The sequence below is a fragment of the Rhodococcus sp. 2G genome (genome assembly GCF_001886355.1).
GTDB classification, from domain to species: Bacteria; Actinomycetota; Actinomycetes; order Mycobacteriales; family Mycobacteriaceae; genus Rhodococcus; species Rhodococcus pyridinivorans.
Genome location: NZ_CP018063.1, coordinates 687,287 through 744,957, shown reverse-complemented (window position 1 = coordinate 744,957; position 57,671 = coordinate 687,287). Strand labels below are relative to the sequence as shown.

Annotated in this window: 51 protein-coding genes and 2 pseudogenes (2 of these 53 running past the window's edge); 21 read left to right on the top strand and 32 right to left on the bottom strand. The window is 68.0% G+C overall.

Annotated features, from left to right (window positions below; translation table 11 throughout):
- A protein-coding gene (locus BO226_RS03505; protein WP_071934606.1) for a phosphodiesterase crosses the window boundary here: on the bottom strand, positions 1 to 310 show its 5' end (the start). It extends 611 nt beyond the left edge of the window; only the first 310 of its 921 coding nucleotides appear in the window; its start codon is at positions 308 to 310; its stop codon lies beyond the left edge, outside the window.
- Between the two features lie 628 nt (positions 311 to 938).
- On the opposite strand from BO226_RS03505, the gene BO226_RS03500 reads away from it, so the two are divergent.
- Positions 939 to 1,835: a type IV toxin-antitoxin system AbiEi family antitoxin domain-containing protein gene (locus tag BO226_RS03500; protein ID WP_071934605.1), complete on the top strand. Its 897-nt coding sequence runs from the start codon at positions 939 to 941 to the stop codon at positions 1,833 to 1,835.
- Positions 1,836 to 2,075: 240 nt separating this feature from the next.
- A complete protein-coding gene (locus tag BO226_RS03495) occupies positions 2,076 to 3,077 on the top strand; it encodes a DUF3558 domain-containing protein (RefSeq protein WP_006554896.1) in 1,002 nt (333 codons plus the stop codon).
- A 60-nt stretch (positions 3,078 to 3,137) separates the two neighbouring features.
- Here the strand turns inward: BO226_RS03495 and BO226_RS03490 are convergent, their stop codons facing one another.
- Genes BO226_RS03490 through BO226_RS03465 form a run of 6 tightly spaced genes read right to left on the bottom strand, consistent with a single transcriptional unit; the run spans position 3,138 to position 9,906 of the window.
- Entirely contained in the window at positions 3,138 to 4,619 is a 1,482-nt protein-coding gene (locus tag BO226_RS03490) for a sodium:solute symporter family protein (protein ID WP_033097353.1), read from the bottom strand.
- 21 nt (positions 4,620 to 4,640) lie between these two features.
- Positions 4,641 to 5,672, bottom strand: a complete 1,032-nt coding sequence (locus BO226_RS03485; protein WP_019288138.1) for an isopenicillin N synthase family dioxygenase — start codon at positions 5,670 to 5,672, stop codon at positions 4,641 to 4,643.
- On the bottom strand, positions 5,669 to 6,436 hold the full coding sequence (locus BO226_RS03480; protein WP_071934604.1) for a hypothetical protein: 768 nt from the start codon (positions 6,434 to 6,436) through the stop codon (positions 5,669 to 5,671). Before BO226_RS03480 ends, BO226_RS03485 begins: the two co-directional genes overlap by 4 nt.
- Positions 6,433 to 8,403 carry a 5-oxoprolinase/urea amidolyase family protein gene (locus tag BO226_RS03475; RefSeq protein WP_071934603.1) on the bottom strand — a complete coding sequence of 657 codons (1,971 nt, stop codon included), beginning with the start codon at positions 8,401 to 8,403 and terminating at the stop codon, positions 6,433 to 6,435. The genes BO226_RS03480 and BO226_RS03475 overlap by 4 nt, the downstream gene beginning before the upstream one ends.
- A gap of 7 nt (positions 8,404 to 8,410) precedes the next feature.
- Positions 8,411 to 9,061, bottom strand: coding sequence for an urea amidolyase associated protein UAAP2 (locus tag BO226_RS03470; RefSeq protein WP_071934602.1), 651 nt, complete (start codon positions 9,059 to 9,061; stop codon positions 8,411 to 8,413).
- Entirely contained in the window at positions 9,058 to 9,906 is an 849-nt protein-coding gene (locus BO226_RS03465; RefSeq protein ID WP_024103516.1) for an urea amidolyase associated protein UAAP1, read from the bottom strand. Before BO226_RS03465 ends, BO226_RS03470 begins: the two co-directional genes overlap by 4 nt.
- Positions 9,907 to 10,080: 174 nt before the next feature.
- Between BO226_RS03465 and BO226_RS03460 the strand changes: the two genes are divergently transcribed.
- The gene (locus tag BO226_RS03460; RefSeq protein ID WP_071934601.1) at positions 10,081 to 10,767 is read left to right on the top strand and encodes a TetR/AcrR family transcriptional regulator; all 687 of its coding nucleotides are present in this window, start codon (positions 10,081 to 10,083) and stop codon (positions 10,765 to 10,767) included.
- Here the strand turns inward: BO226_RS03460 and BO226_RS03455 are convergent.
- Positions 10,664 to 12,235, bottom strand: a complete 1,572-nt coding sequence (locus BO226_RS03455; RefSeq protein ID WP_039586237.1) for a flavin-containing monooxygenase — start codon at positions 12,233 to 12,235, stop codon at positions 10,664 to 10,666. The genes BO226_RS03460 and BO226_RS03455 overlap by 104 nt on opposite strands.
- Before the next feature lie 59 nt (positions 12,236 to 12,294).
- Entirely contained in the window at positions 12,295 to 14,043 is a 1,749-nt protein-coding gene (ctaD, locus tag BO226_RS03450) for an aa3-type cytochrome oxidase subunit I (protein ID WP_065996090.1), read from the bottom strand.
- A 219-nt stretch (positions 14,044 to 14,262) separates the two neighbouring features.
- Between ctaD and BO226_RS28525 the strand changes: the two genes are divergently transcribed.
- The 3 genes from BO226_RS28525 to BO226_RS28515 are packed head-to-tail and all read left to right on the top strand — an operon-like array spanning position 14,263 to position 14,971.
- Positions 14,263 to 14,592: an acyl-CoA synthetase gene (locus BO226_RS28525; protein WP_033097348.1), complete on the top strand. Its 330-nt coding sequence runs from the start codon at positions 14,263 to 14,265 to the stop codon at positions 14,590 to 14,592.
- Positions 14,586 to 14,852, top strand: coding sequence for an AMP-binding protein (locus BO226_RS28520; protein WP_230810126.1), 267 nt, complete (start codon positions 14,586 to 14,588; stop codon positions 14,850 to 14,852). Before BO226_RS28525 ends, BO226_RS28520 begins: the two co-directional genes overlap by 7 nt.
- Positions 14,753 to 14,971: a hypothetical protein gene (locus BO226_RS28515; RefSeq protein ID WP_006553967.1), complete on the top strand. Its 219-nt coding sequence runs from the start codon at positions 14,753 to 14,755 to the stop codon at positions 14,969 to 14,971. Before BO226_RS28520 ends, BO226_RS28515 begins: the two co-directional genes overlap by 100 nt.
- Before the next feature lie 72 nt (positions 14,972 to 15,043).
- On the opposite strand, the gene BO226_RS03430 is transcribed toward BO226_RS28515, so the two are convergent.
- The 6 genes from BO226_RS03430 to BO226_RS03405 form a co-directional block, all read right to left on the bottom strand.
- Positions 15,044 to 16,027, bottom strand: coding sequence for a TauD/TfdA dioxygenase family protein (locus BO226_RS03430; protein ID WP_019288129.1), 984 nt, complete (start codon positions 16,025 to 16,027; stop codon positions 15,044 to 15,046).
- Between the two features lie 224 nt (positions 16,028 to 16,251).
- On the bottom strand, positions 16,252 to 16,977 hold the full coding sequence (locus BO226_RS03425) for a hypothetical protein (protein ID WP_033097347.1): 726 nt from the start codon (positions 16,975 to 16,977) through the stop codon (positions 16,252 to 16,254).
- Positions 16,978 to 17,122: 145 nt separating this feature from the next.
- Entirely contained in the window at positions 17,123 to 17,635 is a 513-nt protein-coding gene (locus BO226_RS03420; RefSeq protein ID WP_071934599.1) for a hypothetical protein, read from the bottom strand.
- Positions 17,632 to 18,489, bottom strand: coding sequence for a ParA family protein (locus BO226_RS03415; RefSeq protein WP_006553961.1), 858 nt, complete (start codon positions 18,487 to 18,489; stop codon positions 17,632 to 17,634). Before BO226_RS03415 ends, BO226_RS03420 begins: the two co-directional genes overlap by 4 nt.
- Before the next feature lie 95 nt (positions 18,490 to 18,584).
- Complete coding sequence (locus BO226_RS03410) at positions 18,585 to 19,031, bottom strand: hypothetical protein (RefSeq protein ID WP_230826357.1); 447 nt, start codon at positions 19,029 to 19,031, stop codon at positions 18,585 to 18,587.
- Between the two features lie 167 nt (positions 19,032 to 19,198).
- A complete protein-coding gene (locus BO226_RS03405) occupies positions 19,199 to 20,401 on the bottom strand; it encodes a hypothetical protein (RefSeq protein WP_006553959.1) in 1,203 nt (400 codons plus the stop codon).
- Positions 20,402 to 21,194: 793 nt separating this feature from the next.
- Between BO226_RS03405 and BO226_RS03400 the strand changes: the two genes are divergently transcribed.
- Complete coding sequence (locus tag BO226_RS03400; protein ID WP_071934598.1) at positions 21,195 to 26,672, top strand: ATP-binding protein; 5,478 nt, start codon at positions 21,195 to 21,197, stop codon at positions 26,670 to 26,672.
- Between the two features lie 73 nt (positions 26,673 to 26,745).
- On the opposite strand, the gene BO226_RS03395 is transcribed toward BO226_RS03400, so the two are convergent.
- Together BO226_RS03395 and BO226_RS03390 are read right to left on the bottom strand one after the other, a co-directional pair.
- Positions 26,746 to 27,129 (bottom strand): hypothetical protein, encoded by a 384-nt coding sequence (locus tag BO226_RS03395; RefSeq protein WP_006553957.1) that lies wholly within the window; start codon positions 27,127 to 27,129, stop codon positions 26,746 to 26,748.
- A gap of 97 nt (positions 27,130 to 27,226) precedes the next feature.
- The gene (locus BO226_RS03390) at positions 27,227 to 28,006 is read right to left on the bottom strand and encodes an alpha/beta fold hydrolase (protein ID WP_033097343.1); all 780 of its coding nucleotides are present in this window, start codon (positions 28,004 to 28,006) and stop codon (positions 27,227 to 27,229) included.
- A 672-nt stretch (positions 28,007 to 28,678) separates the two neighbouring features.
- On the opposite strand from BO226_RS03390, the gene BO226_RS03385 reads away from it, so the two are divergent.
- The 6 genes and pseudogenes from BO226_RS03385 (at position 28,679) to BO226_RS03360 (ending at position 34,739) form a co-directional block, all read left to right on the top strand.
- Positions 28,679 to 29,512: a 3-oxoacyl-ACP reductase family protein gene (locus tag BO226_RS03385; protein ID WP_006553955.1), complete on the top strand. Its 834-nt coding sequence runs from the start codon at positions 28,679 to 28,681 to the stop codon at positions 29,510 to 29,512.
- 46 nt (positions 29,513 to 29,558) lie between these two features.
- Positions 29,559 to 31,442 (top strand): ketoacyl-ACP synthase III, encoded by a 1,884-nt coding sequence (locus BO226_RS03380; RefSeq protein ID WP_071934597.1) that lies wholly within the window; start codon positions 29,559 to 29,561, stop codon positions 31,440 to 31,442.
- A 191-nt stretch (positions 31,443 to 31,633) separates the two neighbouring features.
- A complete protein-coding gene (locus BO226_RS03375; RefSeq protein WP_019288122.1) occupies positions 31,634 to 32,032 on the top strand; it encodes an excalibur calcium-binding domain-containing protein in 399 nt (132 codons plus the stop codon).
- 139 nt (positions 32,033 to 32,171) lie between these two features.
- Positions 32,172 to 32,327, top strand: a pseudogene (locus BO226_RS27875) (salicylate monooxygenase); the annotation flags it as partial.
- A 147-nt stretch (positions 32,328 to 32,474) separates the two neighbouring features.
- Positions 32,475 to 33,632 carry a helix-turn-helix transcriptional regulator gene (locus tag BO226_RS03365; protein WP_071934596.1) on the top strand — a complete coding sequence of 386 codons (1,158 nt, stop codon included), beginning with the start codon at positions 32,475 to 32,477 and terminating at the stop codon, positions 33,630 to 33,632.
- A gap of 3 nt (positions 33,633 to 33,635) precedes the next feature.
- Positions 33,636 to 34,739, top strand: a complete 1,104-nt coding sequence (locus BO226_RS03360) for a glycosyltransferase (RefSeq protein WP_071934595.1) — start codon at positions 33,636 to 33,638, stop codon at positions 34,737 to 34,739.
- Between the two features lie 53 nt (positions 34,740 to 34,792).
- On the opposite strand, the gene BO226_RS03355 is transcribed toward BO226_RS03360, so the two are convergent.
- A complete protein-coding gene (locus BO226_RS03355) occupies positions 34,793 to 35,158 on the bottom strand; it encodes an SRPBCC family protein (RefSeq protein WP_064851430.1) in 366 nt (121 codons plus the stop codon).
- Between the two features lie 21 nt (positions 35,159 to 35,179).
- Positions 35,180 to 35,980, bottom strand: a complete 801-nt coding sequence (locus BO226_RS03350; RefSeq protein ID WP_064851445.1) for a DUF5602 domain-containing protein — start codon at positions 35,978 to 35,980, stop codon at positions 35,180 to 35,182.
- A gap of 210 nt (positions 35,981 to 36,190) precedes the next feature.
- Between BO226_RS03350 and lhgO the strand changes: the two genes are divergently transcribed.
- The 5 genes from lhgO to BO226_RS03325 all read left to right on the top strand — a co-directional run bounded on the left by lhgO (position 36,191) and on the right by BO226_RS03325 (position 40,654).
- Entirely contained in the window at positions 36,191 to 37,387 is a 1,197-nt protein-coding gene (gene lhgO, locus BO226_RS03345) for an L-2-hydroxyglutarate oxidase (RefSeq protein WP_064851446.1), read from the top strand.
- Positions 37,388 to 37,473: 86 nt separating this feature from the next.
- Positions 37,474 to 38,133 (top strand): SDR family oxidoreductase, encoded by a 660-nt coding sequence (locus tag BO226_RS03340; RefSeq protein ID WP_006553946.1) that lies wholly within the window; start codon positions 37,474 to 37,476, stop codon positions 38,131 to 38,133.
- A gap of 80 nt (positions 38,134 to 38,213) precedes the next feature.
- On the top strand, positions 38,214 to 38,798 hold the full coding sequence (locus BO226_RS03335) for a DUF1772 domain-containing protein (RefSeq protein WP_006553945.1): 585 nt from the start codon (positions 38,214 to 38,216) through the stop codon (positions 38,796 to 38,798).
- A gap of 10 nt (positions 38,799 to 38,808) precedes the next feature.
- Positions 38,809 to 39,981, top strand: a complete 1,173-nt coding sequence (locus tag BO226_RS03330; RefSeq protein ID WP_161793634.1) for a sensor histidine kinase — start codon at positions 38,809 to 38,811, stop codon at positions 39,979 to 39,981.
- A 13-nt stretch (positions 39,982 to 39,994) separates the two neighbouring features.
- Complete coding sequence (locus BO226_RS03325; RefSeq protein WP_033097335.1) at positions 39,995 to 40,654, top strand: response regulator; 660 nt, start codon at positions 39,995 to 39,997, stop codon at positions 40,652 to 40,654.
- A gap of 61 nt (positions 40,655 to 40,715) precedes the next feature.
- Here BO226_RS03325 and BO226_RS03320 read toward each other — a convergent pair.
- The 6 genes and pseudogenes from BO226_RS03320 to BO226_RS03295 form a co-directional block, all read right to left on the bottom strand.
- A pseudogene (locus tag BO226_RS03320) lies at positions 40,716 to 41,108 on the bottom strand (aromatic ring hydroxylase); the annotation flags it as partial.
- Between the two features lie 325 nt (positions 41,109 to 41,433).
- The gene (locus BO226_RS03315; protein WP_071936337.1) at positions 41,434 to 42,786 is read right to left on the bottom strand and encodes a permease prefix domain 1-containing protein; all 1,353 of its coding nucleotides are present in this window, start codon (positions 42,784 to 42,786) and stop codon (positions 41,434 to 41,436) included.
- On the bottom strand, positions 42,786 to 43,148 hold the full coding sequence (locus BO226_RS03310) for a PadR family transcriptional regulator (RefSeq protein ID WP_024103494.1): 363 nt from the start codon (positions 43,146 to 43,148) through the stop codon (positions 42,786 to 42,788). Before BO226_RS03310 ends, BO226_RS03315 begins: the two co-directional genes overlap by 1 nt.
- Positions 43,149 to 43,243: 95 nt before the next feature.
- The gene (locus BO226_RS03305; protein ID WP_071934594.1) at positions 43,244 to 44,209 is read right to left on the bottom strand and encodes a hypothetical protein; all 966 of its coding nucleotides are present in this window, start codon (positions 44,207 to 44,209) and stop codon (positions 43,244 to 43,246) included.
- A 106-nt stretch (positions 44,210 to 44,315) separates the two neighbouring features.
- Positions 44,316 to 46,391, bottom strand: a complete 2,076-nt coding sequence (locus BO226_RS03300; RefSeq protein WP_071934593.1) for a hypothetical protein — start codon at positions 46,389 to 46,391, stop codon at positions 44,316 to 44,318.
- Positions 46,392 to 46,631: 240 nt separating this feature from the next.
- Complete coding sequence (locus tag BO226_RS03295) at positions 46,632 to 46,823, bottom strand: hypothetical protein (protein WP_006553937.1); 192 nt, start codon at positions 46,821 to 46,823, stop codon at positions 46,632 to 46,634.
- A gap of 210 nt (positions 46,824 to 47,033) precedes the next feature.
- Here BO226_RS03295 and BO226_RS03290 point away from each other — a divergent pair, with 210 nt between their 5' ends.
- Both BO226_RS03290 and BO226_RS03285 read left to right on the top strand, forming a co-directional pair.
- On the top strand, positions 47,034 to 47,939 hold the full coding sequence (locus BO226_RS03290) for a hydroxymethylglutaryl-CoA lyase (protein ID WP_071936336.1): 906 nt from the start codon (positions 47,034 to 47,036) through the stop codon (positions 47,937 to 47,939).
- A complete protein-coding gene (locus BO226_RS03285) occupies positions 47,936 to 48,895 on the top strand; it encodes a glycerate kinase family protein (protein WP_071934592.1) in 960 nt (319 codons plus the stop codon). The genes BO226_RS03290 and BO226_RS03285 overlap by 4 nt, the downstream gene beginning before the upstream one ends.
- Positions 48,896 to 48,979: 84 nt before the next feature.
- On the opposite strand, the gene BO226_RS03280 is transcribed toward BO226_RS03285, so the two are convergent.
- From BO226_RS03280 to BO226_RS03255, 6 genes are all read right to left on the bottom strand, one after another.
- A complete protein-coding gene (locus BO226_RS03280) occupies positions 48,980 to 49,981 on the bottom strand; it encodes a hypothetical protein (RefSeq protein WP_039586261.1) in 1,002 nt (333 codons plus the stop codon).
- Positions 49,982 to 50,064: 83 nt separating this feature from the next.
- A complete protein-coding gene (locus BO226_RS03275) occupies positions 50,065 to 50,559 on the bottom strand; it encodes an LppA family lipoprotein (RefSeq protein WP_071934591.1) in 495 nt (164 codons plus the stop codon).
- Positions 50,556 to 52,136 (bottom strand): alpha/beta hydrolase, encoded by a 1,581-nt coding sequence (locus BO226_RS03270; RefSeq protein WP_232238045.1) that lies wholly within the window; start codon positions 52,134 to 52,136, stop codon positions 50,556 to 50,558. The genes BO226_RS03275 and BO226_RS03270 overlap by 4 nt, the downstream gene beginning before the upstream one ends.
- A 134-nt stretch (positions 52,137 to 52,270) precedes the next feature.
- On the bottom strand, positions 52,271 to 54,796 hold the full coding sequence (locus BO226_RS03265) for an ABC transporter permease (protein WP_071934590.1): 2,526 nt from the start codon (positions 54,794 to 54,796) through the stop codon (positions 52,271 to 52,273).
- Between the two features lie 11 nt (positions 54,797 to 54,807).
- Positions 54,808 to 55,569: an ABC transporter ATP-binding protein gene (locus BO226_RS03260; protein WP_006553930.1), complete on the bottom strand. Its 762-nt coding sequence runs from the start codon at positions 55,567 to 55,569 to the stop codon at positions 54,808 to 54,810.
- Between the two features lie 91 nt (positions 55,570 to 55,660).
- Positions 55,661 to 56,437: an SDR family NAD(P)-dependent oxidoreductase gene (locus tag BO226_RS03255; RefSeq protein WP_006553929.1), complete on the bottom strand. Its 777-nt coding sequence runs from the start codon at positions 56,435 to 56,437 to the stop codon at positions 55,661 to 55,663.
- 78 nt (positions 56,438 to 56,515) lie between these two features.
- On the opposite strand from BO226_RS03255, the gene BO226_RS03250 reads away from it, so the two are divergent.
- On the top strand, positions 56,516 to 57,286 hold the full coding sequence (locus BO226_RS03250) for a deoxyribonuclease IV (RefSeq protein ID WP_071934589.1): 771 nt from the start codon (positions 56,516 to 56,518) through the stop codon (positions 57,284 to 57,286).
- 100 nt (positions 57,287 to 57,386) lie between these two features.
- On the opposite strand, the gene BO226_RS03245 is transcribed toward BO226_RS03250, so the two are convergent.
- Positions 57,387 to 57,671 carry the 3' end of a TetR/AcrR family transcriptional regulator gene (locus BO226_RS03245; RefSeq protein WP_006553927.1) on the bottom strand. The gene runs 327 nt beyond the window's last position, so the window shows 285 of its 612 coding nt (coding positions 328-612); its start codon lies beyond the right edge, outside the window; it ends in the stop codon at positions 57,387 to 57,389.

The following is a 57,671-nucleotide window of genomic DNA, read 5'->3' as shown; positions in this document are numbered from 1 at the left end:
CGTCGTGGTTGCCCATCGCCCACACGATCTCGGCGTCGAGCGCTGCGGCCAGTGGTTCGACGAGTCCGCGGAGCTTGCGGTAGGCGTCGGGCTGGCCGCGATCGGCGAGGTCGCCGGTGAACACCAGGGCGTCGGGTCGGACCCGGGAGGCCCGGATGTCGTCGAGGATCAGGCCGAGGCGGGTGTCGGCGTCGACGGTGCCGTAGAGGAGTTCGTCTCCACCGACGAGGTGGGTGTCGGTGAGGTGGAGCAGCGTGTGCGAAGGTCTGGGGTATTCGGCAATTCGTTCAGGGGCCGGAGAACTGCCCATGATCTCTCACTTCCATTCGCCCGTTTCGGGCACTCGATCGCCATCAACGGTAGCGATTGTGTTTCCACGACTCCATGGCTTCTGGATCACATCGAGACCCAGACCCCGCGGCGAACAGCGTGTCATTGCCTGGTGACCTGCGGAAACGGACAGCCGCTTCAGCCCTGGTGATCTGGCTCACAACAGAGGGTCGTTCACGGACCGGTCGTTGACGCGGTGAACCGGGGCTCGCCCCGCGTGTTACGGCAGCGAACCCCGGTTCGGCGCGCGAACAGGGTCGACGGACGTTCGGCGTCCGACACACGACTGCCGTTCCCTCTCGACGTCCCCACCGGGAGTGCCATGGATTCACCACTACCCATCCCGGCGAGGGGCGTCATGATCCCCAAACATGCAGCCGCCTCCCGCGGTGGAGCAGTGCACCCTCCTCGGGGACATCGTCTTCGAGGAAGCGAGAAACGCGCCGAACCGGGGTTCGCCGCCGCTGTAGCACGCGCGAACCCCGGTTCGGCGCGTCAACGGCCTCCCAACAGGAGTTTGTCCCCAACCCCGCGATCGATCCACAGGTGCCCCGGATCGGGAGATCGTCGCGGGTTCGGTGAGTGTCGTACCGCGCAGGATCGTCGTTGTGACTGATCCGAACATCCTCACCAACGCCTCGCTCGCCGTCGCGGGTCTCTCGGACACCGAGATCCGCACTGCCGTTCGCACCGGCTCACTCGTACGGGTCGGACGCGGCTGCTATCTGCACCGCTGCGACCTCGGCGCACTCGGGCCGGTCGGCGTCCACCGAGTCCGTGCCCGACATGTCGGAGCGACGCTCGGTCCCGACGAGGCGCTCAGCCACGCGTCGGCCGCGGCCCTGCACGGACTCGAGCTATGGGACGTCCCACTCGATCTCGTCCACATCTCCCGACCTGCCACGCGGCGCGGCCGCGTCACCTCGCAGATCCATGTGCATCCGACCGAACTCGGTGACGACGTGGTGGTCGTCGACGGAGTACCCGTCACGTCGGCCGCACGGACCGTCGTCGACCTCGCGCGCACGCTCCCGAAGGAGCAGGCCGTGATCGCCGGAGATTCCGCTCTTCGTCTGTACCCCGTTATGCGTGAACAGGTTTCACGCGCGCTGGTCGATGCCCGGACTCGCCACGGCCTGGCACGTGCCCGCACGGTGGTGCCGTTCCTGGACGGTCGCAGCGAGAGTGCAGGAGAGTCGCTGTCGCGTCTACGTATTGCCGAAGCGGGACTCCCGCGACCGATCCTCCAGTACGAGATCGTGGGTGGAAACGGGCGACGCTATCGCGTCGACTTCTTCTGGGAGAACGGCGTCGTCGGCGAGGTCGACGGGCGGATCAAGTATTCCGATCCGCGCGATGTGTTCGACGAGAAGCTCCGGCAGGACGCGATCCGCGACGCGGGCTACGAAGTGGTGCGCTGGACGTGGGCGGAATTGGAGCGGTTCGACGTCGTGGCGGAGAGACTCCAGCAGGCCGCGCGTCGCGCTGCGAAATTGACGCGATGAACCGGGGCTCGCCCCGCGTGTTGCGGTAGCAAGCCCCGGTGCGGCGCGCAAGCAATCACTGCGCCGTGCGGGGCTGAGGAAGGAACGTGCTAACGTCCCGCCGGCAGAAACGGATCGGGGGGTCACGTGCGTAGGTGGACGACAGTCGTCACGAAGTCGGTGACGGCAGTTGCAATAACAGTGATTCTTGTTGCGGGATGCAGCCATTCTCCAGGGCCGGCATCGATCGCGGCCGAAGGCGTGTTTCCCACCAACGACACACCGAAAGCGGTCGACCCGGAAGTGCATGCACAAATCACATTCGATCCATGTGCGGACATTCCGGAGGAGGCCTTCCGTGCGGAACGTGTCGACCTCTCCACCGGGCAGAAGTCCGAGCACACCTCCGGTGGTTACACGTCGATCCTGTGCACCTTCGACAGCATTCCCCCGGACAGTAACGATACGGGTTGGTTCGACCTGTACCTGCTGGCGTCGAACAGGACGCTCGACGAAGCCTACAAGCGGGACCCCGAGAACACCACCGAGACAACAGTCAGCGGTCGTCCCGCCCTCGTCAAGTTCGACCCGAACGTAACAAACAGCTGCGAGATATCGATGAGCACCCGATTCGGCCTGATCAGCATCAAGCACCACAACCTCACACGCGAGATGCAGCCGATGACGGACGACGCACGATGCAGCCGGACCAGAAGCTTCGTCGAGCGGATCGAGGATTCGGTGGACCGAGAAGTCGACGCAGGACGAATCATGATGGAGGTCGCCACGACCGTACGTACGCCTCGCGTCGTCGACGATTCGGAACGACCTGACATCACTTTCGATCCGTGCCTGGATGTTCCGATGGAGATACTTCTCGAAAGAGGTTTCGACGACCGTAGCAAGGATCTCACCGATCTTCCCTTCGGCACGTACACATTCATCAGCTGCTCATGGAAGAGCTTCGCCCAGACGACCGACCACAAGGATTCCTACGCGATCACTTTCCTCGCCGGCAATGTCTCCTACGAGGAATATCTCGAGCGCGACCGCGATATCTCCACCGAGATCACGATCAATAGCAGGAGAGCGCTCCTCCAGCATGACCGCAACGATTGCGCGATCATCCTGGACACGAAATTCGGCGTTCTCGTCAGCTCGTGGTTGCACTTCCCCTACGACAACGAACCGATTCCTTCCGAGAAACAGTGCGCTCCCCTGTTCTCCCTCGTTCAGGACATCGAAACACTCGTCGATCTCTGACGCGGTGAACCGGGGTTCGCCCCGCGTGTTGCGGTAGCGAACCCCGGTTCGGCGCGCGAGCTACACCGCGACCGGTTGCTTCGCAGGCAGGACGGCCGGCTCCGGAACGGTGACCGCGCGGACGGGGCGTCGCACCAGCGCGACCGTCACGTAGGCGACCAGCGACACCAGGAATCCGATGAAGGTGGTCCAGCCGTCGACGGACGAGGTGACCAGAGAGTTCGGGATGTACAGCAGGGTGTTGTCGACGCCGTAGATCGTCGGGGTGAGGACGAAGAAGCCGGCGCGCACCGTGATACCGGCGATCGCTGCGGCAGCCACAGCGCGACCGTCACCGCGCGACCAGAACAGTCCGAGGATGAACGGCACTACCAGCGAGGCGAGCAGCAGGTCGAAGGTGAGGGTGAGCAGGATGCCGGTCTGCGGGACCCGCAGCGCGACGAGGGCACCGAAGGCAGCCATCGGCAGCATGAGCAGGCGGGTGGCCTTCATGACGTCCGACGACATCGCGGCGTTCTCGCCGCCTACGCGGAAGACGTTGCGCACCAGAACCGTCGCGGTGGACAGCAGCACACCACTGATCGTGGTCAGCGAAGCCGTCACCAGACCGGAGAGCACAAGGATCGACAACCACTGCGGCGTGTACTCGCCCAGCAGAACGTAGAGGATCGGGGCGTCGGCTGCGCTGTCACCGACGATCGACACGGCAGCAAGGGCCACGAAGGACAGCGGCACACACAGGACGAGAATGCCGGTCGCCGCAGAGAAGCAGGCGCGCTGCGCAGCGATCGGGGACTTGGCGGAGAACACGCGCTGCATCAGGTCGATCGCGACGAGGTTGCCGAGACCGAGAGCGACGATGGTGGCCCAGTTGACCGCGGCCCCCTGCGCCGGATCGGTGAGCTGTCCGAGATCGCCGATGCCGAGGCCGTCCCCGTGGGTGAAGCCGGGTCCGAAGGCCGTCCACACGAGGAGCGAGACGATACCGACGGCCATGATCGCGAACTGGACCATGCCGGTGTAGACGCTGGCGAACATGCCGCCGGCCACCGTGTAGGCGAGCACGAACGGGATGATCACCAGCACCGCCGCCGTGTAGTTCAGGCCGAGGAAGTACTGGAGCAGGTAGCCCAGGGCGACGAGGTTGCCGGCGAGGAGGATGCCGAAGCTGCCGACCGTGAGCACGGACGCGGTGATCTCGGTGCTGCGGCCGAAGCGGCGGGCGAAGAACTCGGGCAGGGTCACGACGCCCGTCGCGCGTAGGCGCTTCGCGAAGAACAGTCCGACGAGCAGCACGCTCGATGCGACACCCAGCGGCATCGCCGCACCCGCCCAGAATCCGAATCCGGCCGCGAGGTCGGCGGAACCGAGGGTCGCGTTGGAATCGATGACCTGCGACATGAGCAGGACGGCAAGGACAGGGGCACCGAGCGAGCGACCTGCGAGAAGAAAGTTCCCGGCCTGTCCGCGGACCTTGCGGGTGGAGTAGAAGCCGGCCCCGAGGAGAACGACGAGGCACACGGCGACACCGATGATGATCATGGCTGCTCCGTATGGAGAGGGTCAGACGGCAGGAGCGCTGCGTTGGGCTTCGCGTCCGAGCGAGTAGAGGGGGCGTGCATTGTCGGGAAGGGTGATCTCGCCCGCGGCGAGCCGCTTGCGGAGATAGGTGAAGCTCTGGGCCGTCTGGGCGAACAGGTGCTCGCCGGCAGTGACTCCGCCGTAGCGCGGTCCGTCGGCGTCGACGAACCTCTCCAGCGGGTCGACCCGGGTGTCGTGATCGACGTTGAAGAACAAGGGGAACGAGTAACGTTCCTCGGCAACCTTACGCACCCGATGTGACGTCGCTGTAAATACTCCGTTGGTCCAGATCTCCAGCAGGTCACCGATATTCAAGACGAAGGCATCCTCGCGGTAGGGCACGTCGATCCAGTCGCCGTCGGCGTTGAGGACCTCGAGTCCCGGCGCCGTGGGGAGCAGAAGAGTGAACACCTCGTAGTCGGTGTGGGCACCGATGCCGGGACGGTCCGAGACGTCGGGATCGTAGGGATAGTGGATCATTCGAAGCTGAGCAGGCGGCGTGGTCACATAGCGGTCGAACCGATCCGCCGCCTCGCCGAGTGCTTCGGCAAAGGCACGCAACAACACACGTCCCAGAGCGAAGACGGATTCGTAGTACGCATTCACGGGCTCGTCGAAGTCCGGCAGGTCGGGCCACTGGTTCGGGCCGAGCAGCGGGTTGCCGGCGAGATATTCGGGATGATCGGACGGAAGGTCGATCGACAGGTCGAATGCTTCCTTGTGGTCCGGTGTGGCTCCGGCGAACACTTCCTCACCGGGCGGCACGTAGCCGCGGTGGTTGGTGGAATTACCAATGTACACATCCATTTTCGCGTCGTCGGGAAGAGCGAAGAAGCGTTCGGCCGCGTCCTTCAATCCGTCGACGAGGATGGGGTCGACTCCGTGTCCGACGATCTGCGCGAAGCCGACTTCTCGCGCGGCGCGCCCGAGTTCGGCGACGACGGCGTCGCGTCCGGTTTCGTCGCCGGACACCAGCGCATGCACATCGACGATGGGAATACTCGTGAACGTCATGTGTCACCCCTCGGGGTCGGGTGGACGGAACGCCACCGACGGGTGATAGACGTTCCGTCGAATGTTGTGTCTCGGGTGCGGATCTCGTGACCGAAGACGGGGTGGAGATTGCGCCCGCTTCGGTACGGGAGGGTCGATGCGGAGATGGTCCACCGGCCGTCTTCGATGCGACCCACCGCGATCTCGCAGTCCAGCAACGCTCGGGCATCCGACACCGTCGCTGCGCCGAGGATCTGTTCGACGAGGGGTTCGGATCCGAGCGCGTGATCGCGACTCCGCCCGAATGCGAAGCACTCTCCGACCCGCACGAGCACTGCGGTCGCTCCGGTCTCGACGTCCTCGAGTAGGTACTCCTCGATGTCGGGCGAGACATCCGTGATGCGCCAGTGCTCGGTGTACTCCTCGAACACACCGTGTTCGACGAGGGTGTCGGTGTCGAGGGCCTCCAGGGTGCCGGCGTCGGGTGTCGGTCCGAGCGGATGGAACGACACAGCCCGTTCCCATTCGACATGGTTGCTGCTGTCGAGCAGTCGGCCGGCGAATCCGTCCTGGCTCGCGAGAGCGACAAGGTCGTCGATCTCCATCTCGGCGAGAGTAGAGGCCGTCACCGTCGGCAGTGTCGCCGGTCGTCGCAGGTCGCAGTACAACCGCTCACCCTGCAGCCACGTGACGCGGGTGGTGGTGTCCGGGATTGCTCCCGGCCGAGCCAACAGTGTTCGCTCGAAACGGGTTCCCACCGGACGGATCCGTTCGGCGGCCGTCATACGCCGTCGGCCTTCCACCGCGCGCGTTCCTGGCCGAAGGCGACGGACTGCGTCGCCTGGAACCCGCTGATCGAAGCAGCGTTGTCCGCGAGGAACTTCCGGTGCTCGGTCAGGGAGAATGTGCCGTCGGTGATCTCCACTCCCCCACCGCGACCCGCAGCGAGATCCGCTCGCAGATCGAGCAGTTCGTCGGGATCGACGGGGTACCACGAGATGCGGTCGAAGAAGCGCAGCAGCCACGGGGTGCCGTCCTCGAACGGGCCGGCCGGCTGCGGGTGCCGGTGGTTCCACACCTGGGTGGTGCGGCCGACGAACTGGTAGCCGCCGGGGCCTTCCATGCCGTAGATGCACAGGTAGGCGCCGCCGATGCCCACGGCGTTCTCGGGGGTCCAGGTGCGCGCGGGGTTGTACTTGGTGGTGACGAGACGGTGCCGCGGGTCGAGCGGCGTCGCGACCGGGGCGCCGAGGTAGACGTCGCCGAGGCCGAGGACCATGTAGTCGGCGGCGAAGACCGTGTCGAAGACGTCGGCGACGGTGTCGAGGCCGTTCATGCGGCGGATGAACTCGATGTTCCACGGGCACCACGGGGCGTCGGAGCGCACGCCGTGCATGTAGCGCTGGATGGCCTCGCGGGTCGCCGGGTCGTCCCAGGACAGCGGGAGTCGTACCTGCCGGCTGGGGACTTCGAGTTCGTCGCTGTCGCCGATGGTGTCCTCGACCTCGCCGAGCAGGCCGAGCAGGGTCGGCACGGGCAGGACGTCGGGGTCGACCTTGACCTGCAGCGACCGGATTCCCGGGGTGAGTTCGAGCAGACCTGCAGGACGGTCGGCCTCGAGGCGCTGGTGCAGCGCGTGCACGCGGGCCCGCAGCGCCAGGTCGAGGGTCATGTCGCCGTACTCGATGAGGACGTTGTCGTCGCCGCTACGGCGGTAGGTGACGGCGGTGTGGCCGTCACTGCGGGTGAGCACTCCGTCGTCACCGTCGCCACCGGCCGAGGTGACCAGCGACAGTCCGGCGCGACGCGCGACGCCGAGTTCGCGGCGGGACGCGGTGTGCTGCGACTTCACGGGCACGAACCGGACCGTGTTGCCGGGAGCGAGTTGGCCGAGCTTCCAACGGTCGGCGGCCACGACGGTCACCGGGCACACGAACCCGCCGAGGCTGGGACCGTCGGGGCCGAGCAGGATCGGGGTGTCGCCGGTGAAGTCGAGTGCGCCGACGGAGTAGGCGTTGTCGTGGATGTTCGACGGGTGCAGGCCCGCCTCGCCACCGTCGGTGCGCGCCCATTCGGGCTTGGGGCCGATGAGCCGCACGCCGGTGCGGTCGGAGTTGAAGTGCACCTCGTAGTCGGTGGCGTAGAGGGCATCGATGTCGGCACGGGTGAAGAATTCCGGTGCGCCGTGCGGACCTTCGGTGACCGCGATCTCCCAGCGCGTGCTCAGTGCGGGCACGTGCTCGGACGGGACCGGGGCGCTCGCGCCGGGAGCGTTCTCCCCGACGACGAGGACGTCACCCTCGCGCAGCGTGCGCCCCTCGTGACCGCCGAACGTTCCGAGCGTGAAGGTCGCTGCGCTGCCCAGGAATTCGGGAACGTCGAGACCACCGCGAATGAGGACGTAGACGCGCAACCCCGGCCCGGAGACAGCTCCGACGTCGAGCAGGCCGCCCGCCGGGACGGTGACCGGGCGCCACTGCGGGACGGCGGCCCCGTCGACGCGCACGGTGACGGGCGCACCCGTCACGCACACCTCGGTTTCCTCCGTGAACCGCAGGGCGGGGCCGGCCATGGCGGTCTCGAGACCGGGGGTGCCCTCGTCGTTGCCGAGCGCGACGTTGCCGAGGCGGAACGACAGGTCGTCCATCGGGCCCGAGGGTGGCACACCGATCTGCCAGTAACCGGTGCGTCCGGGATAGTCCTGGACGGTCGTGAGCATTCCGGGACGTTCGACGGTGATCTTCGTGGTCATGACTACCTCATTCCCCGCGGGTGACGATCATGCGGACCGGCGTGGGGTCGAAGCCGTTGCACGGGTTGTTGATCTGAGGGCAGTTGGAGACGAGGACGAGCACGTCGCGCTCGGCGCGGATTGCGAGTCGCTTGCCGGGTGCGGACAGGCCGTCGACGATGCCGAGGGTGCCGTCGGCCTCGACCGGCACGTTCATGAAGAAGTTGATGTTGGAGACGAGGTCGCGCTTGCCCAGTCCCCACTTGGTGCCTTCGATGAGGAAGTTCTCGACGCAGGCGTGCTGGTGCTTGGTGTGGTGCCCGTAGCGGAGGGTGTTGGACTCCTGCGAGCAGGCACCGCCGACGGTGTCGTGGTTGCCCACCTCGTCGGCGACGAGCGTCATCAGCGGCTCACCGTCGGCGTCGCGTAACACCGAACCGGTGGAGAGGAAGAGGTTCTGCTGGGCGGCCACGGTGGCAGCGGCACTGTAGCGGCGGGTGTGGTCGGCGGCGTCGTAGACGAGGGTGTCGACCGCCTGGTTGCCGTGCAGGTCGACGATGGTGAGTACGTCGCCGGCGGCGACGACGGCCGACCACGGGCCGCGGAGTCCGACGATCTCGTCGAGGACGACGCGGCCGGGAACGAGGGCGAGGTCTGCGGTGTCGGCGGTGATGGTCATCGGTGGATCTCCGTTTCGGACGTGGCGGCGGCCCAAGCGTCGTCGGTGTTGAGCACGGCGCGCTGGCACTCGGGGTCGGTGTTCGGCAGCGAGTTCAGTTCGCCGGGTGCTCGCCAGGCGAGGACTTCGAGGCTGCCGGTGGTGAACTCGGGATTCGGATCGAGCGGGTGTGCGGTGTTGGCGATCAGGGCGATCACCGGCAGGTGGATCAGCAGGTCGACGGCGGCACCGGGACCGGCGTTGCCGGTGCTGACGAGGCTGCCGTCCTCCTCGACGCGGACACCGTGGAAGAAGGACAGTGAGGGCGGCAGGTCGCGCGGTTGCAGGTCGTGCTTGGCGGCGGCGACGGTGAACAGTTCGCGACCCGCAGGAGAGCTCGAATGGAGCGATCCCTCACCGTATTTCGCAGTGTTCCCCGCGACGTGGGTGGTGCCGCACAGCGCGTCGTGGCGTCCGGAGGTGTCGGCGACGATCGTGGCGAGGACGCGGCCCTGATCGGAGAGCAGTGGGTGCCCGACACCGAGATAGGCCTGCCACGGCACCTTCACCGTGTCGGCGACGTTGAGCCGCTCGTGCGGGGCGTCGGCGCGGAACAGGAGGATGTTGGCGCAGGCGGTGCCGTGGACGTCCCGCAGGCGCAGGCGGGTGCCGCGGGCGAGGACCTTGCTGGTGTAGCGGCCACCGGGGACGGTCTCGGCCCAGGTCATCGACGCTGCGCGACCGCTGGGCGGAGCCGGCCACGACGATGCCGGGACGATCGGCATGGCGTCGGTGACGGTTCCTGCCTGCGCTCGGGCATGGGCACGAGCAGCGTGCGTGGTGGCGGTCGCGAGGGTCTCGGTCATGGTGCTCCGATCGGCGGTCCGGGGAAACTGTCGATCGACAGTTTTCCCATCGCGCATCTTCGGGGAATGTCCATGGCGTAACGAGTCCGTGACGCGTGTTTCGTACGTGTGACGAAAACTTCACGCACGAAGACGGTGGCGCTGCAGCACCTTTCGTCGTGTCACAGTGGAGGCGTGACCCATGCAGGACCAGGACGCCCCCGCCTCCACGCCCCGCGACGGCCCGGGCCGACCGCGCGTGCCGAGATCCTCGACGCCGCCGCGGAGCTGTTCACCACCCGCGGGTTCTCCCCCACATCGACACGCACGATCGCCGAGGCCGTGGGGATCCGGCAGGCATCGCTGTACAACCACTTCGCGACGAAGAACGACATCCTCGTCGCGTTGCTCGAGGACACCGTCGAACCGACCCTCGACTTCGACGACAATCTCGATCCCGCGCTGCCGCCCGAGGTGCGCCTGTGCACACTCGCCTGGTTCGACACGGCTCAGTTGTCCGCGGGCAGATGGAATCTCGGTGCGCTCTACCATCTTCCGGAGGTTCGCACCGAACCGTTCGATCGGTTCCGGGAGGAACGTCGGCACCTGATGGAGCGCTACCGGACCCTGGCGGCGCAGATCGTGGGCGACGGCGATCCTCGCACCCATCTGCCGTTCCGGGTCGTCGAATCGGTCATCGGCATGCGAGCCGACGACGGCGACGTCGACGCCGGGCTCCCCGAAGCGCTGGCGACGGCATCGCTGACGGTGCTCGGTGTCAGCGACCTTGCGGCAGTGACGAGCGCGGCCCGGGCACTCGTGGTGGGGGTTCCCGGCTACCTGCTGGGCTCGATGAACCCGCCGGCTCGGCCACCCGCGTGAAACGCAGGGCGGGATCGTCGACCGGTTCGCGGCGCAGCCGTCTGCGGTCGAGATAGTAGTTCTGCTCCATCGACCACGGGCCGCCTTCCCCGGATGTGGGGAACACGTCGGCCGAGCGCCGGAGATAGTTCGACGTGAGGTCCCAGAACGGCCCTCCGCCGACGGCCGGATCGTCGCAGATCGGGGTGACGACGTCGTAGCCCTGGTCGTCCATGTGGTCGAGCAACCGGCACAGATGATGGCCGGTGAGGTCGACCTTGAGGGTCCACGACGAGTTGGTGTAGCCGAACGCGAAGGCGAAGTTCGGCACGCCGGTGAGCATCGTCGCCTTGTAGGTGACGCATTCGTGCCAGTCGACCGGGACGCCGTCGACGTCGACTTCGATCCTCCCGAACGGCACCAGTTTCAGGCCGGTCGCGGTGACGATGACGTCGGCCTCGATCTCGCCCCCCGATTCGAGGGCGATCCCCGTGGGCGTGAACCGGGCGATCCGATCGGTGACCACCGACGCTTCGCCGGTGGCGATGGCGTCGAAGAGGTCACCGTCGGTCGCGACGCACAGGCGCTGATCCCACGGGTCGTAGGACGGGTTGAAGTGCACGTCGACGGGATAGTCGTCGGGCAGCACGCTCGTCATCCGAAGGCGCAGGAGACGGCGGAAAAGGTTCGGCGCCCGGCGACTCGTCCGGTACATCTCGTGCAGCATCCGGATGCTCAGGGAACGGACGGCGCGGTCGGCCGCCGCTGTCGGGAGTGCACGTCGCAGCGCGTTGGCGACCTTGTTCTCCTTCGGCCACCCCAGGACGTAGGACGGAGAGCGCTGCAGCATCGTCACGTGCTCGGCGACGCCGGCCAGGGCGGGAATGAGCGTCACCGCGGTGGCGCCACTGCCGATGACGACGACGCGTTTGCCCGCACAGTCGAGAGCCTCGGGCCAGTGCTGGGGATGGACGATCGTGCCGCGGAAGTCGTCGCTGCCCTCGAACTCTGGGCTGTACCCCTCGTCGTAGTCGTAGTAGCCGGTCGCGGAGAAGAAGAACGAGCAGGTCACCGTAAGCATGGTGTCGTCGCTCGTGCGCAGGAGCGTGACCGTCCACCTGCCGGTATCGGACGAGAAGGACGCGCCGACGACGCGGTGCCCGAGGTGCAGGTAGGGACGGAGTCCGTGTTCGTCCACCGTCTCGTGGAGATAGCCGAGGATCTCGCCGCCTCCGGCGTACGCATGCTTCTTCCGCCACGGCTTGAACTCGTACCCGAGGGTGTGGAGGTCGGAGTCGGAGCGCACGCCGGGATATCGGAACAGGTCCCACGTGCCACCGAGCGCGTCACGCGCCTCGACGATCGCGAAGCTCGTCCCCGGTCTCTTCGTCTTCAGGTGGTAGGCCGTGCCGATGCCGGAGATACCGGCACCGACGATCAGGACATCCACCTCGGCGGGCACGCACCCGCCGGGTTCGACTGCGGTCATGTTCGCTCGACTCCGTCCTTCGGCGGGGTTCGTTCGATGCGCGGAGCTATCGCGGTCGATCACTCCCGGGGGATGTCGCCCGGCGTGCGGTCGGCACCTTCGAGCACGTTCACCTCGTGCTTGTCGCTACCCGGACCCACGTGCGCCTCGGCACGCATCCGCTCGACCATGTCGGGATAGTGCAGCTCGAAGGCGGGACGCTCCGAGCGGATCCGCGGCAGCTCGTAGAAGTTGTGCCGCGGCGGCGGGCAGGTCGTCGCCCATTCGAGCGAGTTGCCGTAACCCCACGGGTCGTCGACCGTGACGACCTGGCCGTAGCGGTAGCTCTTGAAGACGTTCCACAGGAACGGCAGCGTCGACGCGCCCACGACGAAGGCCCCGATCGTCGAGATGGTGTTCAGGGTGGTGAACCCGTCGGAGGGCAGGTAGTCGGCGTAGCGACGCGGCATGCCCTCGTTACCGAGCCAGTGCTGCACCAGGAAGGTGGTGTGGAAACCGATGAAGGTCAGCCAGAAGTGCCAGCGGCCGAGCTGCTCGTCCATCATCCTGCCGGTCATCTTCGGGAACCAGAAGTAGATGCCGGCGTAGGTCGCGAACACGATGGTGCCGAAGAGCACGTAGTGGAAGTGCGCGACCACGAAGTACGAGTCGTGCAGGTGGAAGTCCAGCGGCGGGCTCGCGAGGATGACACCGGTCAGGCCACCGAAGAGGAAGGTCACGATGAAGCCGACCGCGAACAGCATCGGCGTCTCGAAGGTGATCTGGCCCTTCCACATCGTGCCGATCCAGTTGAAGAACTTCACGCCCGTCGGGACGGCGATCAGGAAGGTCATGAACGAGAAGTACGGCAGCAGCACGGCGCCGGTGGCGTACATGTGGTGCGCCCACACCGCGATGGAGAGCGCGGCGATGGCAATGGTCGCGTACACGAGGCCGCTGTATCCGAAGATCGGCTTGCGGGAGAAGACCGGGAAGATCTCCGAGACGATGCCGAAGAACGGCAGCGCGATGACGTACACCTCGGGGTGACCGAAGAACCAGAACAGGTGCTGGAAGAGCAGCACACCGCCGGTCGCGGGGTCGTAGATGTTGCCGCCGATCACCCGATCGACGAAGGCACCCATGAAGGCCGCGGCGAGCAGCGGGAAGACGAGGAGCACGAGGATCATCGTGATGAAGATGTTCCAGGTGAAGATCGGCATTCGGAACATGGTCATGCCGGGCGCGCGCATGCACACCACGGTGGTGATCATGTTGACGCCGCCGAGGATGGTACCGAGACCCATGACGATCAGGCCGAGGAACCACAGATTGCCGCCGATCCCCGGCGAATGGATCTCGTCGGCGAGCGGCATGTAGGACGTCCAGCCGAAATCGGCAGCGCCGCCGGGCGTGATGAATCCGAAGGCGACCGTGAGTGCGCCGAAGAGGAAGAGCCAGTAGCTGAAGGCGTTCAGGCGCGGGAAGGCGACGTCGGGGGCACCGATCTGCAGCGGCAGGATGTAGTTCGCGAAACCGAAGACGACCGGCGTGGCGTACATCAGCAGCATGATGCCGCCGTGGTTGGTGAACAGCTGGTTGTACTGCTCGTTCGACAGGAACTGCAGCCCGGGCACCGCGAGCTCCGCGCGCATCAGCAGGGCGAGCAGACCACCGAACAGGAAGAACGCGAACGAGGTGAAGATGTACATCAGCCCGAGCGTCTTCGGGTCCGTGGTGGTGATCAGGTCATGGAGGACCGCCCCCTTGGACTTCGCTCGCGGTGGATAGGGCCGCGTGGGCTTGACGGGAGCGACAACCGCGTTCATCGGGCCTCCTCGAGCCGCCGTGAGGCGGCAACGGTGCGGCGCGGACGGGATCGACGGCGCACGGCGATCACCACCCGCGATGCTGCAGGTGAACTCAGAGTAGGCGTTCCACCTCACACGCGCACCGGGTTCGCGGACCGAATTGTGACGCGACGACGAGCGAGCCGAACGACTCGTGTACGGCGAAGAGAACGTGTTCTCCATATATCCGAGGTAGCCATGGCAGAGACCGTCCAGCAGGCACTCCGTGACCTGTTCGAGAACAACACCGCGGCCGTCGTCCACGCGATCGCCGGGGCCGGGCTCGCGGGCTTCCCGCTCGTCGGCCTCAACAACACCCGACGCGGTGAGGGTCTGGCACGCGACATCCTGCGTGCGGACTGCCAGATCCTGCTGACCGATGCCGAGCACGCCCCTCTGCTGGACGGCCTGGATCTCGGCGACGTCGCCGTCTTCGACGTCGCGAGCCCCGAGTGGCGGGCGCTCGTCGACAGGGCCTGTCCGCTCGAGCCGTACCGGAAGGTCGGGCCCACCATCCGTTCATGTTGATCTTCACCTCGGGGACGAGCGACGATCCGAAGCCGGTGATGCTCGCCCACATGATGGTGTTGTTCTCGGGCAGCACGCTCGTCCCGCAGTTCTCGATCACGAGCGACGACGTAATCTACCTGTCGATGCCGTTGTTCCACTCCAACGCGATCCTCACCGGGTGGCCTACAAGGACGCGGACGGCTGGATCTACCTCGCCGGTCGCACGGCCGACTGGATGCGCGTGGACGGCGAGAACCTCGCCGCCGCCCCTATCATGACCGCGATCGTGCTGCGCGACGAGACGTCGCTCGTACCCGAGGAATTCGAGAAGGAAGGACCCACAGCGGGCGACGGCGTGCTGTGGGTCCGCGAGAACGAGAAGTACGTCGTGGCCTGACGTTGAGGAGCGCGAAACGGTCTTCGGCGCGGGATGTTTCGCGCTCCTATGACCGTTTCGCGCTCTGCTGTGTCAGTGCCCGTCGAAGCCGGGCAGTCGCGCCGGCTCCTCGACCACCGAGTACTCGCTCGCGTCGCCCTGCACGACCCTGCTGCGCGAGCCGTCGACGCCGACGGGGATGTCGCCGGCGAGGGTGATGCGATGCAGGCGGCGGGTGTGGTCGCCGAAGTCGGCGATGCCGTAGTGCTGCGTGGCGCGGTTGTCCCAGATCGCGACGTCGCCACTCTCCCACGACCAGCGGAACGTGTTCTCCAGCTTCGTGATCCGACTCTGCAGCAGCTGGAGCAGCGCGGCGGTCTCCGACGGCTCGAGACCGACGAACTCCTTGACGAAGTGACCGAGCAACAGGGTGCGCTCACCCGTCTCGGGATGGACCCGCACCACCGGGTGGATCGTTTCGTAGGTGTTGCGGCGGAACTCGTCCTGGTAGCGGCGTCGCTCCTCGGTCAGCGCCGGATCGGAGCTGCCCGCGTCGAGCTTCTCGGCGTAGTCGTAGAGATTGGTGTGCAGGGCCCACAGGTTGTCGACGAGCGCCTTCAGCGCATCCGGCAACTGCTCGTAGGCCGCGGTCGTGGAGGCCCACGTCGTCGCACCGCCGTACGGCGGCAGGGTCACCGCCCGCAGGATCGACGCCTTCGGAATGCGGTCGACGAAACTGACGTCGGTGTGCCAGCTGTTCGCAGCACCCTCGATGGGCAACAGCCGCTTACCCTTCGAGTGGACCGTGGGGTGCGACTGGGTCTGCGTGCCGAGCAGGCCGGCGAAGGCCCACTGCTCCTCGTCGTCGAGGTGATGCTGGTCGCGGAAGACGATCGCCTTGTGCACGGCGAGTGCGTAGCGGATGGCCTCGACGGTCTCGGACGCCAACGAGCCGGACAACCGCACCCCGTCGATCCGCGCACCGATATGCTCCCCCAGCTTGGTGACGACGATGCCCCCGGCGGTGTAGACGGATTCGGCGGTGGTCGTATCGCGATCGAGTTCGGTGATGGTCATGCGATCTCTCCTTCGATGATCTGAACCTGGCGTTGTCGCTTGCGCCGATTCAGTTCACCGCCATCCGTCGGCAGAGTCGACGGTTGTGGTCAGCGAGATCGAAACGAGCCGAGCTCGCTTACGGGAGATCGAAACGAGCCGAGCTCGCTTACGGGAGATCGAAACGAGCCGAGCTCGCTCACGGGAGATCGAAACGAGCCGAAGCCGCTATCGGGAGTGCGTTCTCACTCAAGGATCTCGCTCCGCCAGAAGGTGTCGCCGTCGGGGACGGTCTCGTGGTCGTCGAAGAAGGTGACGAGCGCCTGTGCGGCTGCCGCGGCGTCGGGGAAGCGACGCCCCTCCATCGGTCCCCGGTTGATCTCGAGCGTCCCGGACACCGGATCGACGCGCCCCTGCACGCGGTATCCCCCGATATCGGCGACCACCGCGAGCCGTCCGTCGTCGGTGTCGGGTTCGGCGACCGCCGGTGTGGCCGGACGTGCTACGCGGACGGCCGCTGCCGGCACCGGCGCCGCGTCGTGGTCGGGATCCTTGACCGCGTCGAGACCGAGCAGATCCCAATGGTCTTGACCGTGAACGACATTGCTGCGCTGAATCGGGTGACTGCCGGTCGGTGTCCGGCCGGGGCGGTCGGCGAGCCAGAGCGCGACCTCCTCCTCGATTCCCCCTTCGATGTCGTCCGCGTCCACCACATAGAACTCCGGTAGCTCGGGTGCGAGATCGACGAACACCCAGTACGACACGCCCGCACCGTCGGCGGCGGGAACTCCGTCGCGGCGTCGCGCGAGCCACGGATCGCTCGCCGTCGAGCACACCCGCACCACACGTTCGGATCCGTCCGCGCCCTGTACGCGGACGTCCCGCTGTCCAGGGATCGGCTCGGCCCGGCCGCCTCGCGCCAGAACCTCGGCCACGAAGGCCGCGACTCCCTGTCGAACGATGTCCCCCATATCGACTCCTCTTCTCGGCGCGCACATCGAGCAGTGAATCGGGATCGACGCGCGATGTGCCCACGTCCTGCGCGGTCTCATCGAGACCGGAGGTCTGGTGCGACCATACGTGGCTACGAGCAGAAGAAGAACTGCATGTGATCGATCACCGGAAAGCATCACCCTTCGTGGTGAGCGCCTTGACCCGTTCGACGATGCGGTCCTGAAGTTTGGACGGGGTGCGCCAGCGCATCGCGAGTTTGTCGTAGTCCATGGCGTGCTCGGCGATGATGTCCTTGAGTTGTTCGATCCCGAGGGTCGACAGCCTTTCCCGCAGAGTCGCCTCGCCGCTCTCGCGGAACACCACGAACGGGTCGAAGGCCCCGGGTGCGCGACGACTGCGACGCGCAGACGTTCGGGCCGCGGCCGGGCGCGTTGCAGGAGCGGGAGCAGGGGTCGGGGCGCTTGCGTCCGCGGTAACCGAGAGCGCTCCCGCGAGTGCCCTCGCGAACCGCGGCGTGCGTGCCGCCTCATCGGCGATCACCTGGACGAGAGCGACGAGCGCGCCGGCCGTGCCGGGTGCCGCCTCGTCGAGACGGAGCAACGCCGAACTCGCCTCGCCGATGCGCACCCGCAGACGCGCCTGTGCCATGTCGGTATCGGGGTCGGGATTCGTCACAGGTACACCTGCGCATTCATCATGATCGTCTCGGTGAGGATTCGCAGTGCGTCGTACTGGCCGGTGTTGCCGTACTTTCGCTTGAGCGTGCCGTAGGGCACGAACTCGGCGGACGCCGCGATCTGATTGGCCTCGGGCACCCAGGCGGGAACGACGCTCGCAATCCGGGGGTCGCGCTGGAGCTGTTCGATGATCGTGCGGTGCAGATTCGAGGCACTGCGGTACTTCGTGATGACGAGACCGATCTCCCGCACGGTGTGCCCGGTCCGTGTCGCGAATTCCTGGATCTTCGTCTGCAGCGGCGGAATTCCGTAGGTGGACAGGATGTCGGGAATCGTCGGGATGAGATAGCCGTCGGCGAGACGCAATCCGTTGAGGGTGAGGATCCCGAGATTCGGCGGGCAGTCGATCAGGATGTAGTCGTACCGGTCGGCGATGGGCCGGACAGCGGAGAGCAGCACCTCGACGGGACGGTGCGAGCCGGGATCGGCGTACTGCTGGTGGGTGAGCCCCTCCTGGATGTCCATGAGATCCAGCGACGACGCGAGCAGGTCGAGATCACGGACCGCTCGCACGGGCGAGACGTTCTTCTGGACGGCCTTCTCGATGTCGAACGCGTCGGCGTGGGGCGTGATCGCCTTACGGAAGAGCGTCGCGAGGGTCAGACCGAGTTCGTTCAGTTCCTGCCAGCGTTCCTCCCCCACCATCATCGTGGTGAGGTTGGTCTGCGGGTCGAGATCGATCATCAGCACCCGCTGCCCGAACTCCGCCGCCATGAACTCGCCCAGAGCGGCCGTCGTCGTGGTCTTGCCGACGCCACCTTTCAGGTTGATCGTCGCGATTACCCGTGCCACCCCACACCTCTTCGGGAAAGAAATTCATTACTCGATATCGCGAGCAAAACTACCCGAAGGCGGACATACGAGGCAGCCGGGTGACAGCTACCGGATCAGCGGCCCCTCGACTCGACCGCGAGACGGGGCATGCCGGCGAGTTCGTCGGGCGTGACGTACGAATCGGAGGTCGCGAAACCGCTCAGGTACAGCGGCGGCTCGCGGTCGGCGACCGCGCGCACGATCTGCCCCTCCGAGACGAACACGATGAGCCCTTCGGCATCGGATCCCGGCATGTTCCGCCAGGTGACTCCGGGGGTGTGCATCACGCGGTTGAGTTCGCTCATCAGCACCGGGACGCGGAAGTAGTACATCCGGTCCCACGACTCGACACCCGCTGCGGCCGCGACCTCCCCGAGCGTGCGGGACTGTCCGGAGACGAGCACCGATTCGAACTCGGCCTCGAGCTGCGGGTCGTCGACGACGGACACGCTCGTCGTCGCCCCCGAACAACCCGAGACCCCCAGCACCGCAGCGACAGCCAGCGCAAAACCCGTACGCACGAACCGCGACGCCACCGCACCCCCCTGTGTATCGACCCCCGATAGGACGCGAGGAAGCTACCACCGGTTCGGACGAATACACCAGCGAAGACGGTCACTTTCCACGAGTTCGGGGATACGACCCGAAACGCAGCCGAATCGATGTGACAAATGACAGTAACTCCGAGTTACTCCTTTGCGGTGAGCTCGGCGATGTCCGTCCACAGAGCACTGCGGAGCGCGACCATCGGTTCGGCTGCGGCGCCGAGCTGGTCGCCGACGAAATCGGTGTTCTCGGCGGACAACTCGCGCGCACCCGATCTGCCGATCAGGTCGTCGATCCGCTGGTCGAGACTCGCGGTCCGCTGCGCGATGTGTGTGAGATGCAGATGGCCCTCCGCGCGCGTGAGCAGGTCGCCGATGCGCGCGAGCGCGGTGACGCGCGCAAGGATCTGGTCCCATACCGGTTCGAGCGCTGCCACCCGGGATTCGAGACCGGACCGCGCCTCGGGCGCCGATCGGATCGCGGACTGCAACTCGTCGAGCAGGTCGCGCAGGGCGACGGTGTCCACCGCGATCTGGGTGAGCTCCTCGGCGAGATCGAGCTGGGCTCGTTGAACCTCGAAGTACTCCGAACGCCACGCCGCCGATGCCTCGACGCGGTCGTACAGGGAACCGGCGAGGAAGAGCAGGGTGTCGTAGCGGTCGACGAAGCGGTCGTCGCCGGAGGGCACCTCGCGTCCGAGCCGTTCGGCGACGCGACGCCCCGTCTCGGCCAGCGGGGTGCGTTCGGACCAGCGACCCACGCGGTCGACGGCGACACCGAGCACCACTCCCCGGGCCTGCTCGACGGGCGTGACGGGCAGGGGCGCCGGGGTGCGTCGCAGTGCAGCGAACAGCGCCTCGCGTTGTTCGATCTCGAGATGCAGCCCGTCGCGTCGGTCGCGGCGCACGGCGCGGACGCCCTGGGCGTAGTGCAGCGGCGAGTGCACGACGGTCTGTCGCGCCGCCCGGATGCGTTTGCCGAGCTCGTTGGCCCGGTATTCGAGTGCGAGTCGCGCAGCGCCGGGACGCAGGCCGTCGATCCGTGTGCGGAGGCGGGCGTGCTCGTCGGACAGGCGGCGCAGCTCACCGAATCCGTCGAGGGTGGGCAACCGGCGCCCGACGCGCCGGCGGTTCGCCAGCACAGCACGTGCCGATTCGTCGAGGTAGCCGGCGGCCAGTGCGACCGCCGCGGCGTCCGACAGAGGAGCGTGCCCGCCCTCGATACTGCCGGTCTCGCACCACCGGCGGACCTGCCCGGCGATACGTGTCCGCCGGTCCACCGACGGGATGTCCCGGCCGGGCGCGTCGTCGCGCCCCGGGAGGTGGGGTCGATCGGCTTCGGACACGGGGATCCTCCTCGCGGCTCGTCCGCAGGCATGCACCGTCCACTGTTCCAGATTCCGCGCGGGCTCGGAGAAATGCCCGGTAACGGCCCCGATCCCGGGCGCTCGACGGGCACGATCCCACACGTCCACGGCCGCGCTCCGGTTCGGTTGAGACCTTCACCTTTTCGCCCTTCGTGACGGATGTCACAGCATTATCGAGGTAGCTCCGAACGATTTGCCCGATCCCGGATCGCGCCCGAGACGGGGGCGCGCGAAAACCGTTGCATACCAGCAGAAGCGAGAGGACGCCGGCGACGGGTCCCTGACCCCTCAGGAAGTTACCGATCGGTGTTACTGCACAGTACCGGCAGCCTCCGGGACCGGAGACCCCCTCCCCGACACCCGTTCCCGAGCGAAATCCTCTGCGCGCGAATGCCTGTGAGAGAAGTCGGCCACGAGGGCGCCGCCGATCGCCCCGCATGGAAGCAAAACGTGACAAACCCTCATGTTTCCTCCATGCTGTAATCCGAACGGAGCCTTCGCCCAGGGGGACGTGACCGTCGCAACCGACGGCCGTAGCTGCGGAGACCTGTTCGAAACGGTCCTTCGGACACCGCGGATGTTGCCCGGTGGATCGACGACGAACACGCATGCCCATGCCAACCACGAGGAGCCGACCGCTACATGTTCCCGCTCGCGTCGCCAACACGAGACGTGGAAGGTAGGACCGGTTAGTTTGACTTCCTCATTGGGGTGGAGCTTCGAGACGCGCGCCCGATGCGTGCACAAACCATGGAGAACGGTGGCAACGAGTATGTTCAAGCGGATCGCAGTGGTCAATCGCGGTGAGGCGGCCGTACGCCTCATCCGGGCAGTCCGGGAGCTCAACTCCGAGCACGGCTACGACATCAAGACGATCGCTCTGCACACCGATGCCGAGCGACGGGCGATGTTCGTCCGTCAGGCCGACGAAGGAGTGACCCTCCGGCCGTCGACGACGGCGGCGACCCCCTACCTCGATCATGCAGAACTCGAGCGCGCGCTCCTCGAGGCGAAGGCCGACGCCGTCTGGGTCGGCTGGGGCTTCGTCGCCGAGGACCCCGCCTTCGCCGAGCTGTGCGCCCGCCTCGGGATCACCTTCATCGGTCCCTCCGCCGACGCCATGCGTCTGCTCGGCGACAAGGTCGAGGCGAAACTCCTCGCCGAGAAGGTCGGCGTTCCCGTCGCACCGTGGTCCGGTGGACCCGTCGATTCCCGCGCCGACGCGCGCCGCCACGCGCAGGCCATCGGCTACCCGCTGATCATCAAGGCCCGCTCCGGCGGCGGTGGCCGTGGCATCCGCAAGGTCTACGCCGAAGACGAGCTCGAGCTCGCCCTCGAGCGCACCCAGGGTGAGGCCGAGCGTTCCTTCGGCGACCCCGTCGTGTTCATCGAGCGTCTCGTCACCGACGCACGCCACGTCGAGGTCCAGGTCATCGCCGACAAGCACGGCAACGTCTGGGCCCCGGGCGTGCGCGACTGCTCGATCCAGCGCAAGAACCAGAAGGTCATCGAGGAGTCCGCCTCGCCGCTGCTCACCAAGGAGCAGTCCGACCACCTGCGCACGGTCTCGGCCGATCTCGTCCGCGCCGCCGGCTACGCCGGTGCCGGCACCGTCGAGTACCTCTACCAGCCCGACCTGAAGATCTTCACCTTCCTCGAGGTCAACACGCGTCTCCAGGTCGAGCACCCCATCACCGAGGCCACGACCGGCATCGACCTCGTCAAGCTGCAGATCCTCGTCGCCTCCGGCGAGAAGCTTCCCGGCGAGTGCCCCGGCGAGTTCGGGCACGCCGTCGAGGCCCGCCTGAACGCCGAGGACGCCGCCAACGGCTTCGCACCCGCCCCCGGCACCGTGCAGCTGCTCAAGTTCCCGCTCGGCTCCGGTCTGCGTGTCGACACCGGAATCGCCCAGGGCGACGTCATTCCGCCCGACTACGACTCCATGGTCGCCAAGATCATCGCGTGGGGCCGCGACCGCGACGAGGCACTCGCCCGCCTGCGCACCGCTCTGCGCGAGACCACCGTCGTCCTCGACGGCGGCACGACGACCAAGTCGTTCCTGCTCGACCTGCTCGACCGTCCCGAGGTCATCGACGCCTCCGCCGACACCGGCTGGCTCGACCGCACCGGCGCCGGCACCGAGACCGGTCCGTCCAAGGTCGCCGACGTCGCTCTGATCGCGACGGCCGTCGATGTCTACGACACCGACGAGGCCCACGAGCGCTCCGCCTTCCTCGCTTCGGCCCGCGGCGGTCGCCCGCGTGCCGGACACGCCGTCGGACGCAAGATCGAGCTGAGCTACCAGGGCCAGGCCTACGAGCTCGTCGTCGGCCAGGTCGGCCCGCACCGCTACCGGGTCGACACCGGTTCCGCCGAGTTCGACGTCGACGTCGAGCGGCTGGGCGACTACGAGTCGCGCCTGACCCTCGGCGGACGCCGCCACAACGTGGTGTCGATCGCCGGTCCGGCCCACTTCCTCGTCGAGGTCGACGGCATCAGCCACCAGATCAGCCAGGACGAGGCCGGCGTGGTGCGCACCCCTGCCCCGGCCGTGGTCGTCGCGGTTCCCGTCGCCGTCGGTGACGAGGTCGAGGCCGGTCAGACCCTCGTCGTGCTCGAGTCGATGAAGATGGAGACCGCGGTCCGCGCTCCCTTCGCCGGCAAGGTCCGCGAGATCCTCGCCGTCGTCAACGCGCAGGTCGACGCGGGCGCCCCGCTTCTGCGGGTCGACCAGATCGTCGAGGAGGTCGTCACCGAGACCGTCGAGCGCGTGGAGTTCGCTGCACCGGCGCCCTCGCTCAGCGACGATGTCGCCGCCGACGCACTCGCTCGCCTCGACTCGCTCGCCGCTCTGGTCACCGGATACGACGTGTCCGCCGAGCGCACCGCGGCACTGCTCGCCGAGTACGAGCGTCTCTCCGGCTCGGTCGACTCGTGCGCGCTCGTCCGCGCCGAGCTCTCGCTGCTGACGACCTTCGCGGACGTGTGCGAACTGTCGCGCAACCGTCCGACCGAGGAGGAGAAGAACAGCGACGACCGGGTCCACAGCCCCCGCGAGTTCTTCCACGGCTACCTGCAGTCGCTCGACGTGGAGGTCGGGGGTCTGCCCGACAGCTTCCGCGCGCGTCTCGCCCGTGCCCTGTGGCACTACGACGTCCTGGAACTCGATCGCACCCCGGAGCTCGAGGAGGCCGTCTACCGGTTGTTCCTCGCGCTCGAGCGCATCGAGGCCCACGTCCCCGTGGTCACCTCGCTACTCGACCGCTGGGTCGAGCGCGACGACACCGAGGTGGGGATCTCCCACGAGCTCAACGAAGTCCTCGACCGGCTGATCGTCGCGACCCAGGTCCGCTTCCCGGTCATCGGCGACACCGCCCGCAACCTGCGGTACCGCTACTTCGAGGAGCCGGTGATCCGCAAGGCCCGCGAGCAGGTCTACGACGGGGTCCGCGGTTCGCTCGCGTACCTCGCCGAGCATCCGCAGGCGACGGACTACGCGCAGCGCATCGATTCGCTGGTCGCCACACCCGAGCCGCTGATCGACCTTCTCGCACAGCAGATCACGCGTCCGGAGACCGTTCCGGGCCCGCTGCTCGAGGTCATCGCTCGCCGGGCGTACAAGATCCGCACCCTCGAGGACGTGCGTTCGTGCACCGTCGGCGGACACCAGTTCGTCACCGGCAACTTCGATCTGCGCGGCACGCGCCTGTACCTGATCTCCGCCGAGGCCCCGCAGGCCGAGTTCGCGTCGCTGCTCGACGCCGTCGAGGAGTCGGCGGCCTCGGTTCCCGACACGAAGAACCTCGTGATCGACCTGTACCTCGCGTGGGACGACGCTCCGGCCGATGCCGACGCCCAGGCCGACGCGCTGCGCGCCGAACTCGCCGCACGCCCGGTGACCGGCGTGGCCCGTCGCGTGACCGTGACGGTCTGCCACACCGACACGGCCGAAGAGCACGTGTTCACCTTCCGCCCCTACGAGACCGGATACGCGGAGGAGACCAACATCCGCGACATCCACCCGCTCACGGGTCAGCGTCTGGATCTGTGGCGCCTGAAGAACTTCGACGGCACCCGCCTGCCCGCCAACCCGGACACCTACCTGTATCACCTGGTGTCGCAGGACAATCCGTCCGATGAGCGGTTCATCGCCCTCGCCGAGGTGCGCGACCTGACGCCGCAGCGCGACGAGTCCGGTCGCATCGTCGGACTGCCGGCCTTCGAACGCGCTCTCGCGAGCTCGCTCGACGGCATGCGACGCGCCCAGGCCAACCGCGGCGGGCGACGTCTCGACGCGAACCGCGTGGTGCTCTACGTGTGGCCCGCCGTCGATCTCGACATGGAGGACCTACGCCGCATCGGCCGCAACGCCGCGCCGCTGACCGTGGGTGCCGGACTCGAGGAGATCACCGTCATCGGGTCGTGGCGTGATCGCCAGGACGAGCCGGCACGCGAGGTCGCCCTGCGCTTCTCGTACCGCTCCGGTGCGGGCGTCATCGTGCGGGTCACCGAGCCGCCGAAGGAGCCGCTGAAGCCGCTCGACGAGTACACCCAGAAGGTCCAGCGGTCCCGTGCCCGCGGCACCGTCTACCCGTACGAGCTGATCCCGCTGCTCACCGGCGGCGAGGGCACCTTCGTCGAGTACGACTTCGACGAGCAGGGCACCCTCGTGCCCGTCGACCGCCCCTACGGCCGCAACACCGCGGGTCTGATCGTCGGCGTCGTCGACACCCCGACCCCGCGGTACCCCGAGGGCATGAAGCGCGTCACGCTGTTCGGTGATCCCACCAAGGCGCTGGGCACCGTCGCGGAGGCCGAGTGCTCCCGTGTGGTTGCCGCGATCGACCTGGCGGAGAGCCTGAACGCTCCCGTCGAGTGGTTCGCGCTGTCGTCCGGCGCGACGATCTCCATGGACTCGGGCACCGAGAACATGGACTGGGTGTCGCGCGGTCTGCGTCGCATCATCACATTCACGCAGAACGGCGGCGAGATCAACGTCGTGGTCACCGGCATCAATGTCGGCGCGCAGCCGTACTGGAACGCCGAGGCGACGATGCTCATGCACACCAAGGGCATCCTCGTGATGACCCCGGACAGCGCCATGGTGCTCACCGGCAAGCAGTCGCTCGATTACTCGGGTGGCGTCTCCGCCGAGGACAACTTCGGTATCGGTGGCTACGACCGCGTCATGGGCCCCAACGGTCAGGCGCAGTACTGGGCCCCCAACCTCAGGGCCGCCATCGAGACGCTGTTCGCGCACTACGCCCACGCCTACGTCGCGCCGAGCGAGCGCTTCCCGCGCAAGGCCGCGTCCACCGACCCGGTCGACCGCAACGTGTGCGTGTACCCGCACGTGCATCCGTCCAGCGACTTCACCACCGTGGGCGACATCTTCTCATCCGAGACCAACCCGGATCGCAAGAAGCCGTTCGACATCCGTACGGTGATGCGCTCGGTGGTCGACCAGGACCACGCTGTGCTCGAACGGTGGGCCGACATGGCCGACGCCGACACCTCGGTCGTGTTCGACGCGCACCTGGGCGGAAACCCGGTGACGGTCATCGGCATCGAGTCCCGCGCGATCCCGCGCAAGGGCTGGTTCCCCGCCGACGGACCGGACCAGTGGACCTCGGGCACGCTGTTCCCCAAGTCGTCGAAGAAGACGGCACGGGCGATCAACGCGGCGAGCGGCAACCGTCCGCTCGTGGTGCTCGCCAACCTGTCGGGCTTCGACGGCTCCCCCGAGTCGCTGCGCAACCTGCAGCTCGAGTACGGCGCCGAGATCGGCCGGGCCATCGTCAACTTCGACGGTCCGATCGTGTTCGTCGTGGTCTCCCGCTACCACGGTGGTGCCTTCGTGGTGTTCTCGGGCGCACTGAACGAGAACATGGAAGTCCTCGCCGTGGAGGGTTCGTTCGCCTCGGTGCTCGGTGGCGCTCCGGCGGCTGCGGTGGTCTTCACCCGCGACGTCAACAAGCGCACCGCGAGCGATCCGCGGGTCGTGGAACTCGAGGCGCAGCTGCGGGCCGCCGAGGACGGCGACAAGGCACGACTGGGCGTCGAGCTCACCGCTCTGCGCACCGCGGTGCGGTCGGAGAAGCTCGGTGAGGTGGCAGCCGAGTTCGAGGCGATCCACAACATCCAGCGCGCACAGCAGGTCGGCTCGGTCGACGCGATCGTGCCGGCGGTCGAGCTGCGGCCGCAGATCATCGCGGCCGTCGAGCGCGGCATGGCACGCACGCTCGCGTAACCCACGCAACGAGAGCGAGACCCCACCGGAACACTTCCGGTGGGGTCTCGTCGTCGTGGGGCCGTCGTGCGGGTCAGTCGTCGTGATCGTCGTCCCGGTCGTCGTCCCGGTCGTCGTCGTGTACATCGTCACAGCGGTCGTCCCACGCGTCGTAGAAGTCCTCGACGTGGTCCGGCACCGTGTCGTCCCAGTCCTCGAACCACGCGTCGCAGCTCGTGACGTCGATGTAGGGGATGTCGGTGGGCAGGTCACCCGGCCCCGCATCCCGGGCCGGGTCGACGCCCGCCCGAACAGTTCCATCCGGGCCGCCGGTCGTCGTCTCGTCCACCACGCGGGCGACGGTGAACGACGACGGTTCGGAGGGAGCGGACTCACCTCGGTTCGCCGACACGAAACCGACGGTGCCGGCCGTCATCGCGACCGCTACAGCGGTCACGGCCCATGCGGTGCGGCTCATCGCCATGATCGTTCTCCTCGACTCGGTGTTCGTCCTGGTCACCGGTAACTTTGGCGCACGACGATGAGGGGTCGATGAGCCGAAGATGACGAAACCTTCATCCGAGACGCGTACGGATCCACTCGACCAGGATCCTGGCTACCTCGTGAGGAGCCTCCGGGACGAGGGCGTGCCCGCAAGCCGGCACGACGGCCGTGGAGACGAGTTCGCTCCCGAACTCGTCGACGAGCTCACCTCGGGTCTCCGCGGGCCGGAAAACGTCCTCTCCTGCTTGTACGTCGAGCAGAGGTGACGGCGCCACCGTCCACCACGATTCCTTGTCGGTCGCGGCCATCGCTGCCCGCTGCGACACGATCGCGTCGGGCCACCACCCGTCGAGCCACACCGCCGGATCGTGTCCTGCGGCGAAGAAGACGTCGCGCAGGTGCACGAGTCGTTCGTGGTCGGGAAGCGAGAGGTCGGAGCACTTGGCGACACGCTCGGTCAGCGAAGCCGGAAACCGGCGCGCCCCGGCGGCGAGCACGGCGACCCCCCGGACGAGTTCGGGCCGGTCGGCGGCGAGTACCCGGGCCACGTAGTGCCCGAACGCATGACCGGCCACAACAGCGGGTGCGGCGTCGAAATGCTCGATGACGGCGGCGACGTCGCCCGCGAGATCGTGCAGGTCGAGACCGGTCATGGGTCCGCGGCTGCTGCCGATACCCCGGGGTTGCGGTCGCAGAGCGGTGAATCCCGCTGCGGCGAGGTCGCTCGCGATCGGATCGAATTCGTAGGAGTCGCGCCCGAGGGAGGGCAGCAGGACGACTGCCGGCCCTTCCCCGTCGAGACGTACCTCGAGTTCGGCCACCGGTGTTTCGACAAGACGAGTGTTGCTCACGGGGCCATCCTCTCATCGCCGGAAAGACCTGTGCTTCGCCACAACGACCCTCCGCAGTGTCGAGAATCACACCGACGCCAGATGTGGCGCGTTTTCGAACGGGGAATACCAACGAGCTCGTCTTGGTCGAGCTTCGGCGGCACGGAGTGCGCCTCTCCCCGACAGGCGTCAAGCGACCGCCCACGGTAGGAAATCGACCCCGAATCCCTTCATATGCAATTACTTTCGGGGCCATGCGCGAAACACGTTCGCGTCCAAGCCATGTGCACACGGTTGTACCTGACTCCCCGGTAGCACGTTGTGCCATTCTGGAGCAGTCCGATTCGTGCAGGCTGTACGTCCGGATGGATACGAACATTCAGCATGTTCGTACCGTGGGGTAACCCCGAATCTTCGTCGAATATGATTGTGCTCCAATACTTCTCGAACTATTCGGACAAATTGACGAAGTTCGAGACTCGAATTGTTTCTGGTGACAACATCATCGAGGTGGTGCATGATTGGTGCCGCAGAGAGTTATGAGCCGATGAAGGCTCGTTTCAGGGGACACGCGTTCGAGTCAGGGGGATTCGAAACGTGCTCCTCCACAGAGAAATCAACGCGCAGGGGGCGTTTGTGCGACGTCGGCGAACAGCCGCGCCCGTCGCCCCCTCGCACAGCGAGGAGATCAGCATGACCAGCACCATCGAACCCAGCTCGCAGATCGCTGCCGGCGGAAACAAGCTCCGCGGACGCGTCGCCTTCGTCACCGGCGGCACACGCGGCATCGGTGCGGCGATCAGCCGCAGCCTGGCGAGCCAGGGCGCCACCGTCGCCGCAGGCTACGGACGCAACACCGCCCAGGCGGATCAGTTCCTCGCAGACCTGAACGAGACGGGCCGCAAGGACGTCCGTTACTCCGTGCACCGCGGTGACGTCGCGAACGCCGACGACTGCCGACGCACCATCGACGAGGTCATCGAAACGCACGGCCGTCTCGACATCCTGATCAACAACGCCGGCATCACCATCGACCGCACGGTGCTGAAGATGCAGGACGAGGACTGGGACACCGTCATCGGCGTGAACCTCTCGGGTGCGTTCTACCTGGCGCAGGCCGCACTGCGCCACATGCTCGAGCGTGGCACCGGACGCATCGTCAACGTCTCCTCCGTCATCGGCGAGACCGGCAACATCGGCCAGGCCAACTACGCGGCATCGAAGGCCGGCCTGTTCGGTCTCACCAAGACCCTCGCCAAGGAAGCGGCCTTCTACCTGGCCAAGAACGACAAGCTGGACCCGAACGGCATCGGCGTCACCGTCAACACCGTCACCCCGGGCTTCGTCGCCACCGAGATGGTCGAGGCCATCCCCGAGAAGGTTCTCGCACGCATCACCGACACCATCCCCGTGAAACGACTGGCCGACCCGCAGGAGATCGCCCGGGTCGTGCACTTCCTCGCCGCGGACGCCTCCTCGTACATCACCGGTCAAGTATGGGGCGTCAACGGCGGCCTGGACATGTGATCCGGTCTCCCCGCCCACTACTTCGAATCGAACGGTCCCCTCGCACATGCAGCCATTCGAGCTCAATCGGCACGGCCGAATTGTCTTCCCCTCCAATTTCGTTCCCGAACTCGACTTCTCCACGCTGAGCAGCGTCGACCACCTCGACGCCGTCATCCGACGCGACTTCGACACCAAGGCACCCACGGTCTCGGAGATCCTCTCCCGGCACGAACTGGGCAAGTACGCCTCGAAGTTCGAGATCATGCGGGACATGGCCCTGAACGTCTTCTGGGCCGACCGATTCCCGCTGATGATGTTCGAGCGGCGCGTCATTCGCTGGGGCGACGTTCCCCGCAACCGCGACGACGTCTACATGCCTCGTCTGACTCCCTGGCCCGAGGCCGAAGAGCGGCTGGGGGCGGTCGAGGAGGCCTACCGCGCTCTCCCCCGCGCATGGGACAGTGCCGCCGAGGACCGCATCTTCGATCGACTCTTCGCGGTCTTCGGTTCGCGTCGTCACTTCGCCGGCGACCTGCCCACGGTCAAACCGACCGTGCCACAGCTGATCTCCGATCCGGAGAACATCACCCTGCGTGTTCGCCACTACGATCCGAACTACCCAGTCTTCGGATACGACGAGATCCTCGACTGTCACGAGGACGTCGCCGAACTCGAGGCACTGAGCCGCTGGTCGATGGTTCTGCACAACCAGCAGCCCTGGGACGGAAGCGAAACCGAACTCGTCGGGGTCGCGGACCTCAAGGACGACGACTACGTCGTGGCCTCCCATCCGCGCAATCGCGAGGTCCAGCGGTTCATCAACCGGGTCATGTCGGGCAGGACCCGTAAGGCCACCTCGTACACGCGGCACGAACCGGTGGCACCGTCTGCGCCCTACCCGGCCGTCGACGTGCGCTCGGAGTTCGCGATCGCACCCCGCATCGATGCGATCGCGGTCGCGCACGGCGACCAGGTGTGCACCAACGAGGACCTGATCCGTAACACCGCCTACAACTGGTCGCCCATGTCGGCCGACGAGATCACGGCCAAGACCGGGATCGAGCAGCGCCGGTACACCTCGGGAACCTTCGAGGACCTCGCCCTGACGGCGGCGAAGCAGGCGATCACCCACGCCGGAGTGGGCCCGCAGGACATCGGCGCGGTCATCACCTGCACGTGCACGAGCGGTCGGCTGATCCCGTCGCTGGCCACGTGGATCTCGGGCGAACTGGGCATCGGGCAGACCCATGCCTCGTTCGACCTGATCGCGGCGTGCGCGGGAATGCCCTACGGCCTGGCCGAGGCGACCCGCATCCTGCAGCAGGTCAAGCGCCCCGTCCTCGTGGTGTGCGTCGAGAAGTTCTCGGACAAGATCGGCACCGTCCGGCCGTCCCGGATGATCTTCGGTGACGGCGCCGCGGCGATGGTCATCTCTCCGGCCGCCGAGGGCGAGGCACCCGATCTCGAGTTCTTCAACAGCTACGCGAGCGGCCCGACGAGCGAGGTCAACTCGATCATCTGGCCGAACCCGGACTTCGACAACTTCATCACGGTCTACGGACCCGAGGTGAAGACGCTCGCCGGTCGTTATCTGGCGCAGATGCTCGACGAGATCAAGGCCCTCCCGTCTCCCGACGATGCCGAGCGTTCACTGCTCGACGACATCGATCTCATCGTTCCCCATCAGGCGAACAAGACGATGGTCATCGAGCTCGCCGCGAACGCCGGACTCTCGGCCGACCGGTTGTACTTCAACATCGAGAAGGTCGGCAACACGTCGTCGGCGAGCATCCCACTCGCGATCCACGACGCCGTCCGCGAGGGGGTCATCACCGAACCGGTGCGCATCTTCGCTCCCGGCTTCGGCGCCGGAGCGGTGGCGGGGTACACCGTCATGCGGATCGACCCGAAGGTGGTCGTGCCGTTCGAGGAGACTGACGCCGGCTGATCCCGGCGTACGACAGGCATCCGGGCCGTCCCCCGGCAGGCCCGGAGTACATCGGCCCGTTCGCGACATCCGGTCGCGAGCGGGCCGATCGTCGTTTGCGACCGGGCGACGTAACACCCGCGACGCCCAGGCCGACATTTCGATCGGATCCGGCAAATCGGATCCGGACGAAGTACAGAAAGGCCTCGCGCATGAAGTTCCGCCGCATCGTCGCTGCGACGCTGGGGTGTGTGGCCCTGACGGTCGCCGCACCCTCGACCGCCACCGCCTTCCCTCTCGTGGACCTGCTCCCGAAGGGCATCGCCGATCTCGTTCCGAGCGGATCGTTCAATCCGTTCGCTCCGCCGCCGGCACCTCCGGCACCTCCGGCTCCCCCGTCCCCGCCGGCACCTCAGACCGGCCCGGCTCCGCAGGTGGCACCGGCTCCCCCGGCTCCCCGTCCGGCTCCGTCCGCACCGAGCGGCGGGTTCAAGAACTGCACCGAGGCCTGGAACGCGGGCGCTGCTCCGGTCCACCGCAACGACCCCGGATACGCACCGCGCCTCGACCGCGACAACGACGGGATCGGCTGCGAGCGCGATCCGCGCTGATCGGTCCGTCCCGTAAAAGAGCGAAGGCTCTTCCATCCTCTCCGGGATGGAAGAGCCTTCGTCGTTCGTACGTGCGGAAACCTCAGAGCCAGCGCGGCGGCGTGAGTTCTCCGCCGGTGACGCCGACGGCTCCGCGACCGACCGCATCCTCACCACCGGACGCATGTGGGGCGACCTGTGGCACCTCGACGGTGCCGGTCGCGAGGCCCGCAACGAGCTGTTCCGCACCCGCGACACCTCGAGCTACAAGTACACCGACTGGCTCCGGGGCTACAGCTCCGACCGCAACCGCTGAGCACTCACACAGCGCCGCAGAGCAATTCGTCCCGTTCCGGACAATGCCGTCCCCGATCACCGATCGGGGGCGGCATTCGCCGTATATACGTCGTTCGTCCCGCACCGAAAGGTACCGGAGCGACCGTGACCAGCACATACTGAAAATATGACCGCGTCACGGCAGGCGTCGGCGCTCCGCAGCGAGGTTCGGGACATCGCACTCGGAACCGCCGACCCGGTCGAGTTCCGGCACGCCGTCCTCGACACGATCCGGCGGCGTATCCACTACGACATCGGATGCATCGCTCTCGTCGATCCGGCGAGCATGTTGTTCACGTCCGTGACCATGCTCGGCGCCGACGCCCCGCCCGGTCGTGCCGCGAAGACGGTGGCACACATCGAGTACGGCACGTCGCGCTTCGCGAACACCTACCGCAAGCTCGCCCGGACGCGCACCGGTGTCCAGACGATCCGCGAGGCGATCGACTGCGACATCCGCGATTCCTTGCCCTACAGCGAGATCCTCGAACCGCAGGGAATGGACGACGAGGTGCGCCTCGTCTTCCGGGGCCGTGACGGGCGCGTCTGGGGCGGCGGCACTCTCATGCGCGCCCCCGGCCGACGCTTCGACGCCGACGATGTGGCAGCACTCGCAGGATGCGTGGGCGAGATCGGCGACGGACTGCGGTTGTCGTTGCTCCGCGAATCCCCTCGACTCGCGGCGGACGCATCACCCGGCGGTTCCGGTCCCGCGGTCGTGGTGGTGGGCGCGGACAACGAGATCGAATCGGCTACTCCGCAGGCGGTGGAGTATCTCGAGCGACTCGGTGCCGAAGGCGCCTTCATGCTCCCGGCCGTAGTGGTCGCCGTCCGTTTCCGCTACGAAGGGGCCGCCGCGCGCGTCGTCCGTGTCCGTACGGAGGACGGTCAGTGGCTCGTCCTGCGGGCCGGGTCGCTGGACGGCCGAGGAGAATCGGCCCGGATCGTCGTCGCGATCGAACCCGCGCAGCCCGATCAGCTCGTGGCTCTGACCGCCGCCCTTCACGGTCTCACCGAACGGGAGACCGATGTCCTCGCCCGCGTTCTTGCGGGAGAGACACGCACCGAGATCGCGCGTGGACTGTTCGTCAGCCCGTACACCGTGCAGGACCACCTGAAGAGCATCTATGCGAAGACGGGCGTGAACAGTCGGCAGGAACTCGTCGCACGACTGTTCTTCACGCACTGCCTCCCCCGGGTCGGTACGGAGATCGGGCCGGACGGGTGGTTCGTCGAGAAACCGGCGCCGACGAGCGTCCCGGTCGGTGCACATCGGAAGAGGTGAGCCGTGGCACGCATCCTGATCGTCACACTGGAAGGCGGCGGGAACTACCCGCCCGAAGCAGCGCTCGGATGCGAGTTGCACCGCCGCGGACATCACGTTCGGGTTCTCGGTCACGAATCGCAACGGAAGGTCGCGGAGGACGCCTGCCTCGTCTTCTGCGGCTACCGGCACTCGCCGACCTGGACCCCACACGTAGAACTGAGCACCCCGAAAGTGCTGACCATGGCCTACGCCATGATGACCGACTCCGCCGTCGCACGGGATGTGGAGGACGAGATCGCCGGGGAGCCGACCGATCTGGTGATCGTCGATTGCATGCTGTTCAACGCCCAGGACGCTGCGGCGCGCACCGGGGTGCCGTACGTGGTGCTGTTCCATTCCTTCTTCGCCGCATTCGACGGCGCCTTCCGGCACGGACCGTTCGGGATCGGTTCGCGACTACGCGGCCTGGGGCCGAAGCGACTGTGGGAACAGGCCGACATGCGACTCGTGTGCTCGGACCGAATGCTCGACCCGGCCGCGCGACGGCGCACGGACGGCTCGCTGACCTGGACCGGTGCGATTCACGACGCGAAGGCCGCGGCGGTCGGACGAACACCGCCGCGCGTGCTGGTCAGCCTGAGCACCGCCGGTTTCCCCGGCCAGCGCCGCACCTACCAGAACATCTTCGACGCCGCGGCGGAGATGGACGCCGAGTTCGTCGTCACGACCGGGCCGGCGATCGATCCCACCGGATTGCGTGTACCGCCCAATGCGACCGTCCGTCGGTACATCCCGCACCACGAGCTGATGCGGACCTGTTCGGCGGTCGTCGGGCACGGCGGGCACGCGACGGCCTTCCGGGCTCTCGCACACGGACTTCCGATACTGATCATGCCCATGTCGGCGGTGACGGATCAGGCGATCATCGGTCGTGAGGTCGCGAAGGCGGGGGCTGGAATCCGCCTGCGGAAGACCGCCTCGCCCGAGCAGATACGCGCGGCCTTGGAGAGGCTGCTGACCGACCACGGTTATCGCACGGCAGCAGCAGAACTCGGCGCCCGTCTCCGAACCGTCGATGGTGCGTCGGCTGCGGCCGACCGGGTGTTGACGCTCGTCGACCACTGACGAGCACGCGAAGGACCGGCACCTGTCCGGTAGGTGCCGGTCGATCCTTCGCATCACCCTTCGATCGCATCTCCCTCCTCCAGAAGCTGTTTCGCATGTTCGAGGTTGTTCCGCACATCGCGCGCGTACAGTTTCTCCACGACCGGCTGGGTGAACCTGCCGAAGAAGTTCCCGACGTCCTCGGTGTCCTGGTGGAAGGTGACGCGGGTTCCCGTCTCCACCGACTCGAAGCGATAGACGGTCTCGTACCGGATCGGACTCTTCACGCTGCGGCGGTGCTGGGCTCTACCGGGCTCGACGCGGGCCAGTTCCTCGGTGAGTTCGATCCGCCGTCCGGCAAACTTGACGGTGGCGCGCGAGACGGATCCCTCCTTGCCGCCCTCACCCGAGATGCAGTGACTGTTCCTGCTGTACCGCAATGGTTCTCATGGAGGTGCGCGTCAGGATTCCTGGCGCGGGACCATCCCTCCGAGGGCGATGTCGTATTCCTGCGCCTGCTCGTCGAATCCGACGCTGTAGACGGTGGGATACCAGGCCGAGTGCTGATAGGCGGCCGGCAACTTGATCTGTTCGCGGATGGTGGGACGGGTCAGCAGCCACTCCCGCGTGATCATGGGCTCCATGAAGGTGTAGTCGCCGTCCCACGAACCGTTGACGAACGTCTCGGTGAAGTCGTAGACGCCCGGAACCATTTTTTCCGTGATGTCGAGCCAGTGCACACCCATGAACGGCACCGCGAGTTGCGATGCGAGCATCCCCGGCGGGGTCACGTAGTCGCCGGGCATGTACTTCGGGTCCGGGAGTCGTTCCGCGCGAGCGGCGTAATCCGGTGCGGTCGGGTCGATTGCTTCGATCGCCGCCATGTCGGTCATATAGAAGTGCATGTCGAAATGGGGCTTCCCGAACAGCACGGTCGGATCGTGTCCGCGCGGGTTCCAGTTCAGCATGACGTGGTCGAACACCGTGTCGGATGCCTGAACGGGCAGGTGCAGCATGTACATCTCGTCGGCATCGGGCAGTCCGTCGAGGGCCGCCGGCGAGAAGCGGATACCGACGGCGGTCGGGGCCCCGTTCGCATCGACGGTGGCGTACGCACGCGCGGTTCCGTCACCGACGCTCACGGCCTGACCGAAGTGCAGGTGGGCATGTGTGGGCACCGCCGACGCCACGCCGCCGACCGCCACGGCGACGCACGCGGCGAGGAGCACTGCGATGGAACGAGATGATCGATGTTTCTTCATGGTGATATCCGATCGCCGAGGGTTCTCGGTGAACCTCTCCATTCCGTGGGTCCAGTCTCGATCGGTGTTCGTCACCCCGGCCATCCCTCATTCGGGGGATTTCGCCGAGCGATCCGACAGAAGAACCCGTCGTCACAGCGTCGCGGCATATACTCGCCGGACTGCAGACAGACGTCACGATCCGCGGAGAACAGGGAGCGGCCCTTGAGTATTCGCAACCTTCGCGTCGCGGTGGTCGGTGGGGGCATCATCGGTGCCGCGACCGCCCGGCGACTCGCCCTCACGGACGCCGACGTCACGCTGTTCGAGAAGGAGGACCGGCTCGCCGCGCATCAGACGGGGCACAACAGCGGTGTCGTCCACGCCGGCCTCTACTACACACCCGGCAGCCTCAAGGCCCGGTTGTGCAGGCGTGGGGTGGAGTTGTTGCAGACGTTCACCACGGACAAGGGCCTGCCCTACGACGAGTGCGGCAAGGTCGTCGTCGCCCTCGACGAATCGGACCTCGGCCGGCTCGACGCGATCTTCTCGCGGGCCACGGCGAACGGGGTCCCCGGCATCAGGCGCATCGGCGCCGACGAGATCACCGCGATCGAGCCGCACGCCGTCGGGATCGCAGCCCTTCATTCCCCGCACACGGCGATCATCGATTTCGTCGCCGTCACCCGCGCGCTCGCGGACGACGTCGTCGCCGCGGGCGGCACGGTGCGGACCGGTACCGCCGTGACGGCGATCCGTGCGGCGGGCGAGCAGGTCGTCGTCGACATCCCGGGCGATCAACTGGCCTTCGACCTGGTGATCACGTGCGCGGGACTGCAGTCCGACCGCCTCGCCCACACCTCGGGTGACACCCGCGACCCGCGGATCGTCCCGTTCCTCGGCGACTATCTGCTGCTCGAACCCGACGCGGCGGCGAAGGTGCGCGGGTTGATCTATCCGGTGCCCGATCCCCGCTATCCGTTCCTCGGTGTGCATCTCACCCGGCGGATAGACGGTGAGGTGATGGTGGGACCCAACGCCTTCCTCTCCCCCGGCCGCGAGGCCTATCGCGGCGGGCGCGGATCGTGGCGGGATCTGCGTGATGCCGTCGCCTGGCCCGGTTTCTGGCGGTTCGCCGCGAACAACCTGCCCGCAGCGGGTCGGGAACTACGCACGGCGAGCAGCACTCGGCGGTTCGTCGCCGATGCGGCCGCGTACATGCCCGGGCTGACCGTCGACGACGTGCGGCCGGGTCCGCGTGGCATCCGCGCTCAGGCGATGAACTCCGACGGAGGTCTCGAGGACGACTTCGTCGTCACCGGGCACGGACGGGTCGTGCACCTGCGCAACGCCCCGTCGCCCGGGGCCACCTCGTCGATGGCGATCGCGGAGTATCTCGTCGACCGCGCACTCGAACGCATCGCCTGATCGGGCATCCGGCGGCGGACGTCACGGTTCGCGGTGACCGGTTCGGGGCATGCTGCAGGGAACCACTTCATCGTCAGGAGGTCTCCATGGCACGAATCGCACTCTTCGGAGGACACGGCAAGGTCGCGTTGCATCTCGAGCGGCTGCTGGCCGATGCCGGTCACGAGACCAGTGCGTTCATCCGCAATCCCGATCACGCCGACGATGTCCGCGCTGCCGGTGGCACGCCCGTCGTCGCCGACGTCGAGAAGATGGACATCGCCGAGATCACCGAGCTGCTGCGCGGCCACGACGCGGTGGTCTGGTCTGCAGGCGCGGGCGGAGGGAATCCCGAACGCACCTATGCGGTGGACCGCGACGCGGCGATCGCCTCGATGACCGCCGCGCAGGAGGCCGGGGTCCGTCGGTACGTGATGGTGTCGTACTTCGGGGCCCGCCCCGACCACGGCGTCCCCGAGGACAACAGCTTCTATGCCTATGCCGAGGCCAAGTCGGCGGCGGACACCCATCTGCGGGGTACCGACCTCGACTGGACGATCCTCGGTCCGAGCGCGTTGACCCTCGACCCGCCCACCGGCCGCATCGAGATCGAGGGGCACGGGGCGAGCGACAAGGGGCAGGTCTCGCGCGCCGACGTCGCGGCCGTCGCCGCAGCGGTGCTCGAGCGACCGGAGACGGTGGGACGCACCATCGAGTTCAACAACGGTGACGTCCCGATCGACGAGGCACTCGACGCGCTGCGGTAATCCCCGTACGTCGGAAGTCGTACGCGGATCACGATCACGGGTGGACGCTTGCGGAGCCCACCGCTCCTAACGTCGATCCCATGACCGCACTCCGAGTCACGAACTCCCGAAGCGACACCCTCCGAACCGTGGTGAGCGCGGCCTATTCCTGGGTCGCGCTCATCGCGTTCGGGGGCATCCTCGCCGAAACGATCATTCTGTATCCCAACATCTTCCACGCTCCGCCGGACTCTCTCGATCTGGCCGTCCGGTTCTTCTCGCAGACCGGTCCCGCCGATTTCTTCCCGCCGATGGGAGCACTCACGGTCGCTCTCGGTCTCGCCGCCCTCATCGTCGTACGCCGGGACCGGGCGGCGCGCAGGTGGGTTCTCGCGAGCCTGACCGTCCTGCTCCTGGGCGAGTTCGCGTTCTCCGCGCTGTACTTCTGGCCGCGCAACACCATCATGTTCGACGAGGGCATCGCGGTGCACTCGGCGGAGACACTGCGTCGCGTGGCCACGGAGTTCGTGACCGGCCACCGTGTGCGGCTCGCGATGAGTGCACTCACCGCGACACTCGCGTTCGGCGCCCTGCGTCGCGTGCTGATCTCGTCTGCACTCGCTCGTGCCGCACGGGAGCAGGCCGCACACGATGTTCGAATGCCGCCCGCGCCGTCCGCGCGGTAACGTCGCCGACGTGTGGTGGTCCGCTCGCGGCCCCGGCGGCACCGGAAGCCGGGCCCGCACGATCGATGTGCTCCTCGCGGCTGTGGTCCTTGCCGTTCTCGTCGGGGCGATCGTCGCGGATCTCGGGAGCGACAGCTCGGGACCGACGGCACTCGCCTACGTCTTTGCTGCACTCGTCGCCGGCGCGGTCCTCGTACGCCGGACTCACCCGGTGGGCGTATTGCTCTTCACGGCCGTCGCGCTCGTCGTGTACTACAGCCTGTCGCTGCCGCCGATCGGTCTCGCCGTTCCGCTGGCGGTGGCGTTGTACTCGGCTGCCGAGCGGGCACATCTGCGCTGGGCTGTGACCGTGGCCGTCACGTTGGCGGTGTTGTCGACCGGGGTGCGCTGGGCGCAGGGCGACGATCTCGCGTACCTCTTCGGCTTCGAGGTGGGAGGGCAGATCGGACTGATGGCCGCGGTCATCGCCCTGGGCGACAGTGTCCGGTCGCGACGCGCTCTGCGAGCGGAGATGGTCCGGCGGGAACGGGCAGCACAGCTCGAACGCGAGCACGAAACCGCCCGGCGGGTCGAGCGGGAACGGGTGCAGATCGCCCGCGACCTCCACGACCTGCTCGCGCACACCGTCTCGGTCATCTCGTTGCACGCCGGCGTCGCGACGGAAGCGATCGAGGACGATCCGCCGCTCGCTCGCCGGTCGCTCGCCGCGGTACGCACCGGTTGTTCGCGTGCGGTGGAGGAACTCCACGCCACGGTCGAGGCCCTCCGCTCCCCTGACGATTCCCGCCGCGCCCCGACACCGTCGCTCGCGCAGCTGCCCCGTCTCGTCGACACGGTGCGCGCCGCGGGACTCGACATGCGCATCGACCGCGACGGAACGACCGACGACCTTCCATCGGTTGTGGCCGCGACTGCCTATCGGGTGGTGCAGGAGGCGCTGAGCAACGTCCTACGACATGCCGATGCCTCGAAAGCGGTTGTGAGAATGACACTTCGGGACGATGTCCTCGTCGTGGCCGTAGAGGACGACGGTCGGGGTCCGAGCCAGGGCGCCTCGGCCGGCTGGGGGCTCGCCGGCATGCGCGAACGCGTCGGTCTGCTCGGCGGAACGATCGAGACGGGACGATCGGACGGTGGGGGTTTCCTCGTGTCGGCCCGGATCCCCACGGGAAGTCGATCGTGACAGGAGGTCGATCGTGATCAGGGTGGTGATCGTCGACGACCAGGCCCTCGTCCGGGAGGGGCTGCGGGCACTGCTCGGTCGCGCCGACGACATCGAGGTGGTGGGCGAAGCCGCCGACGGCAACGACGCCGTGAGAGTGGTCGAGCGTACGGAACCCGATGTGGTGCTCATGGACATCCGGATGCCGGGGACGGACGGGATCACAGCGACCCGCCGGATCCTCGGCGCCTCGCCGTCGACCCGGATACGGGTGGTGGTGCTGACGACCTTCGACAGCGACGACAACATTCTCGACGCGATCGGTGCAGGTGCGACCGGCTTTCTCGTGAAGGACTCGGCCCCCGAGGAACTGCGTACCGCCGTCCGCACCGTCGCGGCCGGCGAGGCGATGCTCTCGCCGACGGTGACGCGCCGTGTCATGCAGGCGGCAGCGCGCAGTCCCCGGGTGCGAGGGACGGAGATGCTGAGTGTGCTCACCGAGCGCGAACGCGAGATCCTCGCCGAGGTCGGTCGGGGGCTGTCGAACGACGAGATCGGACGCGAGCTGTTCATCAGTCCCACGACAGTGCGTACCCATGTCACCCGTATTCTCGCGAAGCTCCAGGCGCGGGACCGGGCGAATCTCGTCGCGATCGCCTTCCGCACGGGATTGGTCCCGCCGACCGATCCCTGACAGGGGTCCGCCCCCGGTAGCAGGGGGCTACCGGGGACGGATGGTCGAGCGGTATCGGCGGTCAGGCCTGCGGGGCGAGTTCCTCCACGCGCAGCGGTGAGGTGTCCGCGGCGGCCGCGATGGCCTCCTCGAACTGCCGGCGGTCGATCTGCGAGCCGAGCACCAGCGCGAGTCGTGTCAGGAAGCCCTCGCGGTCGTCCTCGGCGGCCTGATCCAGGGCAGTCGACAGGCCGAGCCAGACGTTCTCGCGACGCTGGTCGTCCTCGGTGACCTGCTCGGCAGGCCGGGCCGGGAGTTCCGCGCCCGCCGGAGCGGCACCGGAGCGCAGGGATGCGGCGACACTGTCCAGGTCGGCGACCGGCACACGGCACAGCAGCAGACCGTCGGGGCGGACTACGAAGGCCTCACCGGCCGTCGCGCCGAGTGCCTCGTCGAGGTCGTGCAAGTCGAGCAGCATCCGCAAACGGTTCTGGGTGTCCTCGCGGAAGTCGATGTCGGCGCGAGGGAGAGATAACACCCCACCGCCACCGGACCGACGATGTCGCCCGCCTCCGACTGCGCGTCGCTCTCGAGTTCGCTCGTGTGGTGCAGCAGCATCTTCGCCCGCTCGAGCACCGCGTGACCGGTCGGTGTGAGCTTGACGCCTTGGGCGCGCTGCCGGACGAGGAACTTGACCGCGAGGGCCTTCTGGTCGGTGATCGCAGACGGGAGCGAGTTGCCTCGTCGTGTACGTGGGCACCGCGTCCGTCCTGGGCATGGTAGTCCCGAGTCGAGAGCGCTCACACGAACCGGAAGAGCGGCGGGATCGCGACGACCGCCAGTGCCGCCCACCCGCAGTAGACGGGCAGGTAGCGCATCTGCCACCGCTCGACCGCCGCGAAACCGGTGCGGCCCCGCAGGAACGAGATGCCGAGCCACGCCGCCCACACGAGGTTCACCAGGAGGACGAGGTTCAGACCGAGGGCGGTGACCTTGTTGGCCGTGAAGCCGAACTCGGCGATGCGGGTGGCCATCGCGGTGAGCATCAGCAGGTCGACAGCGAGCGCCGCGGCGATCAGCATCACCTGCAGCAGATCGAAGACGTCCGGTGCGGCGTGCGGGTCGCGGGCGGAGATCGAGTAGAGCAGAAGTCCGAGGACGAGCACGAGGATCAGGTCCATGAGGATCAGCAGGCCCCGGTCGACGTCGACGACGCTGTGGGACGCGATCACCGCGACGAACAGCGCGACCAGCATGAGGATCGTGACGGGCGTGAAGACCCGGGTGAGAACGGGAGCGATGTTCTCCACGACCTGCTGCTTCGCCTCGACGAGCCAGGCCGCGACGACGATCGCTCCGGCCGGCCCGAACGGGACGATCCACTGTTCGAAGAACGGTTCGATATCGATCCCCAGGGCGCTGAAGGCACCCGCGGTCAGCCCCATGAGCACGCCGCCGCCGAGCGCGAGCAGCGCCAGGTACACGGCGAACTCCCCGGTGAAGCGCACGAAGTCCATGCGACGGCGATGGGATCGCCACTGCCCTGCGACATAGGCCGCACCGACGACGAACCACAGGACCACCGGGGCGTGGATCGCCGCGATGATCTCGGTGGCGCCGCCCGGTTCGAACGGGAAGACGTTGAGCACGATCGCCACGAGGACGAACGGAACGGCAAGGAGCGCACTGCTCTTCGGACTCATCTGACGCTTCCACGCGAAATACAGCGTGAGGAAGGGCAGCATGAGCACGGCGGCGTTGCGCACCAGTGCGTTATCGGAGAGCCACTCGAATCCGGCCCGGACGGCCAGACCGGCACCGAGCGCGCAGGCGAGGACGACCGCGAGTTCCCTACGGCGACGCGGGGTTCCGGACTCCTCACCGCGACCGCCACCGGTGAGGACGAGCTGCTTCCACAGCCGGTCGGAGTGTTCCTGGGCGAACTCGCGGGAGACCTCGTCGAGACCACCCATCCGGCCGACCGCGACGAGGAATGCCTCGTCGGCCGTCAGTCCGACCGACACGAGGTCCGAGATCTGTTCCCGCAGATGATCTTCCATCTCGTCGATGTCCGAGGACGAGATGACCCGATGGTCGGCGACGTAGTTGCGCCAGCCGGCGATCCGGTCCTCGAGATGTGCGTCGAGTGTCATCACGACCACCCCGGCGCGACGGCGGGAGGCAACTGGGCCGACTGCCACACCTGGTGCAGGGCCTCGGCGACGACCGTCCACTGCGCCGCCCGTTCGGTGAGGACTTCCCGGCCCGCGTCGGTGATGGCGTAGTGCTTGCGGCGCCGCCCGTTGTCGGCGACACGCCAGGTGGCGGACACGTGCCCCGCCCGCTCGAGACGGTGCAGGAGGGGATAGAGCATCCCGTCGGTCCACTGCATCCGGCCCTGCGACAGCTCGTTGACGCGTTTGATGATCGCATACCCGTACGACTCGCCCTCGGCGAGGATGCCGAGCACGAGCGGGGTGGCGGACGCGGCCACCAAATCCTTCTCGATGAACATGTCGTCCTCATACCTAGAGGTTCTATGGATAACGGTGACCCTAGCAGATCTAGGTATAAGGACCGAGCGCTCTCCGCAAGGTGGTGCGGTGGCGTCTACTGCCGGTCGTCGGATCCGGCGGTTGTGGATTCGTCGGAGCCGGAGGCGGTCGATCCGGAATCCGCAGATCCCGAAGCGGCAGATCCCGAAGCGGCAGATTCCGAAGCCTCGGAGCGACTCCACGTCTCCGTCACCCGCGCACGGCCGCGTTCGAACACGTCTCCGAGGACTCCCCCGACCGCCTTGAGCGGACTGCTCATCGAGTCCAGGGCCTCGGCGATCACCGGGTCCTCGTCGTCGAGCCAACCCGCCTCGTCGGCACGGCACGCCCACCGGAAGTCGTCGAAGTCCTGACGCAGACCCGCGAGCACCTTCGTCGTCCGTCCCGACGACAAGCGGCGTACGACCTCGATCGGGGTGCCCTCCGCGAACCGGGCGAGCGCGGCACGGGCGCGGCGCAGCAGTTCGGCGTCCTGCGTGAAGTGGTCGGCCAGGACCTGACGGGCGGAGGTCAGCGCGTCGCGCAGTTCGTCGTCGGGCGTGCGTGCCAGGCGCACGCGATGCCACAGGAACAGGCAGTCCTCGACGATCACGAGCAACTGCAGCGTCTCCCCCAGAGCCTCCTCCACCGCGACCTTCTGCAGCAGTTCGACGTGCTCACCCACCGCCGCGTCGAGTCCGAGATCGTCGAGCGACGAAGAGACGTGCCCGCGCAGACGCGTCACCGTCCGGGCGAGGCCCTCACCGAGGTCGGCGATCGACTGCCAGTCCCGGTCGGGAAGACCGCCGGTGTGGTCGGCGATCGATGCCGCCCTGGTCAGAACATTATGGGTCGCGACGATGTCGCCGGCCGGCTCCGCCCCGGCCAGGTCGAGCACGCAGTCGACGGTTCCGGGCGCCGCATCGTCGCCTTCGAGACGCACGACGGCGGCCTCCACCGACGCGACTGCTCCCCGCAACGCCTCGAGGACCGCGTCGGGGGCGGTGGGGACTGCGGCGGTGGGTTTCGACGTGTCGGCCATACCCCAATCGTGCTACGTCGAAGGGCCGGATGCATCACGTCTTCCGGCTCAGTTCGGGACGCGCACCCACTTCCCGCTCAGTTCGGGACACGGACCCACTTCCCGCTCAGTTCGGGACACGGACCCACGCCTGTTCGAGCAGGGCCACCACTTCGGTCTCCCTGCGGGCCCGGTAGGCCGACAGGATCCGGCGCGGGCGCGACTCCCCGTCGAGGCCGAGAGCGGACGCCAACGCCGACGCGATCCGCTCCTCGGGTACGGTCTCCGGTTCGGTGTGGCCGATGAGCGAGAGCGCCTTGCGCAGCGGTTCGGCGTTGTCGGCGACGGTGCGCAGCGGCAGGACGTCGAACCGGCCGTCGGTGCGGACCTCGAGCAGCAGCTCGTTGCCCTCCTCCACCCCGACGTCCTCGAGAAACCGGCGGATCGAGGACAGACGCGGCACCGGTCCCGTCCAGCGCAGGGTCTGGCCGCCCAGGCGGGACGGGAGCACCACGTGCCCACCCGGTGCGCACCCGGCGATCGCGGCGACGGCGGACGGAACCGTGAACTCGGCTCCCCGCAGGTGGTCGCGGGTCGCGGGGATGCGCAGGCGCCAGGCCTCCCCCAGCCGGTAGAGGCGGCGTGTGCGCTCGGGCAGGGCGATCGGGACGTGCGAGCGGTGACGACGCCGGACACGGCCGTCGACGACCTCGAAATCCCCTCCGGCCGTGAACGTCCGGGCGGAATCCTCCGAGATGCCGAATCGGTCGACGAGCGCGGCGACCACCATGTCGCGATCGGCGCTTCCGCCGCGGGCATCGACCAGCCGTGCGATGCGGTTGCGGATGGCGGTGACCACGTCGACGTCCCACTCGGCCAGCGCCCAACGTTCACCGTCGGATGTGAAGCGCTCGTCGTCGGCGAGTTCGGAGACGAGGGTGTGGACGTCGGCATTGACCCCCATGCGCGCGACAAGCGTGTCGGCGGTCAGGGGGTCGCCGAGCACCTCGAGGACCTGAGCGGCACGTCCGGCGAGCCCGTCCGGCGGGGACAGTAAACGGCCTTCGAAGGTCGTCGTGCCGCAGTACCGGGTCCACGCCTCGAACTCGTCGTCGGGAAGCGACCACACGGCCTTCACGGCGGCGGGCTCGACCACACCGTTCGGTGATTCGAACTCCGAGAGCAGTCCGCGGGTCTGCTTCTCGGCGTCGGGCAGATCCGGTACCGCGATCCACCCGTCCGCGACCTCGAAACGGTCGTCGAGACGGTGCAACACCCGCCACAGGGGCACGTCGAAACCCTGGACGGTCCGGCCCAGCACCGGGTGGGTGCGCACCATCCGGTCGAAGGCCGCCACCGGCCGCACGTCGACGCGCAACGCCGCGAGCAGGTCGCCGACCGCCGTGCCGAATGGGAAGGTGGACGGCCCGGCCGGGTCGTCGACGCCGTCGTGGACGCGGCGCCGCAAGGCCGTGCGTTCCGCGTCGGGCAAGCCCTCGAGGTAGTCGGTGAGTTCGGCGATCGGATCGGCCGGCGCCGCCACCGGCAGGTCGCGGGCGGTGAGTGCCCGCAACCGGGCCGCGGCGTCCTGGATCTCCTCCGGCGCCCCGTCGTCGATCACGGCCAGCAGGAGAGGAGCATCGTCGCGGCCGCACACGCGACTCCACCGCGCCAGCGCCGCCAGGTCGTCGAGGAGCAGCACCGCGGCGGGCACCCGCGCGGCACGCGGATCGGCTTCGAGGGTGGCCGGTTCGCGGAGCACCGTCGCGACGAGCGCGGCGCAGACGATCTCCTCCACCGCGTCGCGGTCGGCGCCGCGGATCCCGAGCAGATCGGCCGGACTGCGACTGAACAATTCGGCGGTGGTGGGTGCGTGCGGGAGGCGCGCGACGAGGGTCGCGGCGGCCGGACCGAGATCGAGTGCGGCCACAGGCACTTCGTCCTCACGCAGCAGACCGTCCGCGAAGCGCAGCTCCGGGTGGTCGGTGACGTAGATGTGGGCGAGTTCGGCGCACAGTTCGGGAATCTCGGTGTGCTCGCAGGTCTCGGCGGGCGACTCGTTCTCCCACCAGCGGGACGACGACACGAGTGCCCCGAGGGCGGCGGTGCGGGCCGATCCGTAGCGGTCGATCCACGGCATCAGATCCACCCAGCGACGACTGTCGAGTTCGTCCGACGACAAGGCACGAGACCACAGCGACACTGACCGATGCTCCTCTTCCACGCCCGGCGGAGGCCGCGGACCCCCTCTCCGGCGTCGACGGCGCGCTCGTGCAGCGCGTCCACGCGAGGCGCCCTCGACCCGGACGCCGGTTCTCACCCTACAGTCCGAACGCCCCGTTTCCCGTCAGGTGAGGGCGGTGTCGACCGCTCAGGTGATCGCGAGGTCGACCGCTCAGGTGATCGCGAGGTCGACCGCTCAGGTGATCGCGCGGTCGACCGCTCAGGTGAGCGCAATGTCGGAGTCGTCACGCGCCTCCGGGCGCAGCCGCAGCAGGACGAGTCCCGTCACCGACGCGACGATGAGCGAGGCCACCAGCCCGTTCACGTGCAGCGCCCACACGGCGATCACCGCCCCGGCCAGTCCCCCCAGCAGAGCGATCCAGAGCAGTACTTTTCCCAGGACCGAAGCCATTTCCCCGCACCTTCCGGCAATTCACGATCAGAACGGTGAGGATAGTGTCATCTGTCACAGTCCTCGCGAAAGTCCATCGGTGTGTCGACGGATCGTGCCCGCACGGTGACCGGGGCATACTGGTGCGGTTCGAGACGGTGGGGTCGGCAGGAACACGACGGGGAGGCGGAAACAGTGGCGGAACCGACGAGTGACCGAGCATGCACGGACGTGATCCTGCGCGACGTGACGCTGCGCGACGGACTGCAGCTGACCGGCAAACTGCTCCCCACCGAACGCAAGGTGGAGATCGTCCGGGCGCTGCTCGCCGCGGGCGTGCCCGAACTCGAGATCGGGTCCCTGGCCCGCGCCGACCTCGTGCCGCCGATGGCGAACACCCTCGACCTCGTCGCAGCGCTGACCGAGGAGGAACTCGACCGCTGCTGGATCTGGGTCGCCACGCCGCGCCACGTCGAGAAGGCGATCGCGGCCGGTGCCCGACGGTTCCAGTACTGCTTCTCGGTCTCCGACGCCCATAACCGCGCCAACATCGGCCGCGACACCGCGGACAGCATCGCCGCGATGCCGGCGGCGATCGAACGCGCCCACGCCGTCGGCGGCGGTATCCAGTTGTGCCTGGCCACGGCGTTCACGTGCCCGTTCGACGGGCCGGTCGATCCCGACCGGGTCGTGGAGATCGCATGCGATCCGCGCACCGACGGGGCCGCCGACATCGTCGTCGCCGACACCCTGGGCCAGGCCGTGCCCGGCCAGGTGTCGTCGCTGGTCGCGCGCCTGGCCGCCGAAACCCCCGACCGACGGATCGTCTACCACGGTCACGACACGTGGGGTCTCGGTGTCGCCAATAGCCTCGCCGCGATCGACGCCGGGGCGACCGTCGTCGACGGCGCACTCGCCGGCCTGGGCGGGTGCCCGTTCGCACCGGGTGCGAGCGGCAACACCGCGAGCGAGGACCTGCTGTTCGCGACCCGCCCGTCGTGGCTGGACCCGGAGGTCTTCGGCGCCCTGGTCCGGCTCGGCGAGGACATCGTCGCCGAACTGGACGAACCGAACCGGTCGCGTGCCCGGCAGGGCGCCCGCTCCGAGGCCGAGGCCTTCGACTGGGCCCTCCGGTGACCCGCATCCTGATCGCCCCCGACAGCTTCAAGGGCACCTACACCGCCGTCGAGGTCGCCGACGCGATCGCCTCCGGTGTGGAGAGCGCCGGGCACACCGCGATCCGGATGCCCGTCGCGGACGGCGGCGAGGGCACTCTCGACGCGCTCGCCGGGCCGCTCGGTCTCGCCCGGATCGAGGTCGAGGCCGTGAACCCGTGGCGCGCACCGTGCCGCGGACTGCTGGGGATGTCGCCGGACGGCACGGCCGTCGTCGAACTCGCGACGGCGAGCGGCATCACCACTCCGCACGACGGTCCGCGCGACGCCGTCACCGCCGACACCTACGGCACCGGGATGGTCATGGCCGAAGCCGTCCGGCACGGAGCACGGCACATCGTCGTCGCGGCCGGTGGGTCGGCGACGACCGACGGGGGCGCAGGTGCGATCGCCGCGATCGACGAGCGGGGTGGGCTCGACGACGCCCGCGTCACCGTGCTGTCCGACGTGACGACCCGCTACACCGATGCGGCACGGATCTTCGGGCCGCAGAAGGGCGCCGATACGGCAGCCGTCGCGCTGCTCACGCGCCGCCTCGAAGAGAGGGCGCTGACCCTCCCCCGCGACCCGCGGGAGGTCGACGGCTCCGGAGCGGCCGGGGGTTTCTCCGGTGGGATGTGGTCGCGGTTCGGTGCAGAACTGCGGTCGGGAGCCGACTTCGTGCTCGACGCAGTGGAATTCGACGACGCCGTGCGCACCGCCGATCTCGTGGTGGTCGGCGAGGGACGGCTCGACGGCCAGTCGCGGGCGGGCAAGATCGTCTCGGCGATCCTCGCGCGCTGCAGCGACGTTCCGGTGGTCGCGGTGGTCGGTTCGGTCGGCGACGACCTCGGCGACTACCGCGAGCGGTTCGCCGATGTCGTCGTCGCATCCGATGCGGAATCGCTGACGCGCGCCGGTCGGACACTGCGCACCTGAGAGATGTACCTTTCGGCACTGCGCACCTGAGAGATGCGCCTTTCGGCACTGCGCACCTGAGAAATGCGCCCGATCACCGGCCGATCACGGAGCGGTGGGAGGTGCGCTGCCGCAGGGAATCTCGGTGGGCGTCTCGGGCGTCGGCACCGGGTCGACCGGATCGGACGCGTGGGCCGGCCACGATGCCGGTCGCGCCTCGGAGCACGGGTCGGCGACGGGTGCGCGATCGGGCGACGGCACCGGCGACGGCGGCGGCGCCACGGCCGTCTGCAGTCCGGGCGCGGAGCGTTCCGCCTGCACGCCGCTGCTCACCGCGACGGCCAGTCCCCCACCCAGCAGGGCGACGAGCGCGACGAGCATGGCCGGCAGGACGGTGCCGCGACGACGGTTCGTGGGCGCGGCGACGACCGTCGGGGAACGGCGGGCGGCTGCGACGAGCGCGGCACCGGTCGCGCGATGCCAGGGCACCCCGTGCGGAGTCACGAAGGGAACACCGAGGACGGTGGCGAGTTCTCGTGCCGGACGGGCGTCGCCGGGACGCAGATCGAGGAAGACCACCGCGTCGGGCGAGGTGCCTGCGCGGGCGACCGCTTCGTCCATCGCCTCGGGCAGGGACTGCGTGTAGGGACCGAACTCGTCGCCGTCGGGACTCACCGTGGACAGCACCGTGCGCGAGGGGACGTCGACCATCGATGCGGATTCGACGCCGTAGGTACGGGTGTGCAGGGCCAGGACCGGCAGTTCCGCGAGTTCGGGTGCTCCGGCGAGGAAGGCCAGTCGCGCGTCGTCGAGCAGGACCGTGTCGACGTCGATACCGAGCACGGCTCGCACCGCCTCGGTGACCGGTTCGGCGTCCTCGTCGTTCTCGGGACCGGTCACCACCGCGGCCGCGGACAGGGTCAGCGACGCCGCGGCGGCACGTTCCGCCATGGCGGAGGCGGCAGCGGCAGCGGCCTCCGCCGGCGTGTCCCCGGGTGCGCCGAAGCCTCGCTGGGAGTCGAACGGACCGAGACTCGGAACGTCGGCATCGACGAGGACCGCGCACACTTCACCGTCGTCGACGGAGATGCCGAGCATCGGGCGCATCTGTTCGTCCCTCCACGGCTGCCAGCACGAATCACGACGGCCCGAGCGGCCGTCGCTCGGACGAGCCTAGCCGACTACCGGGCCTACTCCGGGTAACAACCGACGGTGAGTCCGACGGTCGCGGCGACGTAACTGCCGAAGGTGATGTACGAGCCGTCGGCCGCGAACATCCGGACGGCGAGACCGGTATCCGGAGGCAGCACATGACGACCGTGGAAGCCCGCCCGCGCGGCGGTGTCCTCGAAGACCCTGGCCGCACGGTCTAGTTCGTCGACCGGCACCGGCCTGCCCGAGCCGTGGATCGGGAGGTGCACCGTCAGGCCCGAGGTGCCGTCGGGCAGCGTGCATCCCGCGGTGGTGCTCGCGTACTTCGGTTCGAAGCGCACGCTGGGGAACTCGGCGGACAGCGCGGTGAGGACGTCGCGCTGCACGGCGGTGTAGAACTCGACCGCGCCCACGCTGGTCGTGGCGACCGGTTCGGGCATCGCGACCGGGGTCACCGTGGTGGTGCACGCCGCGAGCAGTGCTGCCGGAACGACGACGCACGCCCCGAGCCGAGAACTCCACACAGAGGTCACGGCGTACTCCGTTCTGCGGTGCCCGCGACGACACCGGCGATGTGGTGGGAACTCGACGTTCCGGGGGTGAGATACGAGCTGTGGCCGGTGATGCCCGCGAGCGGGACTCCGGCGGTGGTGGTGCCCGGACCGGCGGGAAGATGCGTCAGGCCGTCGAGGAAGCTCGGGTCGCCACCGAAGGTTCCGACGTCGGCGACGATGTCGCGCTCGGCTTCGACGAGATAGGCGGAGTCGGGCGGGATCCGCAGGTCGGTCACGTCGCCGGTCCCGATCCCCGGAGCCCCGACGAACACCGCGGCATCGACCGCACCGGTCTCCCTCAGCGCCAGACCAGAGACGACGGCCCCGTAGGAATGCCCGACCGTGGTGATACGCGGGTCGTCGGGACGCGAGGCCGCGATGCCGTCGAGGAAGTCGACCAGGCGAGGCGCGGCGATCCGGGCGGCGAGGTCGGAGACCGGACTGCGCTCGGTGAACGCGAGACCCCATCCCCATTGGGGAGCCTGGTAATTCAGCCAGGTGACCGCCGCGACGGAGGGATCGCCGCCGGTGAGGTGGAGCCGAGCGGCGTCGCGCAGCGCCGCGACCTGCGTGTCGTAGCCCTGCAGATTGCCCTGCACGGTCGAGCCGGCGCCGGGGACGAAGACGGCCAGGTGCTCGGCGGTGTCGACGTCCCCGACGGCCACCGCCGCCATCGCTTCGCGTCCGGACAGGTCGAGGGCGAGCAATTGCCGGTCGCCGTGGGCGAGGGTCGCGTCGATCGCGGCGAGGGCCTCGATCTTCCGCACCGTCTGTTCGAGCCCGGCATCGGCGTCGGTGAACAGTCCGGTGACGCCGAGACTGTCGATCACGGTGCCACCGAGGAACATCGCGTCGAGTTCGGCCCGCAGTTGTGTCGCGACGGATTCGAGGCGGCGACGTTCGTCGTCGAGCAGGGCACGATTGGCGAGATCGCGAACCGCAGCGGGTAGTCCGTCGAGGGCGCCGATCCGTTCGGGATGTTCGGCGACCAGCGCGGTGCGTGCCGTGTCGTCGAGACCGTTCCACCACTGCGCGACCTGCACGGGATCGGTGGCCGGATCCGGCAGGACCGGCAGCGTCGTCGATCCGGACCGCGCGATCGCGGTATGTAAGCGACCCTGTTCGCCGAGAACCGTTCCCGGCGGATCGGATTCGACACTCAGGCGAGCGGCGGCCTCGCGGTCGAGCCCATCGGCACGGACGAGCAGCGATCGCAGCGACGCCGCGAGCAATTCGTCGGCGTCGAGCGGGAAACCCCGCGCAGCGGCCCTGGTCTGCAGCTCGCCCAGTTCGGAGTGCAGTGCCCGCAGTCGCGGCACGACGAACCGCGCACATGCGGACACGCGCCGATATGACTCGGCCTGTGCCGCGAGATCCCGCCCGTACGAGGCGAATGCGGACATCGCTCCGTCATGCGCCGCACCGCTCCAGGCGTCGCCGAAGGACGCCGACCGCGCGACGTCGCCGGCCACGGCGTCGACGGCATCGGCACATGCCGCGAGCTCGGTCGCCGTGCGCTCGAGCGCATCCGGATCCCACCCCGCCAGATCGTCCACCTGCACACCACCACCCCCTGCCGCGGAAGCATAAGGGGCACCGACGACGGCCGGCCCGCAGAATGCTCCGCGGGCCGGCCGCTGTGGACAACTCCACTGCCTGTGGACAACTCGTGTCCACCTGCACGTTCTGCCTACATGTCGCTGATCGCTTCGAGCGGCGGCGTCTTCGCCGCACGCTGCCCGGGCCACAGCGCCGCGAGGACACCGACGATGCCGGACGCGACGAGCATGCCGACGACCTGCGACCACGGCACCGAGATGATGTCGAGTCCCTGATCGGCGAGGGTGCGTACGAACGCCCAGCCGAACGCGAGACCGAGCACGACACCCACGACCGCGCCGAAGACCGCGATGAGCAGCGACTCCAGGTAGATCGTGCGACGCACCTGGGCGCGTTGCATACCGACGGCGCGGAGCATGCCGATTTCCCGCCGCCGTTCCACCACCGACAGCGCGAGGGTGTTGACGATGCCGAGGATGGCGATGACTACGGCGAGGGCGAGCAGGCCGTAGAGGATCGCGAGGAGCATGTCGATCTGCTGCGCCTGCTGACCCTTGAACTGCTCACGGTCGAGGACCTGCACGATCACGTAGTCCTTGACGGCCTCCTCGATCGACGCGCGCACGGTCTCCGGATCGGCACCGTCGACGGTGTTCATGAGGACGACGAGCGCCGACCGGTTGTTCGGCGGCGTGAACTGCTCGAACAGCTCCTGCGAGACGACCCACGGACCGATCAGCTGGTTGTCGGCGAAGATGCCGGCGACCGTGGTGTCGACGGTGTCGCCGTCGCGACTGGTGAGCGGAACGGTGGAGCCCACTTCCCAGCCGTGGTCGTCCGCCGAGGCCTGCGAGACGAGAATCTCGTTCCCGGTCACCTCGAAGGCTCCCGCGACCATGTCCAGGTCGAGAACGTCCTGGAGGGGCCCGCCCGCTCCGGTGCCGAACTCGAAGTCCTCGTCGATCTTGGCCTGCACGCCGTAGGCGGGCACGACCTCCTCGATGCCGTCCACTCCGCGGACCGCCTCGGCGGCGGGGGCCGGGACACCGAACATCTGCGGCCCGGTGAGCATGAAGTCCGCCTCGACCCCGTTGTCGACGAGCGCGTCGACACTGGCCTTCGCCGACGACCCGAACACCCCGATGACGGAGACGAGCATCAGCCCCAGGGTGAGGGCGAACGCGGTCGCGGCGGTGCGACGCGGATTGCGGGTCGCATTGGTGCGCGCGAGCCGGCCGATCGCCCCGAACGGCCGAGCGAAGACCGCACCGAGCGCGTTCACGACGGGCCGGGACAACGCCGGCGCCGCGAACAGCACCGACAGGATCAGCAGGAAGGCGCCGATACCGACGGTCGCGGCCGCGCCGCCACCGACCTGCTGTGCGCCCACCACGACGAGTGCCGCACCGACGATCGCGCAGAGCACACCGATGATCGTGCGGATGCGCAGCGACTCGACGGTCGCTGTGGATTCCTCGCGCATCGCGGCGACGGGCGGAACGTGGGTCGCGCGCCGCGCCGGGGCGTAGGCGCTGACCATCGTCACGACCACGCCGACGAGCAGCGCGACGATCACGGTGCGCGGGGACAACTGCAGCGGGCCCGACGGCAGTCCGAGATCCGCGGCGTTCAGTGCCGCGCGCAGACCGTAGGCGAGCGCGACGCCCGCGGCGATACCGATGATGCTGCCGATCAGACCGACGACGAAGGCCTCGAGGGTGACCGACCGGCCGACCTGCTTGCGGCTCGCGCCGATCGCGCGGAGCAGGGCGAGTTCGCGTAGTCGCTGGGCGACGATCATCGAGAAGGTGTTGTAGATGATGAACGTGCCGACGAGCAGTGCGATCGCGCCGAACGCGAGCAGGAAGTAGTTGAGGAAGTTCAGGGCCTCGGCGACCTGCGACTTGGTCTCCTCGGTGACCTCGGCTCCGGTCTGCACCTTCAGCTCGGGCAGCGCTGCCGCAATCTCGTCGCGCAGCTGCTCGGGCGAGAGCGAACCGTCGCCTGCGACGTCGAGGAAGCCGATGTGCCGGCCGTCGGTGAACAGCTGGGAGGCCTGTTCCTCGGTGAACAACGCACCGATGTAGCCGCCGGTGTCGGTCTCGAGTTCGTAGATGCCGCTGACGGTCACCGGCACCATGCCCTGCGAGATGGTGAGCACGGTCGTGCTGTCGCCGATCGAGAGATCACCTCGTTCGGCCGCGCTCTCGTTGAGCGCGATCTGCCCGCTCTCCGCGGGTGGTCCACCGGCCACGAAGGTCTCCGGTTCGCCGACGAGACGGTCGGGCGGGATGTAGGCGTAACCCTCGGCGGGTGCGCCTCCGGTCTGGATCGCGGCGCCCTCGGAGTCGAGGACGATGATGCTGCCACCGATCGACGGGGACGTGCGCTCGACGCCGGGGAGGGCGACGACCTGGTCGACGGCCTCGATCGGGACACCGCTGGTGCCGTACTGCTCGGTGCTGACGCGGACGTCGACGCCCTGGGCGACGTCGCCGAAGATGCCGTCGAAGGTGCGCTGCAGTGTGTCGGTGAAGACGAACGAACCGGTGATGAAGGCCGTGCCGAGCACCACGGAGAGCACGGTCAGGGCGAGCCGCACCTTGTGTGCGGCGAGGTTGCGCAGGGCAACCCTGCGGATGGGATTCCCACTCATCGCGGTGTCTCCTATTCCGCCACGGGAGCCGCGGAGGCGGGATCGAACTGTTTCATCCGGTCGAGCACTCGTTCGGCCGTCGGTTCGCGCATCTCGTCGACGATGCGTCCGTCGGCGAGGAACACCACGCGGTCGGCGTAGCCGGCGGCGCGCGGGTCGTGGGTGACGATCACGACGGTCTGGTCGAACTCGTCGACGGCCGCCCGCAGGATGGACAGCACCTCACCGGACGAGCGGGAGTCGAGGTTGCCGGTCGGCTCGTCGCCGAAGATGATCTCCGGCCGGCCCGCGAGGGCACGCGCGCACGCGACACGCTGCTGCTGGCCACCGGACAATTCGCCGGGGCGGTGTCCGAGACGGTCGGTGAGACCGAGACGGGTGACGACGGTGTCGAGCCATTCCTGATCGATCTTGCGGCCCGCGATATCCACCGGCAGGGTGATGTTCTCGAGCGCGGTGAGGGTGGGGACGAGGTTGAACGCCTGGAAGACGAAGCCGATGCGGTCGCGCCGCAGCTGGGTCATCCCCTTGTCGGACAGGGTCGTCAGATCGGTGTCGCCGATGAAGACCGCTCCGGAGGTCGCGCTGTCGAGACCTGCGAGGCAGTGCATGAGGGTCGACTTGCCCGATCCGGAGGGACCCATGATCGCGGTGAACTCACCGGCGGCGAAATCCGCGGTCACACCGTCGAGGGCGTGTACCGCGGTTTCTCCGGTTCCGTAGATCTTCTTCAGGTCCTGGGCGCGGGCTGCTGGGGCCGAGTGCAGTGGCATGCACCCATCTTCCCGGTGCCGGGACCACCGCACCATCGGGGATGACCCCGATCTTCGATTCGGGGATACGGGTGTATGCCGGGGCGGTGGCTCAGGCCCAGCGTGCCTGACCCCCGTCCAGCGGGATCGTCGCGCCGGTGAGATAGCGTGCGTCGTCGCTCACAATCCACGCCACGGCGCGCCCGATGTCCTCTTCGGGGTCGCCGATGCGGCGGAGCGGGATGGTTTGCACGAACTCGGCGGCCTCCTCCGGGTTCTTCTCCGTCCACCATTTCAGGCCCGGCGAAAGGGCGTGCGGGGCGATGGCATTGACTCGGATGCCGTCGACTCCCCATTCGGATGCCGCGGTGCGGGTCAGCGACCGCAGTGCCTCCTTGGTCGAGGCGTAGCCGCCGTAACCACTCGCGTCCCAGCGCACCGCGGCGGAGGTGACCATGTTGACGATCGACCCGCCACCGCGTTCCTTCATGATCGGGTGGACGAGTTGCATGGCGTGCAGCGCGGCGAGCGGACCCGAGCGGTACGCCTTCTCCAGCACGGCCGGCTTCAGGTCGAGCAGCGGCCCGAGCGGATTGAAGCTCGCGTTGTTGACGAGGATGTCGACACCTCCGAAGGCTCTGACCGTGCGGTCCACCGCGGCGGCGATCGCATCCGGATCGGCGATGTCGCACACGACCGGCTCGGCGGTGCCACCGAAGGCGCGGATCTGCTCGGCGGTGTCGATCAGCTTCGACTCGGTCCGGCCGGCGACCGCGATGGCCACACCTTGGCGGGCCAGCGCGAACGCAACCCCCTGACCGACCCCCTGACCTGCGCCGGTGATCAGCGCGACCCTGCCGTCGAGTTTGCCGCCTTCGAGTGTGCCCATGCGAGGAGTCGAGCAGATTCCGGGCACGTCCGGGTATTGCGGTCCCGGTCGGCGGGACACTGCCCTAACCTGTGGCACATGCGGATAGGTGCGCACGTCCGGCAGGACGACGATCCCATCGGTCAGGGCGAACATCTCGGTGCCGATCTGGTGCAGGTGTTCCTGTCGGACCCGCAGAAATGGACGAAGCCCGGTGAGCATCCGCGCACCGAGGAGATCCTCGCATCGGACGTCGACGTGGTGGTGCACTCGCCGTACGTCATCAACGTAGCGAGCCTGAACAACAGGGTGCGGATGCCGTCGCGCAAGGCCCTCGCCGACCACGCCGAGGCGGCCGCGCGTATCGGTGCGCTCGGGCTGGTGGTCCACGGCGGGCACGTGCGCGCGGGTGAGGACGTCGCCGCCGGGGTGGAGAACTGGCGCAAGCTGTTCGAACGGCAGGAGGACAAGGGCGGGTTCGGGGTGCCGATCCTCGTCGAGAACACGGCGGGCGGCGACTTCGCGATGGCCCGCTACATCGACGCGATCGGACGTCTGTGGGACGCCATCGGCGACTACGGTCCCGGCTTCTGCCTCGACACCTGCCACGCCTGGGCGGGCGGTGAGGATCTCGTCGGTGTCGTCGAACGGGTGCGTGCGGTCACCGGCCGGATCGATCTGGTGCACCTGAACAATTCGCGTGACGAGTTCGATTCGGCCCGCGACCGGCACGCCAATCTCGCCGACGGGCAGATCGATCCGCAGTTGCTCGCGGAGATCGCGGTGCAGGCCGACGCACCGATCGTGCTCGAGACCCCGGCGGAGGGACTCGCCGAGGACATCGCCTTCCTGCGGGAGCACTCGACCTGACGACACACTCCGTTCTACGTTTGCGTCGTGCGCGGACCGATGCACCGTGTCGACGGCGCGCCTCTGTCTCCGACCGAAGCGCACGCCCCCGAAGCTGCGGTCACATGCCGGGCAGGTCGCCGGTCAGATAGCGCTGCACAGTGGGGGCGACGATCTCGACGAGCTGCTCCGACGACATCGACGCGAGCGGTTCGAGTCCGATGATGTAGCGCACCAGCATGATCCCGGTCATCTGGGTGGCCACCAGTTCGGCCCGCAGCCGGCCGGTGCCGACGGGACGGTCGATACGCTCGAACAGCGGTGCGAGCGCGACTTCCAGCAGGAACGAGCGGATCAGACCGCTGTCGCCCCCGGCGATCTGCGCACGGAACATCGCCACGGCCGC

Excerpts from the sequence above, each read along its gene's own strand:
- BO226_RS03425 (WP_033097347.1), bottom strand. The coding sequence starts at position 16,977 with ATGGGGGACATCGTTCGACAGGGAGTCGCGGCCTTCGTGGCCGAGGTT.
- BO226_RS03400 (WP_071934598.1), top strand. The coding sequence starts at position 21,195 with ATGTTCAAGCGGATCGCAGTGGTCAATCGCGGTGAGGCGGCCGTACGC.
- BO226_RS03430 (WP_019288129.1), bottom strand. The coding sequence starts at position 16,027 with ATGACCATCACCGAACTCGATCGCGATACGACCACCGCCGAATCCGTC.
- BO226_RS03490 (WP_033097353.1), bottom strand. The coding sequence starts at position 4,619 with ATGATCATCATCGGTGTCGCCGTGTGCCTCGTCGTTCTCCTCGGGGCC.
- BO226_RS03475 (WP_071934603.1), bottom strand. The coding sequence starts at position 8,403 with ATGACCACGAAGATCACCGTCGAACGTCCCGGAATGCTCACGACCGTC.
- BO226_RS03350 (WP_064851445.1), bottom strand. The coding sequence starts at position 35,980 with ATGAAGAAACATCGATCATCTCGTTCCATCGCAGTGCTCCTCGCCGCG.
- BO226_RS03380 (WP_071934597.1), top strand. The coding sequence starts at position 29,559 with ATGCAGCCATTCGAGCTCAATCGGCACGGCCGAATTGTCTTCCCCTCC.
- BO226_RS28520 (WP_230810126.1), top strand. The coding sequence starts at position 14,586 with ATGTTGATCTTCACCTCGGGGACGAGCGACGATCCGAAGCCGGTGATG.
- ctaD (WP_065996090.1), bottom strand. The coding sequence starts at position 14,043 with ATGAACGCGGTTGTCGCTCCCGTCAAGCCCACGCGGCCCTATCCACCG.
- BO226_RS03250 (WP_071934589.1), top strand. The coding sequence starts at position 56,516 with ATGCGGATAGGTGCGCACGTCCGGCAGGACGACGATCCCATCGGTCAG.
- BO226_RS03470 (WP_071934602.1), bottom strand. The coding sequence starts at position 9,061 with ATGACCATCACCGCCGACACCGCAGACCTCGCCCTCGTTCCCGGCCGC.
- BO226_RS03305 (WP_071934594.1), bottom strand. The coding sequence starts at position 44,209 with ATGGCCGACACGTCGAAACCCACCGCCGCAGTCCCCACCGCCCCCGAC.
- BO226_RS03335 (WP_006553945.1), top strand. The coding sequence starts at position 38,214 with ATGACCGCACTCCGAGTCACGAACTCCCGAAGCGACACCCTCCGAACC.
- BO226_RS03485 (WP_019288138.1), bottom strand. The coding sequence starts at position 5,672 with ATGACGTTCACGAGTATTCCCATCGTCGATGTGCATGCGCTGGTGTCC.
- BO226_RS03480 (WP_071934604.1), bottom strand. The coding sequence starts at position 6,436 with ATGACGGCCGCCGAACGGATCCGTCCGGTGGGAACCCGTTTCGAGCGA.
- BO226_RS03455 (WP_039586237.1), bottom strand. The coding sequence starts at position 12,235 with ATGACCGCAGTCGAACCCGGCGGGTGCGTGCCCGCCGAGGTGGATGTC.
- BO226_RS03375 (WP_019288122.1), top strand. The coding sequence starts at position 31,634 with ATGAAGTTCCGCCGCATCGTCGCTGCGACGCTGGGGTGTGTGGCCCTG.
- BO226_RS03385 (WP_006553955.1), top strand. The coding sequence starts at position 28,679 with ATGACCAGCACCATCGAACCCAGCTCGCAGATCGCTGCCGGCGGAAAC.
- BO226_RS03465 (WP_024103516.1), bottom strand. The coding sequence starts at position 9,906 with ATGACCGAGACCCTCGCGACCGCCACCACGCACGCTGCTCGTGCCCAT.
- BO226_RS28525 (WP_033097348.1), top strand. The coding sequence starts at position 14,263 with ATGGCAGAGACCGTCCAGCAGGCACTCCGTGACCTGTTCGAGAACAAC.
- BO226_RS03340 (WP_006553946.1), top strand. The coding sequence starts at position 37,474 with ATGGCACGAATCGCACTCTTCGGAGGACACGGCAAGGTCGCGTTGCAT.
- BO226_RS03310 (WP_024103494.1), bottom strand. The coding sequence starts at position 43,148 with ATGTTCATCGAGAAGGATTTGGTGGCCGCGTCCGCCACCCCGCTCGTG.
- BO226_RS03295 (WP_006553937.1), bottom strand. The coding sequence starts at position 46,823 with ATGGCTTCGGTCCTGGGAAAAGTACTGCTCTGGATCGCTCTGCTGGGG.
- BO226_RS03265 (WP_071934590.1), bottom strand. The coding sequence starts at position 54,796 with ATGAGTGGGAATCCCATCCGCAGGGTTGCCCTGCGCAACCTCGCCGCA.
- BO226_RS03365 (WP_071934596.1), top strand. The coding sequence starts at position 32,475 with ATGACCGCGTCACGGCAGGCGTCGGCGCTCCGCAGCGAGGTTCGGGAC.
- BO226_RS03280 (WP_039586261.1), bottom strand. The coding sequence starts at position 49,981 with ATGCGCCCGATGCTCGGCATCTCCGTCGACGACGGTGAAGTGTGCGCG.
- BO226_RS03260 (WP_006553930.1), bottom strand. The coding sequence starts at position 55,569 with ATGCCACTGCACTCGGCCCCAGCAGCCCGCGCCCAGGACCTGAAGAAG.
- BO226_RS03255 (WP_006553929.1), bottom strand. The coding sequence starts at position 56,437 with ATGGGCACACTCGAAGGCGGCAAACTCGACGGCAGGGTCGCGCTGATC.
- BO226_RS03395 (WP_006553957.1), bottom strand. The coding sequence starts at position 27,129 with ATGAGCCGCACCGCATGGGCCGTGACCGCTGTAGCGGTCGCGATGACG.
- BO226_RS03315 (WP_071936337.1), bottom strand. The coding sequence starts at position 42,786 with ATGACACTCGACGCACATCTCGAGGACCGGATCGCCGGCTGGCGCAAC.